General features: G+C 36.4%; 38 protein-coding genes and 3 tRNA genes. 17 read left to right on the top strand and 24 right to left on the bottom strand.

Annotated features, from left to right (window positions below; all coding sequences use genetic code 11):
• Both PHP31_02680 and PHP31_02675 read right to left on the bottom strand, forming a co-directional pair.
• On the bottom strand, positions 1-2002 hold a 2002-nt coding region (locus PHP31_02680), incomplete at its 3' end, for a hypothetical protein (protein ID MDD3738184.1).
• A 118-nt stretch (positions 2003-2120) separates the two neighbouring features.
• Positions 2121-2831 (bottom strand): hypothetical protein, encoded by a 711-nt coding sequence (locus tag PHP31_02675; protein MDD3738183.1) that lies wholly within the window; start codon positions 2829-2831, stop codon positions 2121-2123.
• 211 nt (positions 2832-3042) lie between these two features.
• Here PHP31_02675 and ruvX point away from each other — a divergent pair, with 211 nt between their 5' ends.
• From ruvX to PHP31_02660, 3 genes are read left to right on the top strand one after another with little or no spacing between them, the layout of a single operon-like run.
• Positions 3043-3474, top strand: a complete 432-nt coding sequence (gene ruvX / locus PHP31_02670; protein MDD3738182.1) for a Holliday junction resolvase RuvX — start codon at positions 3043-3045, stop codon at positions 3472-3474.
• Entirely contained in the window at positions 3471-4034 is a 564-nt protein-coding gene (def, locus tag PHP31_02665; protein MDD3738181.1) for a peptide deformylase, read from the top strand. The genes ruvX and def overlap by 4 nt, the downstream gene beginning before the upstream one ends.
• Before the next feature lie 36 nt (positions 4035-4070).
• Positions 4071-4598, top strand: coding sequence for a tetratricopeptide repeat protein (locus PHP31_02660; GenBank protein MDD3738180.1), 528 nt, complete (start codon positions 4071-4073; stop codon positions 4596-4598).
• Positions 4599-4703: 105 nt separating this feature from the next.
• Here the strand turns inward: PHP31_02660 and PHP31_02655 are convergent, their stop codons facing one another.
• Both PHP31_02655 and PHP31_02650 read right to left on the bottom strand, forming a co-directional pair.
• Positions 4704-5612, bottom strand: coding sequence for a magnesium transporter CorA family protein (locus tag PHP31_02655; GenBank protein MDD3738179.1), 909 nt, complete (start codon positions 5610-5612; stop codon positions 4704-4706).
• A 98-nt stretch (positions 5613-5710) separates the two neighbouring features.
• Positions 5711-7414, bottom strand: a complete 1704-nt coding sequence (locus tag PHP31_02650) for a glutamine--tRNA ligase/YqeY domain fusion protein (protein MDD3738178.1) — start codon at positions 7412-7414, stop codon at positions 5711-5713.
• Between the two features lie 363 nt (positions 7415-7777).
• Between PHP31_02650 and PHP31_02645 the strand changes: the two genes are divergently transcribed.
• Both PHP31_02645 and era read left to right on the top strand, forming a co-directional pair.
• Entirely contained in the window at positions 7778-9073 is a 1296-nt protein-coding gene (locus tag PHP31_02645) for an L-serine ammonia-lyase, iron-sulfur-dependent, subunit alpha (GenBank protein ID MDD3738177.1), read from the top strand.
• A gap of 18 nt (positions 9074-9091) precedes the next feature.
• The gene (gene era, locus PHP31_02640) at positions 9092-9985 is read left to right on the top strand and encodes a GTPase Era (GenBank protein MDD3738176.1); all 894 of its coding nucleotides are present in this window, start codon (positions 9092-9094) and stop codon (positions 9983-9985) included.
• Positions 9986-10223: 238 nt separating this feature from the next.
• Here the strand turns inward: era and PHP31_02635 are convergent, their stop codons facing one another.
• Positions 10224-11939, bottom strand: a complete 1716-nt coding sequence (locus tag PHP31_02635) for a carboxylase (GenBank protein MDD3738175.1) — start codon at positions 11937-11939, stop codon at positions 10224-10226.
• A gap of 171 nt (positions 11940-12110) precedes the next feature.
• Between PHP31_02635 and tyrS the strand changes: the two genes are divergently transcribed.
• The 3 genes from tyrS (at position 12111) to PHP31_02620 (ending at position 15989) form a co-directional block, all read left to right on the top strand.
• Complete coding sequence (gene tyrS, locus PHP31_02630) at positions 12111-13400, top strand: tyrosine--tRNA ligase (GenBank protein MDD3738174.1); 1290 nt, start codon at positions 12111-12113, stop codon at positions 13398-13400.
• Between the two features lie 12 nt (positions 13401-13412).
• Positions 13413-14957 (top strand): glycine--tRNA ligase, encoded by a 1545-nt coding sequence (locus PHP31_02625; GenBank protein MDD3738173.1) that lies wholly within the window; start codon positions 13413-13415, stop codon positions 14955-14957.
• 495 nt (positions 14958-15452) lie between these two features.
• Positions 15453-15989, top strand: a complete 537-nt coding sequence (locus PHP31_02620; protein ID MDD3738172.1) for a hypothetical protein — start codon at positions 15453-15455, stop codon at positions 15987-15989.
• A gap of 256 nt (positions 15990-16245) precedes the next feature.
• On the opposite strand, the gene uvrC is transcribed toward PHP31_02620, so the two are convergent.
• Complete coding sequence (gene uvrC, locus PHP31_02615) at positions 16246-18054, bottom strand: excinuclease ABC subunit UvrC (protein MDD3738171.1); 1809 nt, start codon at positions 18052-18054, stop codon at positions 16246-16248.
• 22 nt (positions 18055-18076) lie between these two features.
• A complete protein-coding gene (locus PHP31_02610; protein ID MDD3738170.1) occupies positions 18077-19114 on the bottom strand; it encodes a thiamine-phosphate kinase in 1038 nt (345 codons plus the stop codon).
• Positions 19115-19192: 78 nt separating this feature from the next.
• Between PHP31_02610 and pepT the strand changes: the two genes are divergently transcribed.
• Both pepT and coaD read left to right on the top strand, forming a co-directional pair.
• Complete coding sequence (gene pepT / locus PHP31_02605) at positions 19193-20422, top strand: peptidase T (GenBank protein MDD3738169.1); 1230 nt, start codon at positions 19193-19195, stop codon at positions 20420-20422.
• A gap of 33 nt (positions 20423-20455) precedes the next feature.
• Complete coding sequence (coaD, locus tag PHP31_02600) at positions 20456-20923, top strand: pantetheine-phosphate adenylyltransferase (GenBank protein ID MDD3738168.1); 468 nt, start codon at positions 20456-20458, stop codon at positions 20921-20923.
• Here coaD and rsmD read toward each other — a convergent pair.
• Genes rsmD through PHP31_02585 form a run of 3 tightly spaced genes read right to left on the bottom strand, consistent with a single transcriptional unit; the run spans position 20904 to position 22910 of the window.
• The gene (gene rsmD, locus PHP31_02595) at positions 20904-21446 is read right to left on the bottom strand and encodes a 16S rRNA (guanine(966)-N(2))-methyltransferase RsmD (GenBank protein ID MDD3738167.1); all 543 of its coding nucleotides are present in this window, start codon (positions 21444-21446) and stop codon (positions 20904-20906) included. The genes coaD and rsmD overlap by 20 nt on opposite strands.
• Complete coding sequence (locus PHP31_02590; protein MDD3738166.1) at positions 21437-22297, bottom strand: DUF3822 family protein; 861 nt, start codon at positions 22295-22297, stop codon at positions 21437-21439. The genes rsmD and PHP31_02590 overlap by 10 nt, the downstream gene beginning before the upstream one ends.
• 10 nt (positions 22298-22307) lie before the next feature.
• The gene (locus PHP31_02585) at positions 22308-22910 is read right to left on the bottom strand and encodes a hypothetical protein (protein ID MDD3738165.1); all 603 of its coding nucleotides are present in this window, start codon (positions 22908-22910) and stop codon (positions 22308-22310) included.
• Between the two features lie 251 nt (positions 22911-23161).
• Here PHP31_02585 and PHP31_02580 point away from each other — a divergent pair, with 251 nt between their 5' ends.
• Entirely contained in the window at positions 23162-24133 is a 972-nt protein-coding gene (locus tag PHP31_02580; protein MDD3738164.1) for a hypothetical protein, read from the top strand.
• Between the two features lie 254 nt (positions 24134-24387).
• Here PHP31_02580 and ilvA read toward each other — a convergent pair whose 3' ends face one another.
• Positions 24388-25623, bottom strand: a complete 1236-nt coding sequence (gene ilvA / locus PHP31_02575; GenBank protein MDD3738163.1) for a threonine ammonia-lyase — start codon at positions 25621-25623, stop codon at positions 24388-24390.
• 132 nt (positions 25624-25755) lie between these two features.
• Between ilvA and PHP31_02570 the strand changes: the two genes are divergently transcribed.
• From PHP31_02570 to PHP31_02560, 3 genes are read left to right on the top strand one after another with little or no spacing between them, the layout of a single operon-like run.
• The gene (locus PHP31_02570) at positions 25756-26127 is read left to right on the top strand and encodes a thioesterase family protein (protein MDD3738162.1); all 372 of its coding nucleotides are present in this window, start codon (positions 25756-25758) and stop codon (positions 26125-26127) included.
• Between the two features lie 6 nt (positions 26128-26133).
• Positions 26134-27522 carry a class I SAM-dependent RNA methyltransferase gene (locus PHP31_02565; GenBank protein ID MDD3738161.1) on the top strand — a complete coding sequence of 463 codons (1389 nt, stop codon included), beginning with the start codon at positions 26134-26136 and terminating at the stop codon, positions 27520-27522.
• A gap of 34 nt (positions 27523-27556) precedes the next feature.
• The gene (locus PHP31_02560) at positions 27557-29872 is read left to right on the top strand and encodes a hypothetical protein (GenBank protein ID MDD3738160.1); all 2316 of its coding nucleotides are present in this window, start codon (positions 27557-27559) and stop codon (positions 29870-29872) included.
• Positions 29873-30004: 132 nt separating this feature from the next.
• On the opposite strand, the gene PHP31_02555 is transcribed toward PHP31_02560, so the two are convergent.
• The 3 genes from PHP31_02555 to PHP31_02545 form a co-directional block, all read right to left on the bottom strand.
• A complete protein-coding gene (locus PHP31_02555; protein MDD3738159.1) occupies positions 30005-32014 on the bottom strand; it encodes an oligopeptide transporter, OPT family in 2010 nt (669 codons plus the stop codon).
• 245 nt (positions 32015-32259) lie between these two features.
• A tRNA-OTHER gene (locus PHP31_02550) sits at positions 32260-32328 on the bottom strand.
• Positions 32329-32818: 490 nt separating this feature from the next.
• Positions 32819-32892 (bottom strand) — tRNA-Asn (locus PHP31_02545).
• A gap of 78 nt (positions 32893-32970) precedes the next feature.
• Between PHP31_02545 and PHP31_02540 the strand changes: the two genes are divergently transcribed.
• Both PHP31_02540 and PHP31_02535 read left to right on the top strand, forming a co-directional pair.
• Positions 32971-33894 (top strand): PfkB family carbohydrate kinase, encoded by a 924-nt coding sequence (locus PHP31_02540; GenBank protein ID MDD3738158.1) that lies wholly within the window; start codon positions 32971-32973, stop codon positions 33892-33894.
• Positions 33895-34040: 146 nt separating this feature from the next.
• Positions 34041-36794, top strand: a complete 2754-nt coding sequence (locus tag PHP31_02535; protein MDD3738157.1) for a TonB-dependent receptor — start codon at positions 34041-34043, stop codon at positions 36792-36794.
• 230 nt (positions 36795-37024) lie between these two features.
• Here the strand turns inward: PHP31_02535 and PHP31_02530 are convergent, their stop codons facing one another.
• From PHP31_02530 to PHP31_02515, 4 genes are all read right to left on the bottom strand, one after another.
• Positions 37025-38257 carry a nucleoside recognition domain-containing protein gene (locus PHP31_02530; GenBank protein MDD3738156.1) on the bottom strand — a complete coding sequence of 411 codons (1233 nt, stop codon included), beginning with the start codon at positions 38255-38257 and terminating at the stop codon, positions 37025-37027.
• 187 nt (positions 38258-38444) lie between these two features.
• A complete protein-coding gene (nadD, locus tag PHP31_02525; GenBank protein ID MDD3738155.1) occupies positions 38445-39026 on the bottom strand; it encodes a nicotinate (nicotinamide) nucleotide adenylyltransferase in 582 nt (193 codons plus the stop codon).
• On the bottom strand, positions 39019-39597 hold the full coding sequence (gene gmk, locus PHP31_02520; protein ID MDD3738154.1) for a guanylate kinase: 579 nt from the start codon (positions 39595-39597) through the stop codon (positions 39019-39021). The genes nadD and gmk overlap by 8 nt, the downstream gene beginning before the upstream one ends.
• Before the next feature lie 2 nt (positions 39598-39599).
• Entirely contained in the window at positions 39600-40481 is an 882-nt protein-coding gene (locus PHP31_02515; protein ID MDD3738153.1) for a YicC family protein, read from the bottom strand.
• A gap of 114 nt (positions 40482-40595) precedes the next feature.
• Here PHP31_02515 and PHP31_02510 point away from each other — a divergent pair.
• A tRNA-Leu gene (locus tag PHP31_02510) sits at positions 40596-40679 on the top strand.
• 336 nt (positions 40680-41015) lie between these two features.
• On the opposite strand, the gene gltA is transcribed toward PHP31_02510, so the two are convergent.
• The 6 genes from gltA to PHP31_02480 form a co-directional block, all read right to left on the bottom strand.
• Positions 41016-42407 (bottom strand): NADPH-dependent glutamate synthase, encoded by a 1392-nt coding sequence (gltA, locus tag PHP31_02505; GenBank protein ID MDD3738152.1) that lies wholly within the window; start codon positions 42405-42407, stop codon positions 41016-41018.
• Positions 42407-43249: a sulfide/dihydroorotate dehydrogenase-like FAD/NAD-binding protein gene (locus PHP31_02500; GenBank protein MDD3738151.1), complete on the bottom strand. Its 843-nt coding sequence runs from the start codon at positions 43247-43249 to the stop codon at positions 42407-42409. Before PHP31_02500 ends, gltA begins: the two co-directional genes overlap by 1 nt.
• 137 nt (positions 43250-43386) lie before the next feature.
• Positions 43387-44031: a redox-sensing transcriptional repressor Rex gene (locus PHP31_02495; GenBank protein MDD3738150.1), complete on the bottom strand. Its 645-nt coding sequence runs from the start codon at positions 44029-44031 to the stop codon at positions 43387-43389.
• Between the two features lie 331 nt (positions 44032-44362).
• A complete protein-coding gene (locus tag PHP31_02490) occupies positions 44363-45109 on the bottom strand; it encodes a glycosyltransferase family 2 protein (GenBank protein ID MDD3738149.1) in 747 nt (248 codons plus the stop codon).
• 8 nt (positions 45110-45117) lie between these two features.
• Positions 45118-47136 carry a hypothetical protein gene (locus PHP31_02485; GenBank protein ID MDD3738148.1) on the bottom strand — a complete coding sequence of 673 codons (2019 nt, stop codon included), beginning with the start codon at positions 47134-47136 and terminating at the stop codon, positions 45118-45120.
• Between the two features lie 60 nt (positions 47137-47196).
• The coding region (locus PHP31_02480) for a transglycosylase domain-containing protein (protein ID MDD3738147.1) at positions 47197-49205 on the bottom strand (2009 nt) is incomplete at its 5' end.

Below are 49205 nucleotides of genomic sequence, written 5' to 3'. Positions count from 1 at the left end.
CTGTACTATGAGTAGTATCGGCATCGTTTATTGTATAAGTATCGTTAGCACAAATAGCTGCATTTACTCCTGCAAAAGCCGTAGGTAATGGATGTACTACAACTTGCTTACTTTCGGGAGCAGGTAGAGTACAGCCGTTAGCATCGTTGTAGTTGACATAAACATTATGAACGCCCGGGGTAGTCCATTCAATAGTAACTTGGTCGGTATCTTCACCCGAAATAATTGTTCCCCCTCCGTCAATTGTCCATAAGTAGTTGGTCATTCCTGTTTCTGTTGTGTATGTGTATTGTTCATTAACACAACAAGGTGTAGTTCCTGTGATACTGATGACAGGTAGGGGATTTACTGTTATTATGACAGAATCGGGTTCAGCGCCGAAGCAACTTATAGGATTAAGTGTTTGATAATTAACACTCAGAGTGTAAGTGCCTGGGTTGGTGAAGTTAATAGTAATAAACTCGTCGTTAAATCCTCCACCGCCAATAATATCAGCACTTGGACTTATATCCCACGTATAATTTATAAAACCTGCTTGTGTTGTAAAATTATGAGTGGAATTTACACATAAATTATTTTCTCCTGTAATACTAGGTGTTGGTAATGGAACAGCATTAACAATGGCATTTCCTGAAGTAGTTCCCGGGCATAATAAATTACTGACAGACCCAACCTCATAAACACCATCTTGCTTAACCCAAAACGAATAAGTAGGTTCATTATAGTTACTAACAGTGTTGATAATAGTACCGTTTCTTGAATATGAAAAAGTGTAAGGTGGAGCACTGGTAAAGTTTATAGTAATTTTTGTAGAATCAATTCCATTTTGGCAAATATTTCCGCCTCCGCTTATTGTGGCAGTTGGACACACGGCTGTGGGGCTAGTGTATGTTTGTTCTAGCGCACAATCTAAGGCTTCAGTAAAAAAAGCATTTACCGTATGTTGTTGTCCATCGCAAGGAATACCGCTAATAGTATATGGCATAGGACTAGTAAAGGGTGGATAAAGAATAGTACCCTTGCTTGCGTTAACATCCGTAATATTAAGAGTTCCTCCTTCGGGAGCATTAACAAATTCAACATTTCCGGTAAGGTTATATGTATTTGTATTTTCATCGCAAGCGCTGGGATTAGCAGTAACAGAAATAATACCGCATTGGTAAACTATGTTACAATTTGTATGCCCCGTGCCCATACTTTGCGAGAAAGTTATGGTTGCCGGTTGTTGGGAGTAGTTTGTAATAAGTAAAATATATATTTCGCCTGGTTGACCATTTTCTATGTCGCAATCTTCTGTCGGTGCCGGAGAATAGCTACAATCTTCCACATTAGCTCCAGTTAAACCGGTTTCGCAGCCTTCCATTAAAGTGTTAAAAGGTCCCCAACAGCAAAAATCAACATCACGTCCTACAGGCGGGTCTCCTACCGACCATTGTTCAATATGTATAGTAATATCTCCCGGTTCGTCAAATTGCATGTAGAACCATGCAGGAGCAGGTCGGCTATTCAAACAGTCGTAGTTAGGGTATCCATTTACAGGTACTGTTGCCGTACCACTAGTTCCAGAGGGAAACGAATATTGTTCATCGGAACATGCCACATCGGCGGTTTCGCAGCCAATTTCTTCTCTTGTCCTATCAAGATTATTTATGTTGTATATGTCGCTTTCGCAAAATGCAGGGCTTTTGTCTTTATAAAGATGCAGATAGGTTACGGCATTAACTACTATGTTGGTTATTTGTTCGGCAGAAGCAAGACTTGGATTGTATTGAGTATAAAATATAATATTATCATCGTCGGTATTATAGTCGTTCGAAACAAAAATCTTTTTTTTGTTTAAATAGTTGATAATAAACTGCTTATCATCAGGTTCGATTATCGAAAAATCAATAGAAAAATAATTGGTACTACCTTCTGAGTACAAAAAATTAACTACGGGAATATCGTCGGGATTAATGTCAAATTTGGTCTTCTGTGATATTAACGTGTTGGATAACGTCATCAAAAATAAAAATATAAAAAATTTATAAAAATGAGTTTCTGTACGTTTTATTAATGTAATTAGTGTTTTTTGTACCATGATTTAACTAAAGTTTTGTTGTGATAGCCGATTTGAGTTTTTAGTTATCATTTGAATAGCTAAGCAAATCAATTAAATGTATGGTTTTAATATTTGAATTTTTATTAGCAATAGCAGAGTCGAGATATTCAATAATGTGAGTATCGGTAGTAACCACATATTCTACATTAAGTTTCGATGCCTTTTCAATATAATCTTCGGCAGTTTTAAGACGGATAAAATCGAATTTGGGCATTAAAAAACTTTCGTAAAAGCTGGGAGTTTCATTTTTATCAACATCTACTATGGTAATGCCTCTAACAAGATTAAGCACTGTGAAAATACTGTTTTGATTCATCATTAATGGGTTGAAGAATGAAATTCTATGATTAAAAACTGCGTTAAGCGAGGATATTCTTAAGATTTGTGTCAGAAATTCAGAAAATTCAAACAAGTTATCTTTAAGTTTGTGATACTTGTTGTGGAAAGATGAATTGTAAAACATTTCGTCGAAATAGTTTCTGACGTGATAAACAGCTGAGTAACACGGAGATACAACGTGTCTGTCAGTGTCAAAATCATCGATAAACTTCTGACCAATAAGTTTTGCATCGTCCCAATTACCGTTGTTAAAAACATTTTCGCCCATATCGGTTTGTTCAGGATTGTAATGGGTAACCACATTAAATCTGTTTAATATGTTTACCATATTTAAGCCTGTGTTGGGACTTATTTGGTCGATATACGCAGGTATAAAAATATCAACTTCCATAAAATATTATATAGTCAACTTCCAAAAGTACTCAATTTCTACGATTAACAGAGTTTTTTAACTATAAAAAATTATTATTCATTGTTAGTGGTAGTTTATTTTATGATTAATATTTCATTGTTTTCTGAATGTCAGGTAATTTTCTTTTCGCAAAAGGAATGACAGAAGAATAATTTTTATGCAAAATAACTATCTTTGCAGAAAAATTGTATTGGGTAGAATAGTAGCAATAGATTACGGTCAGAAACGGACAGGAATAGCAGTAAGCGATGAGACAAAGACTTATGCTTTTCCGCTCGATACTGTTCCTACAGCAAGCGTGTTTGATTTTTTGGACAAGTACATCAAAGAAAATGCTGTAGAATGTATAGTTGTCGGGTTGCCTAAGGATATGCAAAACCAACTTTCCGAATCGGCGCGATTTACCGAGCCATTTGTGAAAAAGTTGAGTAAAACCTATCCGAATATACCAATTGTTAGGATTGACGAGAGGTTTACATCAAAAATGGCAACACAAGCTATAATTTCGTCGGGAGCGAAGAAAAAAAAACGCAGCGACAAGGCATTGGTTGATACAGTAAGCGCTACTATAATACTACAATCGTATTTACAAACAATAGAATTGCAAGAAAAACAGAAATGATATTACCAATAGTTGCATACGGACATAAGAATTTGAGGGCAAAGAGCATTGATATTTCACCCGATTACCCCCAATTATCAGAGCTTATAGAAAACATGTGGGAAACCATGTATGAGTCGTCGGGTGTAGGGTTGGCGGCTCCGCAAATTAATAAATCGATACGTTTGTTTATAGTTGATGCTACTTATTATCAGGATGAGAAACCCGAAGCAGTCGATTTCAAGAAAGTATTTATTAATGCCGAAATATTAGAGCGTTTTGGCGAGGATGTCGCATTTACAGAGGAATGTTTGAGTGTTCCTGATATTCACGAAGAAGTGATTAGGAAAGAAAAAATTAGAATACGTTATTTAGACGAAAATTTTGAACCTCACGAAGAAATTCTTGAAGGGATTGTAGCTCGCATTGTTCAGCACGAATACGATCACTTAGAAGGAGTGCTATTTGTCGATAAAATTCACCCTTTGCGAAAGATTATGAATAAAAAGAAATTGTCGGATATACAAAAAGGCATTACCGAAGCTAATTATAAAATGATTTTTGCAAACAAAAAGAAATAACCACAAATAACTATATAACTTTAAAAACAAACACTTATGAAAGCATTAAGAATTACAATTTTATTACTTCTGACCTTATCGGTTTTTACGGCTTGTTTTAACAATAAAGCCAAGTTACAAAACAGAATTCAGCAAAATGAAAGCAGATTAAGTCAACCTGGTTTGCCCGATACCACAGCTATAAATAAATTGATTGTCGATTACGAACAATTTGCAAAAAAATATCCGAGCGACACTCTTTCGCCCGAATATTTGTATAGGGCTGCTTCGTGGGCTAACAGCATAGGTAAGGCTTTTAAGTCTATTGAAATTTACAATAAAATATTATCGGATTATCCCGACTGGGAAAAAATTCCCGAAACCATTTTTACTCTAGGTTTCACTTATGATAATTATTTAAACGATTACGTTTCGGCAAATAAAACGTACAACCAATTTTTGGCAACATATCCCGACCATGAATTGGCAAAAGATGTGGAAGGATTGTTATATTACTTAGGCAAATCGCCGGAGGAAATGATTTTGGATTTTGAAAGGAAGAACCAAGATACAACTGATAATTAGCTTTTGGCTAATAGCCAAGGGCTAACGGCTACTCACAATCAATCAGAACATAAAAAAAGCTGACTTGAGTATAAGGTCAGCTTTTTTGTATTTTTAAACTTGTACCTACATCCAGCGTTTTCGCTTAAAAAGCAGAATAAATGCTATAGAAATAAATAGCATAATGGATAGTAGTAACCAAAACGAATTTTTTAAACCGGCAAAAGGCAAATTGACGTTCATGCCGTACAAACTCGCAACGAAAGTTAAGGGAAGTAAAATTGAAGAAATAAGTGTAAGAGCTTTCATAATCTCGTTGGTTCTGTTTGTCTGCAACGAATCAAAGGTTTTTGATAAGCCTTCAATCAACTCTTCGTAATCTTCAATCATATCCCACATTTTTTGGTAGTAGTCCAAAATATTACCCCAATAGTCTTCCATGTTTTCGGCAAAACCTTCAATATGACCTGATTCAAAGCCTTGGAAAAGACGAATTTGTGGTTTAAAAATTGTGTTAAGCTGTATCATATTTCTGCGGGTAACAGAAATTCTTTCAATAGTTTTATCGGCATTTTTGCTAAACAGTTCTCTGTTTATCAAATCCAACTCAATTCCCATTTTGCTAATCAGCTGATAGGTCTCGTGCATGAGTCTTTCAATAATTTTGTAAAGCAATGAGTCGGAAGTACCGGCTTGTAGCAATTCGTATGGGTCGTTTTGTTGCATAACATTGTCAAACAGTGAACTAACAACCCAATGAGATTTGCCTATTGTGATGATATAATCTTCGCCCCAAAAAATTTTGACTTCTTTGGTTTTAAGCAAGCGTTTAAATCTGTCGTAATTTGGAAAATGCAAAATTAAAAAGTAATAGTCGTCGTAAACGTCTATTTTCGGACGCTGATTTCTGCTCTTACAGTCTTCAATATCCAATGGGTGAAAGTGGAAATTATCTTTCAAAAATTCCAAATCTTCATCGCTAGGATCTTGAATATGAAGCCATCTAAGAGTTCCTATTTTTAACGTTTGTAGCATTACTTTTTAACTTTAAACTCTTTTTACGCTACAAAAATAATGCTTTTTGTTAAATAATCAGATTTATTTTTAATCTAATTAATTACAAAAATGCTACATTATTTATTTGCAATTTTTGCCCAAGAATCTCTGAGAGGTACGGTTCTGTTAAAGACTAATTTGTTCTCCGACGAATCTTTATCAACGCAGAAGTATCCTATTCGTTCAAACTGAAATCTATCGCCCGGAAGAGCATCTTTTAAGCTGGGTTCGACAAAAGCGGTAACTTTTTTAAGCGAATCCGGATTTACGTTATACAAAAATGTTTCTCCTTCGGGGTGGTCATTAGGATTTTCTTTGAGGAACAATCTGTCGTACAGTCTGACTTCAGCTTCTACTGCGTCTTCAGCCGATACCCAATGTAAAGTCCCTTTAACTCTTTTATTACTGTTTGGCATACCGCTTCTTGTATCGGGTTGATAATCGCAATGAATAGCAATAATGTTGCCGTTTTCGTCTTTTTCAACCGAAGTACAATTAACTATATACGAGAATTTTAGTCTAACTTCGCCGCCGGGTTTAAGTCTGAAAAACTTTTTGGGCGGGTCTTCCATAAAATCATCTCTTTCGATATAAATTTCTTTGGTAAAAGTAAGTTTGCGTTTGCCGGCTGTCTCGTCTTCGGGGTTGTTGACTGCTTCCACTTCTTCGCGGTAGCCGTCGGGAAGATTATCTATAATCAGTTTTATAGGATCAAGAACCGCCATTACCCTGTTTGAAGTTTTATTCAAATCTTCGCGCAAGCAAAATTCCAAAAGCGAATAATCGATGGTTTGGTCTCTTTTGGCAACACCAATAATATCGGCAAAGTTGCGAATAGCGGCAGGAGTGTAACCGCGTCTTCTTAAACCGCTTATAGTAGGCATTCTGGGGTCGTCCCAACCTTCAACATAATTGTTTTCTACCAATTGCAACAAGCGGCGTTTGCTCATAACCGTATAAGTTAGATTAAGACGCGCAAATTCAATTTGTCGTGGTCTGTAATCGCCTTCAACAATCTGGTCTAGATACCAATCGTATAGTGGTCGGTGGACTTCAAACTCCAATGTACAAATACTATGTGTAATGCCTTCTAAAAAGTCGCTCTGACCGTGAGCGTAGTCGTACATAGGATATATACACCATTTATCTCCGGTGCGGTGATGATGAGCGTGAAGAATACGATACATTATAGGGTCGCGCATTAGCATATTGGGGTGAGCCATATCTATTTTTGCTCTCAAAACTCTTTCACCTTCTTTAAACTCTCCATTCTTCATTCGGGTGAAAAGGTCTAGGTTTTCTTCTACACTTCTATCTCTGTACGGACTGTTTTTTCCTGGTGTTGTGATAGTTCCCCTGTATTCGCTTATCTGTTCGTTATTCAAATCATCGACGTAAGCTTTGCCTTCTTTAATGAATTTGATAGCCCATTCGTAAAGTTGGTCGAAATAATCGGAAGCGTAATAAAGCCGATCTTCCCAATCAAAGCCAAGCCAGTGTACATCTTCCATTATTCCGTCAACGTACTCAACGTCTTCTTTTGTCGGATTTGTATCGTCGAAACGCAAATTGGTAACACCACCATATTTTTGTGCTGTGCCAAAATTTAAGCAAATGCTTTTTGCATGTCCAATATGCAGGTGTCCGTTAGGTTCCGGCGGAAAACGAGTATGAACTCTTCCTTCGTTTTTACCTTCAGCCAACTCTTCTTCTATAATTTGATGAATAAAGTTAGTCGGAGTATTTTCTAAATTATCAATGTTTTCAGTATTGTTGCTCATAACTATGTGAATTATTGAGTACAAAGATAAATTATTTTTGCAATCAGCAAATAATCCCGAAGTTTCGGGAGTGGTCGGTGATTGGTGGTGGGTGAATGGTGTCTTGAAGTTTCGGGATGTTGCGTGGTACGAGTTACGAGTTGCGGGTTACGTGGCAATTAGTAATTATAAATTGTTCATTACTCCCGAAGTTTCGTGGATAATTGTACATTGCTCATTGCCACCCATCACTCATCACCTATCACAAAAAGCCATCAGCCAACGGCTAAAAGCTAATAGCCAACAGCTAACACAAATTTTCCCACCCTATTTTCAATTATTACAAAAATATTAACTTTGGAAGCCAATAAAAACGGTTTGTTTATGATTACAGAAAATCAAATGCTCGACATATTATTTGAAGAGGTGGTACCTGCCGAAGGCTGCACCGAACCTATAGCTTTGGCATACATAGGAGCAAAAGTAAGAGAAATTTTGGGAACTATTCCTAACAAAGTACAGATACATGTTTCAGGAAACATAATAAAGAATGTAAAAAGTGTGATTATCCCCAACAGTGGCGGTATGATTGGGATTGAATCTGCGGTGGCATTAGGTGTAGTAGCCGGCGATTCTTCAAAAGAGCTTATGGTTATCAGCGAACTTAACGACGATGATATTGAAAAGACCAAACAATTTATGAAAGAAGCTGATATTAGAATTATTCACGAACCAACCGATATTAAATTGTATTTTCTGATAAAAGCTCAAAGCGACACTGATGATGCTTCTGTCGAAGTAAAACATATACACACAAACATAACCAAGATTGAAAGAAACGGCGAAATATTACTAAAACAACCTTGCAACGATTCCGATTTTAATTCGCCTGTTAAAGACAGAGAGAAACTGACATTAAAAGCTATATACGATGTAGCTCAAAGCGTTGAATTAAGCAAAATCGAACCGCTTTTTGATAAAGTAATAAAAATGAATTCGGCTATTGCCGACGAAGGTTTAAAAGGGACTTACGGAATAAATATTGGTCAGATAATTAGAGAAAACATAAAAAACGGCATATACGGCGACGATGCTAGAAACAACGCAGCTAGCTACGCAGCAGCAGGAGCAGATGCACGTATGAGCGGCTGTCCGCTACCCGTTATGACAGCTAGTGGCAGTGGCAATCAAGGGATAACTGCGTCGTTGGCTTTAATCGAATATGCCAGATATACAAATTCTAGCAAAGAGAATTTAATAAGAGCTTTATTTTTCTCGCATATGGCTACAGTCCATATCAAAACCAATGTCGGACGTCTTTCTGCGTACTGCGGTGTTGTTTGTGCAGCCGCCGCTTTTTCGGGAGCTTTGTGCCTAATTCAAGATAAATCGTTTGAAGTAGTTTCTCATGCAATAACCAATACATTGGGCGACATTTCAGGTATTATTTGCGATGGAGCAAAAGCTTCCTGTGCAAAGAAAATAGCTACAAGCATGTATGCAGCTTTTGACGGAGCTATGCTTGCTTGTGCTGGCAGATACCTACACGGAGGAGACGGAATTATTGACGACGACGTTGAAAAAACTTTGATGAACATTCGTACTCTGTCGCAATCGGGTATGAAAATTACCGACGAAGTTATTATAGATATCATGAGTAATAACAGTAACAGAAGATAATTCAATAATATTAATTCCATGGGGAACTCTGAACATAAAGCAGGTTTTGTAAATATTATTGGTCTGCCTAATGCCGGAAAATCGACTTTACTTAATGCTTTGATGGGCGAAAAAATGGCAATCATCACGCCTAAGCCACAAACAACCCGACATCGTATTATAGGTATATTAAACGAAGACAACTATCAAATAGTTTTTTCAGATACTCCCGGAATAGTGAAGCCACACAATAAACTTCACGAAAAAATGATGTCGTTTGTAAGAGGTTCCTTGCAAGATGCCGATATTTTCATTTATCTCATCGATTTTTTTAATCAAGAAATTGACGAAGAAATAATTGAAAAAATAAAAGAGCTAAAAAGACCGCTATTTATTGCTATCAACAAGATTGATAAAGCCGATGCTAACGAAGTTGGGCAATACAAAAATAAACTGACAAGCGATTTCCCGTGTGCTTTTGTTGAAACAATTTCGGCAAAAGATGAAATAGGCACAGCCGAACTAATCGAGAAAATTGTTGAGTTATTGCCGCATCACGCAGCTTTTTATCCCAAAGATGATAGTTTGAGCGACAGGTCGATGAGGTTTTTTGTTTCGGAAATAATTCGAGAAAAAATATTCTTAAACTACCGCGACGAAATCCCATACGCCACCGAAGTCTTTATTGAAAACTATGTAGAAAAAGAAGATATAGTCGTCATTAATGCCGTTATTTTTGTCGAACGTGAGACTCAAAAAGCTATTCTGATTGGCAACAACGGTAAAGCCATCAAAAAAGTAGGTATAGAAAGCCGAAAAGACATAGAAGAATTTATCGGTAGTAAAGTTTTTTTGGAACTCGTTGTTAAAGTAAGCAAAAACTGGCGACAAGACGACCAGCAGTTGGATCGTTTTGGGTACAAAATAAATTAGTGATTGGTGAATGGTGGTTGGTGAATGGTGCGAGTTACGAGTTTCGGGGCAATTAATAATTAACAATTATAAATTAGTAATTGTACTAATTGCACTCCAAAGTTTCGGGGCTAATTGCCAACAAAGGTGCGTTAGCACCGCACAATTTATAGCATAAATTATACATGTTACACCAAAGGTGCGTAGCACCGAACCGTTGCTTCAGTTTTTCGATTCTTGATGGACTCAGAGACCTTTTCTACTCAAATCCCGTAGCCCAATCATAACTGTACAACCCCTGTAGCAACCTTTCTTGTTTTGCTTCTGACGAAAGTTCTTCGTATTCTCTCTTTTCCTTTAAGATTTTCTCTTCTTTTGCGCGGCGCTCGTTTTCAACAATTTCTTCACATTTTTTCTTAATACCGGAGTATAAGAAATTGTAAGCTACCTGTGGGAACAATTCCAAAAGCAATTCTTCCTTTAAATCTTTTGCCAAAACTGCATTATTAAATTCCGGAAATGTCGGATTTTCCTGCTTGGTGTAGGTGCTTGGGTCGTAATCTTCTTCCTTGTAAACACCTGCAATTTTAAACCTAAATTCTTCGTCAATAGGAACAGGCGTTGCTCCATAACCACCTTTGACCAAATTTATAAATTGCACCGATTTAGTGGTATATTCAGGGTTTCTTTTAGTCTCGTCTATAGCACAATTAACTGCTTGTACTCCAACTATCTGACTTGTAGGCGTAACCAAAGGTGGACTTCCCGCATCCATTCTAACCTTAGGTATAAGTTCTATAGCTCGGTTTAGCTTGTCTTCCATTTTTAGCTGTTTTAGCTGAGCTATCATGTTTGAATACATACCACCGGGTATTTCGGCGACTTTTATTTTTTCGTCTGCTGGCGGATAACCAAACCAATGTTCGATTTGATGGCAAGTTTCAAGTAAACTTTCTGTATCGTCTTTTTTAGCTTCTTCAATTGCCTTATCAAACAAAGCATCTATTTCGGCAGGTAATTTATCGGATAATAAATCAAACTCTCTTGGGAATGATTTGTAATTGTCAAATTCTTTTAATTCAGTGCGAATTTCTCGCAAAATTGGAGCAATTTTCGAAACAGCCTCAAGATTAACATTAGTATCAATGCCTAATTTATCGCAGAATATTTGCACAATTTCAAAAGGAGGATTTGATGTGCCACCGGCAAAACAACCAATGTCGGTATCAAGTATATCAACTCCGTTGACAATAGCCATCAATGCTGAGGCAACTCCGTATCCGGGTGTGCAATGCGTATGCAAATCGATGGGAACATCTACATTTTCTTTTAAAAGTTTAACCAATTTGCCGGCAATATCAGGTTTTATCAGTCCTGCCATATCTTTTATGGTAATAATATCGGCACCCATCAGTTCCAATTCTTTTGCTTTAGCTAAAAAATATTCTAAGGTAAATACCTTTTCGGGCTCGCGATAGAGATTGAAAAAACATCTGAATTTATTTTTTCTGCACGGTTTTGAATCAACTGTATAAACCAAAGCACAATCGGCGATGGCATTATATTTTTTAACGTATTCTATTGTCGATTTAACATTATTGAAATCGTTAAGAGCATCGAAAATTCTCATAATCGAGATTCCATTCTCAATAGATAGTTTGCAAAAACCTTCAATAACGCTGTCGGGGTATGGGCTGTAGCCAAACAAGTTTCTACCCCTTGAAAGTGCCGTTAGTTTGGTTTTTTCGCCAACGGCATCGTTAATTTTGTTCAAGCGAGTCCACGGACTTTCGTTCAAATAACGCATAACGGAATCGGGTACGGCTCCACCCCATACTTCCATTGCGTAAAAATTAGCTTCGTTAAATAAAGGCAGAACTCTGTCCACCTGCGATTGGGTCATTCGTGTTGCAAACAACGACTGTTGTCCGTCTCTGAGGGTTAAATCTCTGATTAATATACTTTTCTTATGCATAATTTATTAAGGCTGTTTCAAATATCTAAATCGTTACAAATATCAAACCAGACTAACGGAGTTTTGGTTATTTATTTTACAAAATTACAAGTATTTTGAAATAAAAAAATCATACGTAAAGGTTTATTCACCAAAAAGCAAAAAAAGACTTACTTTTGCAAATAAAAAAACATGAACTTTATTGAAGAACTCGAATGGCGAGGCATGATACATACTGTAATGCCGGGGACAGAAGAACAGTTACAGAAAGAGATGACATCAGCCTATGTAGGAATTGACCCGACGGCAGACTCGCTACATATTGGGCACTTGGTAAGTGTGATGATGCTCCTTCATTTTCAGCGTGCAGGACATAAACCTATCGCATTGGTGGGCGGTGCTACAGGTATGATTGGCGACCCATCGATGAAGTCGGCTGAGAGAAACTTGCTGGCTGAGGATACACTTCGACACAATGAAGAATGCATCAAAGCGCAATTGGCTAAATTCCTTGATTTTGAAAGCGAAGCACCGAACGCTGCTGAACTTGTAAACAATTACGATTGGATGAAGGATTATTCATTTTTGGGCTTTATCCGTGACATAGGTAAGCATATTACCGTAAACTACATGATGGCGAAAGATTCGGTGAAAAAACGTTTGAGCGGTGAGGCAACCGAAGGCATGTCATTTACCGAGTTTTCTTATCAACTTATACAAGGCTATGACTTTTTGCATCTCTATGAGACCAAAAACTGTAAACTTCAAATGGGCGGTTCCGACCAGTGGGGAAATATTACTACCGGAACGGAACTTATCCGCAGAAAAGTTGGAGGAGAGGCATTTGCACTAGTTTGTCCGCTTATTACCAAAGCCGACGGCGGAAAATTCGGGAAAACCGAAACAGGAAATGTTTGGTTAGACCCCGAAAAAACATCGCCTTACAAGTTTTACCAGTTTTGGTTAAATACTTCCGACGAAGATGCTACAAAATATATCAGAATTTTCACACTTCTTGATCAGGAGCAGATTCTAGATTTGGAAAAACAGCATAATGAAGCTCCGCATATGCGTTTGTTGCAAAAAGAATTGGCGAAAGATATTACTATTAGAGTTCATGGAGAAGATGCTTACAATACAGCTGTCGAGGCATCGGAAATATTATTCGGCAAAGCCAACGAAGAAGTGTTGTTTAAGTTAGATGAACAAACTTTATTATCGGTATTTGAAGGCGTTCCACAGTTTACAATATCAAAGCAAACCCTTGATGCTACAATAGGTGTGTTAGATTTGTTGGCAACTGAGACTTCAATATTTGCATCGAAAGGAGAGGCACGCCGAATGATTAAAGACGGAGGTGTTTCGATTAACAAACACAAAGTTGAAGAATCAGAAATTATCGACAACAAATATCTTCTTAACAACAAATATATTTTAGTCCAAAAAGGCAAAAAAAATTACTACTTAATTCTTATTTCATAAACAAAAAACAATATGCTACCAAACGAAGATACATTCAGAAAAATAATATCACATTGCAAAGAATATGGTTTTGTATTTCAGTCGAGCGAAATATATGATGGTTTAAGTGCCGTGTACGACTACGGACAAAACGGTGTTGAGCTGAAAAACAACATAAAAAAATATTGGTGGGACAGCATGGTGCTGCTAAACGAAAACGTTGTAGGTATTGATGCTGCAATATTTATGCATCCAACTACATGGAAGGCGTCGGGACACGTCGATGCTTTTAACGACCCGATGATTGACAACAAAGACAGCAAGAAAAGATACCGTGCCGATGTTTTGATAGAAGACCTTATCGATAAAATTAACGATAAAATCGATAAAGAAGTAGTAAAAGCTGCCAAACGTTTTGGCGACAGCTTCGACGAAAAAATGTTCAGGCAAACCAATCAGCGAGTTATTGATAATCAGAATAAGATAGATGAGATTAACAGCCGTATGGTTAAAGCTCTTGAAGAGAATGACCTTGACGAGTTGAAGCAAATAATCGTTGATTACGAAATTGTTTGTCCTGTTAGCGGTTCGAGGAATTGGACAGATGTCAGACAATTTAATCTTATGTTCAGCACCGATATGGGTTCTACGGCTGAAGGCACAACCAAAGTGTATTTGAGACCCGAAACTGCACAAGGAATTTTTGTAAATTATCTGAATGTACAGAAAACCGGTCGTATGAGAATACCTTTCGGTATTGCTCAAATTGGTAAGGCTTTCAGGAATGAAATTGTTGCCAGACAGTTTATTTTCCGTATGAGGGAGTTTGAACAAATGGAAATGCAATTCTTTGTCAGACCCGGCGAGGAAATGAAGTGGTTTGAATATTGGAAAGAGTTCAGAATGCGTTGGCACAAAGCACTAGGATTTGGTGACGAAAACTATCGTTACCACGACCACGAAAAATTGGCACACTACGCCAATGCTGCAACTGATATTGAGTACAGAATGCCTTTCGGTTTTAAAGAAGTTGAAGGTATTCATTCACGCACCGACTTTGACCTTGCAAGTCATGAAAAATATTCTGGGAAAAACATTAAATATTTTGACTCAGAGATTAACCAATCGTACGTACCGTACGTTGTTGAAACATCAATTGGTTTGGACAGAACTTTCTTAGCCATTATGTCGGCAGCATATACCGAAGAAGAAGTTGACGGAGAAATGAGAGTTGTGCTTAAAATTCCGCCTGCATTGGCTCCTAACAAAGTAGCTGTTCTTCCACTTGTCAGAAAAGACGGATTACCCGAAATAGCCGAAAAAGTTGTTAATTTGCTCAAATTCGACTTTAAAACCGATTACGACGAAAAAGATTCCATAGGTAAACGCTATCGCCGACAAGATGCCATCGGAACACCCTATTGCGTAACTATCGACCATCAAACTATTGACGATAATAAAGTTACCATTCGCGATAGAGACACTATGCAGCAAGAACGAGTTAGTATTGACGAATTACCCGAAATTATCGACAAGAAAGTTAGTATGAAGAACTTGTTTAGGCAAATAGTGATGTAGTTAGCGTTGCGGGTTACGGGTTGCGTGGTGCGGGGGAGTTTCGAGTTCCGAGTTTTGTCCCGAAGTTTCGGGAGAGTTTCAGCGACTTTGTTAAGCTGTTTTTGCAATAAATTAACTTCGCTTATTATATAATCAATAATCTTTCGTGAGAAGAAATAACAATAAGAAAAGTCATTTTCTAAAAAAGAAATGTCAGCCTTGACTTTTTGGTTCTTTTGTGTCAAGACAAAAGAACATAAATAAAGATAGAAAATATTAAAGCAAAATATTTAAACACGTTCTGTAAAATCACGCGAGCGATGGTTTCAAAACGTTAAATTATGTCAAAACAAAGCTTTCTTGTTTTCAATATTAAATTAATATTAATTTTGATGAAAATTAATAATGCAATTTAATTGTGTTCATTGTATTTAGGTACTTGTTATACTGAAACACCTTGTAGCAAATAATTATAAAAAAACTATAAATAAATTATTAACTTTAAATTTTGTTACTATGAAAAATGGATTCAAAATAAGGATTGTACTTACTTCATTTCTATTGATTTTGTTGAGCAGAAATATTAGTGCTCAAAGTACCGAAAGTTATAATACTTTCAGGATTTCTCCACTCGGTTTATCATATGCTTATGAAATGAAAATGAAACAAAAATCTACCTTAATTTATGAGTTAGGTGCTTCTATCGGTTACTTAAAAAATAACGAAGTAAATTTTCACGTTACACCCTACGTGAACATTGAGCCACGCTACTATTATAATATAGATAAAAGGAATTTAAAGAATAAAAAAACGATGTTAAATTCGGCTAATTATATTAGTACTTCCTTTATAGCTACTTATAGTCAAATGTCAAAAGATGATAAATCACTCAATATTGGAATACTACCAAAATGGGGTCTTAGAAGACCTATTTCAAATGTTTTTTTCTATGGAGCTGATGTAGGGGGTTTGTTTTACTACGATTTTTATGATAAAGATAATAAATTTAGAGTAAGTCCATATCTTAATGTTAAAATAGGTGTTACTTTTTAATAGTAAATGTATTTTAATGTTTTGATATAATTATTATTTAGGTAAATATCAACAAAAGAGCTGTCTTAATACAAGGCGGCTCTTTTTTCATTGTTGGCTAGCATCGTAAAGCATGTGGTAATCAGCAATTTTGTTGAGCTGTTTTATAGTAAATAAAACTAAATTTAACATACGCTTTGCGAAATCATGCGAGTGATGTATCAATTTCACAACTATTAACCCGCAACCCGCACCACGCAACCCGTAACGCCGAAGGCTAAGAGCCACTCCTAAAATAACTACAAACCAACTCAGCTCTATGCGCTCCAACAACTTCTGCTAATTGCTCTTGCGTTGCTTTTTTTACACCTTCTACCGAACCGAAATGTTTGAGCAAATTTTTCGCTGAGGTTTCGCCTATTCCTTTTATTTGAGTTAGTTCCGTTTTAATAGTGCCTTTCTCTCTCAAATTGCGATGAAAACTCACTCCAAACCTGTGAGCTTCATCTCTCAGATGCTGAATTATTTTAAGTGTTTCCGATTTTTTATCAATGTACATTGGTAGCGAATCGTTGGGGTAATAAATTTCTTCCAATTTCTCAGCAATACTAATGATAGGTATTTTTTTATGCAAATCTAATTTCTCCAAACTTGCCATAGCCGACGATAGCTGACCTTTTCCACCATCAACAATGATAAGCTGCGGCAAATCCGATTTTTCGTCTAAAAGTCTCTTATATCTGCGATATATCACTTCTTGCATAGATGCAAAATCGTTGGCACCTTTAACAGTTTTTATGTGAAAATGTCTATACTGATCCTTAGCCGGCTTTCCGTTGATAAAAACCGACATGGCAGCTACCGGATAAGCACCCTGAATATTTGAATTGTCAAAACACTCAATTCTGACAGGCAAATTAGGCAAACGCAAATCTTGTTGAAGCTGTTTAAGTATTCTGGCGGTATGTTTATTGGGGTCAACTCTTTCTGTTTGCTTGTGCCTTTCAAGTTTGTACATAATTGCATTTCGTTCCGAAAGCTCTAACAACTTTTTGTTATTTCCCGCCTGCGGAACTATGTACGTAGCGTTAGGCAACTTAGTTTCCGGCAAAAACGGTACAATAATATGTTTGGTTTCGGAAGAAAATCGCTGACGAATATCAGTAATTGCCATTTCTAAAAGAAATTCCTTGGATTCGTCCAACCTTTTTCTAAGCTCAATGGTATGCGACTGTACAATGGCACCGTACATGACCTTAATAAAATTCACATAAGCCGAATTTATATCTTCGGTAAACGAAAAAACATCGAAATTGTTTAGTTTGTCGCTTACTATCAGCGATTTGCTTTGGTAACGAGCCAAAATATCAATCTTTTCTTTTACTTCTTGTGCCTTCTCGAACTCATATTGTTCCGAATACTGTGCCATCAGCTTGTACAGATTGTTTTTGACTTCCACAAAATTGCCTTTCAAAATGTTTTTAATTTCGTTTATGGAATTCATATAATCTTCTTCGCTTTGCTCACCAATACAAGGACCTTCGCAATTGTTAATATGATATTCTAAACAAACCTTGTAGTTTTTATTTTTTATGGCACGTTCCGATAAATTCAGCTTGCACGAACGCAATTTGTACAACTTTCTAATAAGCTCCAACAGCGTATTCATCATGCGTACCGATGCATACGGACCAAAATACGAAGAGCCGTCGTTTATATGATGCCTTGTTGATAAAACCCTTGGGAATGGTTCGTTTTTTATAACAATCCACGGATAGGTTTTATCATCTTTTAGTTGAATGTTGTATCTGGGTTTGTATTTCTTTATCAGGTTGTTTTCCAACAATAATGCATCGAACTCGGTATCGACGACGATATATTTGATATCTGCAATTTTACTGACTAACAATTTAGTTTTTGCCGATAACTTGTCGTCGTCTCTGAAATAAGAACTTACGCGTTTTTTTATATCAATCGCTTTACCTATGTATATAATTTTTCCGGCTTTGTTAAAAAACTGGTACACGCCCGGCTTGTTAGGCAAAAAAGAGGTCTTGTTTTTTATTGTTTCAAAATTATCCGACATGAGCAACTATCTGAAAACAATGTTATTTATCGTTTTTTATTCCTAATGATGTTATAGGAATTAAAGGACCATTTACAGTTGAAAGATTTACTCCTTCCGATTTATCGGTAATATAACCTACCGATACAAATTCGGGTATTGTTCTAATTTTCTCGTAATCGTTTATATTAACGGTGAACAATAGTTCAAAATCTTCCCCACCGTTGAGAGCGGCGGTAGAGTACGTTATATTAAATTCTTCGGCAGTAGAGATGGTTTGGACATCTATTGGCAATTTGTTTTCGTAAATAACGGCACCCTTATCGGAGATTGAACAAATTTTCAGCAGGTTGGTAGCCAAACAGTCTTTTATACAAGCCATAGAAGTAGGAACGATATTATTTTTACGCAAAACTTCAATAACGTCAGTTCTTGGCTCGGGTTTTAGCTGACGCTCCAATATGTAGTCGTAGCCCTGCAAATCGGGTTGCATGTTTTCGTTTGCCTTAAAAACTGCTTTTTCTCTTTCCAAAACTAATAAACCCATAAATGCACCGCCTACATCGCCGCTAACGCAAACAATATCGTATTCATTTGCTCCGATTTTGTAAATATTTTCGATTTTGTTGGTTCCAAAAGTAGTTGTAGAAATAATTAATCCAACCGATGAAGAATTTAACTGATTGCCCGATAAGCTGACTTTGTAGCGCTTACAAGCATTGCTTGCACCTTTGTAAATTTGGTTTAATGCTTCGACGGAAAATCTGTTGGAAATCGAAATATTTATGTTTATGTGCGTAGGTAATATATTTTTTGCAATTATTTGCGATATGCTCGCTACCACAGCTTTATAACCTAAATGCTGCAAAGGATAGTAAGTCAAATCAAAATCAACGCCTTCAATCATATTGCAGGTCGAAACGCCAATTGCAGTATTATCGAGTTGAAAAATTTGCACACTATCAGACGGATTGGAAACGCAAATGCTTTTCTCAACGTCAAATAAGCTATTCAGGTTATTTAATAATTCTGCCTTACTTATATCCGACAATTCTGTTCTTTCTGTAAAATTTTGCTCCATTGTATAAATTATTATTTTTGTAAAATTACATTTTTTGTACTTTTATAACAATTATTTAACACAACAATCAAATTTAAAATGAAAGAAACCTTATTAAACCGCTTTATTAAATACGTAAAAATTGACACTCAAAGTGATCCTGAATCGCAGAGTTATCCGAGCACTGATAAGCAATTCGACTTGTTAAATTTGTTAGTCGATGAGCTAAAAGAAATAGGAATGCAAGATGTGCAAATAGATGAAAAAGGTTACGTAACTGCAACTTTACCTTCCAATTCGGATAAAAAAAATATTCCAACTGTAGCTTTTATTGCTCACGTTGATACAAGTTTTGAAATGAGCGGTACAAACGTAAATCCGCAAATTATAAATAATTACGACGGGAAAGATATTATTTTGGACGAAAATTATTCGCTTCCTGTAAGTGATTTCCCCGAACTTGAAAACTATGTAGGAAAAACTATAATTACAAGCGATGGAAAAACCTTGCTCGGTGCCGACGACAAAGCCGGTGTAGCCGAAATAGTTACGGCTATGCAATATCTGATAAATAATCCCGACATTAAACACGGCGATATTAAAGTTGCTTTTACACCTGATGAGGAAATCGGCAAAGGTGTTGATTATTTCGACGTAGAAAAATTCGCAGCCGATTATGCTTATACTCTCGATGGAGGAGGTGTTGGAGAGTTAGAATTTGAAAACTTTAATGCAGCTTCGGCTAATTTTACCGTAAAAGGAAAAAATATTCATACCGGATATGCAAAAAACAAAATGATAAATGCCTCCATTATTATTACTGAAATTAATAATATGCTTCCGGCAAATCAGCGACCAGAACATACGCAAGATTACGAAGGTTTTTATCATTTGCACGGCATGAAAGGTAATGTTGAGGAAGCTACAGCCGACTATTTAATTAGGAATCACGATATTAAAGAGTTTGAAAAGCAAAAGCAATATCTTAGCGATATAGCCGAATTTTTAAATAAAAAATATGGCGAGCAAACTGTAACGCTTACCATTACCGATTCGTATTTTAATATGAGAAGTAAAATTGAGCCGGTATATCACATAATAGAAATTGCCAAAGAAGCTATCAGACAGGCGGGAGTTGAACCTATTGTAAAACCTATCAGAGGAGGTACCGATGGAGCCAGACTGAGTTATATGGGACTTCCTTGTCCTAATATATTTGCAGGCGGACACAATTTCCACAGCCGATTTGAGTACGTTCCGTTAGAATCGATGGAAAAAGCCACTCAAGTTGTTATTAACATTGTGAAATTGTTTGAACAAAAACATTAGAACTTAAATTATTAAAGCAAAAATTATAAAGTAATGAAAATAGCGGTTTTTGCAGGGTCGTTTGATCCGGTTACAAGAGGACACGAGTCGATTGTCCGCAGAGCTTTGCCTTTTTTTGATAAGATTGTCGTAGCGATAGGAACAAATTCGGACAAAAAAAATTATTTCAACTTAGACGACCGATTAAATTGGCTCAAACAAGTCTTTGCCGACGTTGATAAAGTTGAAGTAAGACATTATTCAGGCTTAACTGTAGATTTTTGTGATGAAATAGGAGCAAAATATTTGATAAGAGGCTTACGAACATCGGCAGATTTTGAATTTGAGCGAGGCGTAGCGCAAGTCAATTATAGGCTGAAGCCGGAAATAGAAACAATATTTTTGCTAACACTTCCCGAACACGTTATGATAACGTCGTCGATAGTGAGAGAAGTTCACTACTTTGGTGGAGATGTTTCACTATTTATTCCAAAACAAATTTCTATTCCGCCGCGGCAGTAAAAAAGCTAAAGTGAACTTTTCCGTAGCGTCTTTCGTCGAAAAAATTTTGGGAGTCGTTGAATTTCTTGTATCTATCGTGTTCAATTATAAGAAAGCCTTCGGGTTTTAATAGTGAATTTCTGAAAACCAAATCAACAACTTCGCCAACGTTTGGACAATCGTATGGTGGGTCGGCGAAAATGATGTCGTATTTCATTTTTAAGTTCTGTAAATACTTAAAAACATCGGCACGAACAACGTAAGCGTTGTTGTAATTAAGTTCGGCAACTACTTTTTTAATATATGCTATGCAGTTCTGATTTTTTTCAACCGAAGTAACGGATATTGCGCCTCTTGATGCAAATTCAAATGTAATATTACCTGTACCGGCAAACAAATCTAAAACGCTTATGGCTTCAAAATCCACATGATTGTTCAAAATATTAAACAAACTTTCTTTTGCCAAGTCGGTTGTAGGACGCACAGGCAAATTATTAGGCGGATGCAGAATTTTCCCTTTATTTTTCCCTAAAATTATTCGCATAATGTCGATTGTAAAAGGATATAATACTTTGACTTATCAACCTCCGAACTGATATTTGATATACTTTTTTCGTAACTGTCGAAAAGATTTACATTGCTTATGTATTGTCTCAACAAATTCAGCAAGTCGTTTTTAATCGTGCTTGTTAAAGCAATATTGTATTCCAAGTGGCTGTAACCCAATTGCTCAACAACAAACAGAATATAATATAAAATATCTTCGTTGGTTTTATAACTAAAAGTATTGTAAAACGAAACGTTGTTTTTTTCGATAAAGGCAATTTCTATAAAATTATAATTGATATTTACGAAAAAAACATCATCGGTTTGTACGTTACCCGACAACAACGACTTTAAAAAAACATAATTTGTGGTGTAGATATTGGGGTTTTCGTATAAATCGTAAGCATACGAAACACAAACATTATCAACCAACCCAATAATATTAAGCACGTTGGGTATCAGAGTGTTTGAAACTTTATGTTTTTCGGAGCTATTGCTTATCAGCAGATTAAAACTTAAATCAATCAAATTGTCGTCCTCAAACTCCAAAGGAAACAATTGCACATGTTGAGTTTCAAAAAAAACATTAACCTTTGAGTATGAGTAGTTAAGATATTTATTAGTGGCAAAAATATCGTTTAATGCTTGATTTTCATTGGGTTGAAGAACATTGTTTTTATCAGTTTCAAAATTGTAGGAAGACAATACCAAAATATCCTTACTAAAAGCATCGCTAATAGCAAAAGAAAATCCATCCTGCCTGAACAGGATGGATAATTTATATTTTAACGATAATCCTGAATTAAATTCTGGACTTTCGTACATAAGACTACAGTCCATCTTTATCATTTCTAAGAAATTATTCCCAGTTACCGTCGGTAGAAGCCTCGGTCATTGAACCGACTTTTAATCCCGGATATTTGTTTTTTAGTTCAACTTCAGCTTTTCTGTTAACAACAAGCTGTTGGTTCATATCATGGGTGTATGCTTCCATAGGAGCTAGGGCTTCGAAAACCGAAACTGAAAGACCACCTCTGTTGATAGAGCCTGCAGTTAAAGTAAATTTCTCATTTTGCGAATAAGGTATCATTTCCAATAAATGCAATTCTTCAATCTTATAATTTTTCGAATACAAAGAATCGTAAATACTTATAAACCCGATTGTGTCAATTATAGTACGGGTAAATGTCGTATCGTTTGGATCGGGTACCATTTTAACCTCAGGAATTTGACCAACTTTAATAAAGTTTATCAAAGTGTCGAAACTGCCTGTAAAGCGGTCATTTTGAGTACGATACAGGTTTTCTGCTGTCCTAATATCTTTCAATCTTTCTATAATAACAGCTCTACGTTTGTTAATTTCGTTTTCAAATTTTATAGGCGTATTTACACTTCTGAAAACTAAAACTGCAAGTGCTACTATAACGACAGCCAATATTACTTTTACAAATGTCTTATTCATACTTAAATATTTTTTACAGTATTTGTTTATTTTTACAACTTCATTTGCAAATGTATAACTTTTTGCTTAATAAATACTGTTTATCAATAAATTTTTTACAAATAAATTTTATTAACATTCTGATAAAATTATATTAATTTTTAATTTCATATAGGTTGCATCCACATTTTGGAATAGTTATTGATAAAAAAGTTATAAATAAATTATACATTTGCAAAAAATCAAATAATTCAAATAAAAAAAATCATAAAATGAAAAAAATCTTATCAGTAGTTATTATTACATTATTAAGTTTTGTTTGGGTAAACGGATTAAATGCTCAAACGTTAGAAGAAGCGGCAACAAAATACAATGCTGCAGCCGAATTATCAAAAACAGATTTATCGGGAGCTTACGAACAATTAAAGGATGTTTACCAAATGTGTCGGACCATTGGTAGCGAAGCCGACGAGTTGAAATCAATTGTTGTAAAATTACTCCCAACATGGAAGTACAACGTTGCCAACAACTATGTTAGAGAAAAAGATTATGCTTCGGCTATAAATCAATTTGCCGAGTTGGCAAACGACACAATTTTAAATGCCGACGCCGACCTTAAAGAAAAGGCTGTCAACCAATTGGTAAAATTGTTATTTGTTCAGGGTAATTCCCAATTTAGAAGCGACCAAAATGAAGAGGCTATAAAAACTTTCGATAAGGCTCTTGAGTACGACAGCACTTACGCAGTGGCATATTTGATGAAAGGACAAGCATATAGAAAAATTAATGACGAAGCCAATATGATGGTATCGTACGAGAATGCCAAGAAATTTGCAGAAATTACAGGTGATGAAAAAACCTTAGATAATGCCAATTTACTTATTTCGGCAACCTATCTCTCCGAAGCAAACAGTGCGTACAAAGACAATGACTACACAACTGCTTACGAAAAAAGTAAAGTCGCAGCAGAAGTTAAAAACGACAATGTTGAGGCTTTTTACATGCTTGCAATCAGCAGCAACTTACTAAATAAATATGATGATGCAATAAGCGCAGCACAAAGAGGTGCAGAATTGTCAGGCGAAGAATTAAGTAAAACCGCTCGTTTTAATTTTGAACTCGCAAAAGCTTACGAAGCTAAAGGAGATACTAACAATGCTTGCAGTTTTTATAAAAAATCATTCTACGGACCTTTTGAAGAAGCTGCTAAGCATAAAGTTAACATTGAATTAAAATGTAACTAAGCTTTAACAATAATATAGTACAAAAAAGCTGTCCTTATGAGACAGCTTTTTTTGTTTGTGGAATGTGTTGCGTGTTGCGAGTTACGGGTTGCGTGGTTCGGGTTGTCCCGAAGTTTCGAGATGTCGCGTGGTTGTTAATACTAATTCTCCACTTCTACCTTCTGATTTCTAATTTCTAACTTTGCCAGCCAACGGCTAATAGCTAAAAGCCAATAGCTACTTTCATCTTCAAACTTCATAAAGTACAACAAACACTATTTCAAAATTCTGTACTGTAAGCCTCTACTTTTAAGTTCTTTACCAACTATTTCAAGTTGCGAAGTATCTTGAAGGTTAAAGGTTATTGTAACTTGTACGTGTCCGACAGGAACATTAGTAATAGAACGTTCGTGCTCGATATCGTGAATAGAAGCACGTAATTTCTCCAAAATTCTAATAATTTGACTTAGCATACCGGCTTGGTCGGGAATCAGAACAGCTATTCTGGCTCTTAACCCTTGTCCTATAACGCCTTTTTCAATAATTTGCTCTAAAATACTGGTATTAATATTTCCTCCGCTTATAACTGCAACTACATTTTTATTTTTAACATTAACTTTTTTGTTTAATATAGCGGCTAAAGAGGCAACTCCCGATGGTTCAGATAAGTTTTTAGCACGCTGTAGCATAATATAGCAGGCTTGAGCTATTTCATTGTCGTTAACAACCACAACGTCATCAACGTATTTTTTAACAATTTCAAAGTTAAGATTACCCGGAGCTTTAACTGCAATACCGTCGGCTATTGTATTTCCCGATACAAAAGGCGTTAGCTTACCATTGTCCAATGAAACTCTCATACTATGGGCTCCCTCTGCTTCAACTCCAATAATTTTAATGTTTGGGTTCATGCTTTTTAAAGCAATAGCAATTCCTGAAATAAGTCCGCCACCACCAACAGGAACAAAAACCATGTCGATATTATCCAATTGCTCAAATATCTCCAAACCTATTGTTCCGGTTCCAGCAATAATATCCGGATGATTGTAGGGGTGAACAAAAACAGCACCACATTTGTCGGCGTATTCCATAGCAGCTTCGTAGGCATCGTTAAAAGTATCTCCTTTTAAGATAACGTTGGCTCCGTAGCTTCTGGTTGCAATAACTTTTATTGGGGGTGCAAATTCGGGCATAAAAACCGTGCTCTTAACACCTAATTTTGTCGCAGCGTAGGCAACACCCTGTGCGTGATTTCCTGCAGAAGCGCAAAGAACGCCACGTTTTTTGTCTTCGGGGCTCAGTTGGCTAATATGATAGTAAGCTCCACGTATCTTAAATGAGCCGGTAGATTGTAAATTTTCTAGTTTTAAAAACACTTGTGCATTTACCATGTTAGAAAACGACTTGCTGCGCTCTAAATCTGTACGTTTTACTATTTTATCTAATTTTTTGTTTGCCTTTATTATGTCTGATAATACAGGCATAGGCATATCACATGTATTTATACTCATATTGATTATTTTTTATTGCAAATGTACATCAATTTATTGCAAATTTGTTAATTTCATAAAACAAATTTTTATTAATAATTATATAATAAAAAAGATTATTTTTGCCGTAAATTTAATACTATTACTTTTTTAATGATACAATTAGGAATTACAGGAACTGATAAACTAACAGTAAAAGAAAAAAATCTTGCAACATGGTTCAAAACAGGACTTGCACCTGTGTACGCTACACCATCTATGATAGCATTTATGGAGGAAACTTCTATGTACAGCGTAATGCCTTACCTAGAAGAAGGCGATATTACCGTTGGAATTAGTGTAAACATAAAGCACGTAAAAGCTTGTACTGTCGGCTCTGAAGTTGTATGCCACACGAAATTGGAAAAAATTGAAGATAACATACTAACCTTTTACGTTGAAGTTACACTAGATGATGAAAAAATCGGGTACGGTTATCACGAAAGAGCCATAGTTGATAGAGAACGATTTTTAAAAAAGCTATAAAAACCAATGTCGACCAAAAACCAAATACGAAACGAAGAACAGATTTTTATCGCCAAAACAATTTCGGGTTTGGAAGAAATTCTTGCTCAGGAACTGATAGAAATTGGAGCAAAAGATGTCGTTGTTATAAACAGAGCTGTTTCGTTTAAAGGAGATAAATACCTACTTTATAAAGCAAATTTCACTTTACGAACGGCTCAGCGAATATTAATGCCTTTGTTTTCTTTTCCGTTGCAAACTGAAGATGATTTGTACCGACAAATTAAAGACTACCCCTGGGAAGACGTAATAAAAATAAATCAGACGATAGCTATGGATGCTGTTGTGTCGAAATCGGAGTTTACTCATTCTCATTTTGTAGCGCTACGTTCGAAAGATGCTTTGGTCGACAGATTTAGAGAAAAGTACAATGGCAGGAGACCTAATGTAGACACCGATGACCCCGATTTTAGGATTAACATTCACATTTACGAAGACAAATGCGATATTTCTTTAGATAGCTCAGGAGCTTCTTTGCACAAAAGAGGGTACAGAATTGGTAATGCCGAAGCTCCGCTGAGTGAGGTGTTGGCTGCAGGACTTATCCGTATGAGTAATTGGGACAAAAATTCGCCTTTTATCGACCCAATGTGTGGCTCGGGAACAATTCTTATTGAAGCAGCTATGTATGCCAATAACTTTCCTGCCGGAATGTACCGCTCAAAATTCGGCTTTATGAATTGGAAAGATTTTGACGAAGATTTGTGGAAACAAGTCAAACAAGACGCTTTCGACAATGTTGTTGAATTTGAACATGAAGTTTTGGGATACGATAATTCCAGAAAAAATCTTGCCGTAGCCAAAGCTAATATCAATAATGCTCGACTTCATTTAGATATAAAAGTTGATATTGAAGACATAGAAAATCTTAAAAACAATACCGAAAAAGGCGGTGTTATTGTTATTAATCCGCCGTACGGCGAAAGAATTAAAACTAAAGATATTATTTCTTTATACAAAAGCATCGGCAACACTCTTAAACGTGAGTTTACGGGATATAAAGCAGGAATAATAAGTGCCGATGAAAATGCTATTAAATTTATTGGTCTCAAACCTTCTAAAAGGTACACAGTTTATAACGGTCAGTTGGAATGCAAATATCACGTATTTGAACTTTATCAAGGAAGCAAAAAAGCTAATAAGGAAAGTTCTTCTGATTTCATAAGTAGTAAACCAAAACGTCAGAAGGACAATTTTCAGAAAGATAAATTTCAGAAGGATAAATATCAGAAAGACAAATATCAGAAAGATAAAAGCAAAACTGATTATTCAAATGAGAAAAAAGGTAGGAGAAGCACTAACACATCAGATTTTGCAAGTAAAACCAAAAAGACTTACAGAAAGTCAAATAAATAATAATCAATGTTGTACTTATTAAAATTTATTTAACATGTTTACAAATTCAAAAGTTGAGAGTTATTTTTACACAAAAACTGAAAATAAAGATATTACCACAAAAATTCCTTACATAAAGGTTGACAGTTTCCCCGAGTTAGGATTGCTAACAGCACTACGATTTATCGAATGGGTTTCTGAAAATCCCGAAGGTGTAATAAGTCTGCCAACAGGAAAAACGCCGGAGTATTTTATCAAATACACCAACTATTTGCTAAATAATTGGAACAACAAAAAAGGGCGAGATATCCTTAGTAAACACGGCTTGCACGGTGTCGCTAAGCCTATTTTTTCGGGTTTACATTTCGTTCAAATTGACGAATTTTATCCAATAAATCCGAAACAACACAATAGTTTTTACAACTACGTCAACAATAATTACATAAATAATTTTAAATTAGATAAGAAGAAGGCGTTACTAATAAATTGCGACGAGATACCATTGTACGAAAATAAGCATTACAGCAATATTTTCCCCGATTTAAAAGTAGATTTAAGTCTCAGATATCGCGATGCTACTTCTCGTCAGGAAGAGATGCAACAAGCTTCCATTTTTTTAATCGATGATTGGTGCAATGCTTACGAACAAAAAGTTGCGGAAAAAGGGGGTATAGGCTTCTTTCTCGGAGGTATAGGTCTTGATGGACATATTGCATTCAACGTAAGTGGCTCGTCTCACTACAGTACCACCCGACTAACCAGCACCAATTTTAAAACACAAGCCGCTGCTGCAAGCGACTTAGGAGGAATGGAAGTCTCAAGAAACCGTTTAGTTATTACAATAGGTTTACAAACCATTACCCAAAAACCGGATGTAACAGCTATTGTTTTTGCTTCAGGAGAAACAAAAGCCGACGTAGTGAAAGAAACATTAGAATCAGATGTTAATATTTTGTACCCGGGAACAGCACTTCTAAAATGTGAAAACGCAAGATTTTATATCACAGATGGAGCTGCGTCTAAACTCAATGATACCCTAAATCAATACTACAATAAAGAAGAATGGAATTATACCAAAACTCAAAGAGCAGTTATTGATTTAAGCAAAAAAATTGGCAAGCAGGTTAGCAATATCACAGTAGAAGAACTTAAAAACGACATTTACTGCAAAAATATACCCAATATTGACGAAAACACCGTTAAACAAGTTGTAAGCACGATTGAAAGTAAACTACACAAAGGACTTAAAAATAAAGGCGGTCAGGTTGTATATCATACCGCACCACACCCCGGTGATATTTTGCTTGGAATATTTCCACACGTAAACCGTCAGTTGCGACACAATGATAATGAAATACATTTTACCATATTAACTAACGGATTTAATGCAGTAACTAATGAGTTTGTTATCGAAAAACTTGACGACCTGCTTTATATGTTGTCAATCGATAAGGTACAAATGATACACTACGACAATTTCTTTTACGAAGGGCACAAACTCAAAGTTTTTAAAGATGTTTCACACTACTTAGATGCTGTTGCCCAAAACGATGATTTTGAACGCAGAAGGGGTTTTTCGCATCGATTGGTACGTTCTATTGTCGAAATATACAATATCGATAGCAAAAGTGCTCTTAAAAAGCAAATAAATGCGATTAAAAAGGAGCTTACAAGCTCATATTATGGCAGCAAAGATTCTCCTGGTGTACAAAAACTAAAGGGAATGATTGGAGAATATGAAGAGGAATTGGTTTGGGGATACTACGGAATTCCCGGCAGCAATATACATCGCTTGAGTTTAGGTTCTTATAAAGGAGATGTACTTACCGAAGGGCAAAAAGATGTTTTGACTGTACTTAATCAACTTAGGGAAATTAATCCAAATTTGATTTCATTGGCGATGGATCCAGGAAGTGGCGGACCTGACACCCACTATAAAGTGGTTCAAGCTATTGCAAAAGCTTTTAAAGAATGGGAAAAAGAGAAAGACCTTTCCGATGTTAAAATAATGGGATACAGAAGTGTTCAGTTCCGATTTCATCCTGCCGAAGCCGACATGCTTATTCCAGTGTCGTTAAACTCTTTAAGTATATTACATAGTACTTTTGACGAATGCTATCATAGTCAGGTTAATGCTTCGTTTCCAAGCTACAAATACGATGGAAAATTTAACGATTTAGCTCAAAAAATGTGGGTGGAACAAATGCGTGAAATACAGCTAATACTTAGCAAAAGATATTTTTACAATAATAAAATACAATTACTGAGAGCCACGCACGGTATGATTTATGTTAAACTATTATCTGTTGCCGAATTTGTTGAAATGGCTGAGCGTATGGAAAAAATTGTGGGAGGAATTAGTATACTGTAGATTTTACTCATTTTATTATAAACAAACCTTGTTTGTTAATGAATTACATTTTCATAAAAAAACACTAATTGCACAAACTAAATTAGTTTACTTTGCACAATTAGTGTTTAAATTCAAATTATTATATCAATCTTAATCTTCTTTTTTAGCTTTTTTAGCTTGCCATACGAAGAATGTAATCAACGCGATAAATGCTATTAGTGCTGTAACTTGTGCTCCGGTACCGGTTGGGTCTGCCCAAACACCTAAGTTCAACACGTCGTTTTTACCTGTTAAGAAAATAATCAATGCACCGATTACTCCGAATAGTGCTGCACCGGCAATAAATCCCGATGAGATTAATATTGCACGTTGATGACGAGCATTTGCAAGTTCTTTATCTTTCGTTCTTTTGTTGATATAGTGATTGAGTAATCCACCTACGATAAGCGGTGTATTGAGTTGCAATGGTATAAACATACCTAGAGCAAAAGCCAATGGAGAAATACCCAACCAGTTTATCAAAATAGCTAAAACTGCACCTACCGAAAGTAACATCCATTGTGCACCCTGACCCGACATAAGCGGTTCAATAATTGCAGCCATAGCGTTTGCTTGTGGTGCAACCATCGGATTAGGATGAGTTTCTGTTGCTACAAATCCGTACGCTTGATTTAAAATGAAAATAACAGCTCCAACTGTGGCAGCTGAAACTAACGTTCCCAAAAACTTCCACGATTGTTGTTTTGCCGGTGTTGTACCAATCCAATAACCGATTTTTAGGTCGGTAACAAATCCGCCAGCCATCGAAAGTGCGGTACATACAATTCCACCTATAATCAGTCCGCTGACCATTCCTTGCCATCCGCTTAATCCTACAGAAACCAAAATAACAGATGATAAAATCAGCGTCATTAAAGTCATTCCCGATACGGGGTTGCTACCAACAATAGCGATAGCATTTGCGGCAACTGTCGTGAAAAGGAAAGAAATAACCGTAATTGTGATAAGTGCTACAATAGCTTGAACTAAAGTTACTTTCACTCCGAATAGTAAGAATATGAATACTGCTACCAATGTTAAAAATAGGAAAAGCATCACGAATGACATTTTCAAATCGCGGTCGGTACGTTTTACACTTACTCCTTTACCGCCTGATTTTTTGCTAACCGCCAATTTGAATGCGCTTCCAATAACACCCGATGATTTAATTATACCTATTATACCTGCCATTGCAATAGCACCAATACCAATCGGACGGACGTAAGCGGCAAAGATTTGCTCTGCACTCATTGCTTCAAAGGGATTAACTCCACCCCCGGATGCTGCAACCAATGCACCAATTTCGTTAACAAGCGGGATAAACACTAACCACGAAAGAAGTGAACCAACCACAATTATGGTAGCAAAACGAAGTCCGACTAAATAGCCAAAACTAAAAATTAGTGCACTAACGTTGAACTTCAACACCATTTTAAATTTATCGGCAAGCATAGCACCTGCGGGAATAATACGAGTGGTAATTACTTCGCTCCAAAGGCGGAATGCTGAGAAACAGAAGTCGAATAATCCACCGATTACACCACTTACAATAAGAAGTTTCGCCTGATTACCACCTTTCTCGCCTGTCATCAAAATCTCTGTCGTTGCAGTGGCTTCGGGGAATGGTAACTTTCCGTGCATATCTTTAACGAAGTATTTGCGAAAAGGTATTAAAAATAGAATACCCAAAAATCCTCCAAGCAGAGAAGAGAAAAATATTTGCCAGAAATTAACTTGCATTTCGGGATATTTTGCTTGCAAAATGTATAACCCGGGAATGGTGAAAACAGCTCCGGCTACAATAACACCTGAAGATGCGCCAATAGATTGTATAATCACATTTTGACCTAACGCATTTTTCTTTCTAAAAGCAGCTGACGCACCCACAGCAATAATAGAAATAGGGATAGCAGCTTCAAAAACTTGTCCGATTTTTAAACCTGAATAGGCAGCAGCGGCTGAAAAGATAATTGCCATAAGCAATCCCAATCCTACAGAGTAAGGAGTAATTTCCGTTACATCTCTATCTGCAGGAAGAACCGGCTTATACTCTTCGCCCGGCTTTAGTTCCCGATATGCATTTTCGGGTAATTCAACTGGTTGTTTGTTTTGTTCTTCCATAATTAATAAGTTATTAGTTTGACTTTAGATAACTCTCGATGTTTAGTCGCCGAAACTACAAAAAATATGTAAACAAAGAATTAATTGGGTGGATTTTTGTGGTGCGTGTTGCAGGGTGTTCTGCAATTATCAATTATCAATGTGCAATTAGCAATTGTGGCACATAGACAAGATAAGTGACAGCAAGGTTTCTGAAATTATAAAAAAACGTCCGAAACTATTGTCTCGGACGTTCTCTTCTGCTCCCCCTGCTGGACTTGAACCAGCGACCCCCTGATTAATCCCGCAGTTGCGGGACTCTAACCAACTGAGCCATAGGCAAGTCAACAATTTCCATGGCACAAATTTTTTCAATAAAAGACCTTGTTTTTTGTTTTTTAATAAATCTTTCAGCTTTCATGGCTATTCCGACATCATCAGAAACTTCGAAAACCGCTTTTAATACCCATGGTCTATGTTTTGATGTAAAAGAGTTATGTGGCGAATAATTATGTTCCCAAAGTCTCCTTTCATAATCATTAGTATAGCCGATATAGTGTAAATCGTAACTTTTGGAATATAATATATAAATGTAATACATAAAAACGAAAAAAGCCGATAATTCGGCTCATTTTTTACTCTTGTGTTTATTCTTGACTTGCTCCCCCTGTTAGACTTGAATTAGTCGCCTCCTGATTAATCCCGCAGTTGCGGGACTCTAACCAACTGAGCTAATCCCTCTGCTCCCCCTGCTGGACTTGAACCAGCTGTTCCCTGATTAATCCCGCAGTTGCGGGACTCTAACCAACTGAGCTAATTCTTCTGCTCCCCCTGCTGGACTTGAACCAGCGACCCCCTGATTAACAGTCAGGTGCTCTAACCAACTGAGCTAAGGAGGAATATTTCATTAAATTGGTTTGCAAAAATAACTAAACATTTTAAATTAACAATTATATTTGCAAAAAAAATTTTAAAATATGAATACAATTATTGTTGGTACTGTTGCATATGACAAGGTGGAAACGCCTTTCGGCAAAACAGACAAAATTCTTGGAGGTGCAGCAACTTATATTAGCTTGGCAGCCTCTCTTTTTACAAACAACTTACACCTTATTAGCGTTATCGGTGGCGATTTTTCTGACGAATATTTAGAAATTTTCAGAAAAAGAAAAATCAATATGGACGGATTACAAGTCATTCCCGACCAAAAAACCTTTTTCTGGTCAGGGAAGTACCACCACGACATGAACAACAGAGACACTTTGGTAACCGAACTTAACGTTTTGGCAGATTTTGATCCTGTGTTGCCAAAGGGAGTTCAGTCGCCTGATTATGTTGTTTTGGGTAATTTAACGCCATCGGTGCAACTGAAAGTTTTGAGTCAGCTTAAGAACAAGCCCAAACTCACCATCATGGATACCATGAATTTTTGGATGGACACAGCATGGGACGATTTGATGAAAGTTATAGCCAAAGTTGATGTGCTTCTTGTAAACGATAGCGAAGCTCGTCAGTTAAGCGGTGAATATTCGCTTGTTAAAGCTGCGCAAAAAATATTAGAAATGGGACCAAGATACCTTATCATTAAAAAAGGTGAGCACGGCGCTATGCTTTTTGATAAAGAAAATGTATTCTTTTCACCTGCATTTCCTCTTGATGATGTTTACGACCCAACAGGAGCCGGCGATACATTTGCAGGCGGTTTTATAGGATATGTAGCTTATACGGATAACACATCGTTTGAGTATATGAAAAATGCACTCATATATGCCACAGCTCTTGCATCGTTTACTGTTGAAAAATTCGGAACGGAAAAGCTTCAAGAAATAACAATTGACGATGTTATGGAAAGAGTTAGGCTTTTGAATAACTTCACACAGTTTGATATATCTTTAAAATAATTTAACAAAAATGTAAAACATTAGTACAATGTTAACTAAACATTAACTGAATATTAACAAAATATTTTTGTGGAATTTGTAAAGAAAATATATTAATTTTGTATCTTTGAAATACGAAATAATTAATAACAACTAAATATTATTTTATGAGAAAAATCAATTACACATTAGTTTTACTTACAGCATTTTTTATGTTTTTTGCTGTACAGCTTACTGCACAAAACGTAAAAGGTATTGTAAAAGATGCCGGAACTAAAGAAAATTTGTACGGTGCAACGGCAATGATTAAAGGAACAAGCACCGGTAACATAACCGACGAAAACGGTTATTTTTTGTTTAAAACTACAGCAGGAACGCAAACCATCGTTTTTAGCTATGTAGGTTACGAAACTATTGAAAGAGAAATTAATGTTAAGTCGGGTGAAACATTCGATGTTGGCGTTATTTATCTTGAGCCTTCTGCATTGCAGCTTTCGGGTGTTGAAATTATAGCCGACCGTGCTAAAGAAAGGGAAACCCCTGTAGCATTTACTAACATTAAAGCCAGAGACATTGAGCAAGTGTTAGGTTCTAGGGATTTACCTTTGGCATTGAACAGCACACCTTCGGTATATTCTACCGATCAAGGTGGTGGAGCTGGTGATGCTCGTATCAACGTTAGAGGTTTTAACCAACGCAATGTAGCCATCATGATTAACGGAGTTCCCGTTAACGACATGGAAAACGGCTGGGTATATTGGTCGAACTGGGACGGTATATCAGATGCAACCTCATCGATCCAGATGCAACGTGGTTTGAGTGCTGTTAACTTAGCAACTCCTTCAATTGGTGGTACTATGAACGTAATTACCAGTCCAACCGAACGTAGAGCCGGCGGAACCGCAAAATTTGAGTACGGAACAGCTAACTTTATGAAAGCTACGGTTACTGCTCACACCGGAATGATTAACGACAAGTTTGCACTTAGCTTTTCGGGCGTTCGCAAAGTTGGAGAAGGTGTTATTGACGGTGCTTGGACAGATGCTTGGGCATATTACATTGGCGCTGCATGGAATATTAACAGCAGAAACCGTTTAGAGTTGTACGCAATGGGAGCTCCGCAAAAACACGGACAAAACTCGTACAAGCAAAATATTGCTGCATATGATAGCACTTTTGCAAAATCAATTGAAGATTATGACCCTGCAGCTGTAGCAGCTTTCCCACAAGCCAACGCCGATAGCATGTATGCTGCTCCATTTGGCTATAATAATGCAAAAGGTGGAGTATTCTACAATGAAAACTGGTCGCCGGTAAGCAGTTCGTATGCTGGACAACAATTTTACAATGGTAAAATTAGAGATAGACACAGCACAAACATGCTTAACGAACGCGAAAACTACTATCATAAACCTCTTGTAAACCTTAACTGGTACACAACTTGGTCAGATAAAGTTAGCCAATTTACCACTGTTTATTATTCAGGTGGTAGAGGTGGTGGTACCGGAACTTTAGGTTCTGTAAGATGGAATTATCATGGTGGAATTGTAAGCCCTTCACGTTGGGTACACTGGGATAAAACTATTGAATCGAACATTGCCAACGGCGCTTCGAGAGGAATTCTTAGAAACAGTGTAAACAATCAAGATGCTTTTGGTGCTTTATCGAAAGTTAAAATTGATTGGAACGAAAATATGAAAACACAAGTTGGTGTTGACTGGAGAACAGCCAGAATAGACCACTTCCGTGAAGTTAGAGACCTTTTGGGTGGAACTCACTATGTTGAGAAAAACAACCAATTCAAACCTAATTACGAAGCAAAACTTGGCGATAAAATTGCATACGATTTTACTAATAATGTAGACTGGCTTGGCGGATTTTTACAAACTGAATATAGTAAAGATTTCTTCTCAGTTTATGCTACAGTTGGCTACTCAGGTACTGTTTATAAACACACAAACTTCTTTATGAGAAGTAAAACCGATACAACAGCTGCAATGAGTGTTAAATCCGACTTGCTTACTGCATTCCAAGCAAAAGGTGGTATGAATTTCCGCTTAACCGAAAGATTAAACGTGTATGGCAACGGTGGTTACGTTCAAAAACTTCCTATTGTTGACGCTGCTATAAACGACAGAACCAGCGAACTTATTGAAGATCCTTCAAACGAAAAATTCATTTCGGCTGAAGTTGGTGCAAACTACCGTGCGCTAAACAACACTCTTAACATCAACTTAAACGGATATTACACAATGTGGAACGACAGAGTTCTTACTCGTAGCTCCTATTATTTAGATGGAACCGAAGGTATTTACGTAATTACCAATCTTGATGCTATACACAGAGGAGTTGAGCTTGACTTTGCTTTCCAACCTATAAAATTCTTCCGTTTAGATGGAGCTGTTTCTTTGGGTGATTGGTTCTATACCAACGACGCAAGTGGAACATTTAAAACTTACGACAGTGACTCGACAAGCACTCTTACTTTCTACACAAAAGATTTGAAAGTTGGTGATGCTCCTCAAACACAGCTTGCTGTTTCGGCTACATTGTTCCCATTCGAAGGATTCTATTTGACTGCCGGATATAGATATTATACCAATTTCTACGCCGATTGGAGTGCTGATACTCGTATTGATGAAAACGACAGAGAACAAAGCTGGAAAACTCCTGCTTACGGACTACTTGAGTTCCACTTAGGATATCAGTTCAGAATTGACGATAATGTAAGTTTAGAATTATTCGGACACATGTTTAATGCTCTTGATACAAGATATATACAAGACGCAGTTGACAATAGTTCTTATAATGCATACAGAGTTGGCGGACAAATTGTTAACCCACATAAAGCCGACGCTGCTGAGGTATTCCTTGGAACACCAAGAACATTTAACGTAGGAATGAAACTTCATTTCAGATAATTTATTATTTCATTAATAAAGTAAAAAGTTGGCTACTTTTGGGCAGCCAACTTTTTTTTATCTTTCTTAATAGATAAATGTTTGCAAAAGTGGTTAAATGATTTGGGACAATACTCAGAACATCGGACTTCGGTCTCCGACTTAATAGCTAAAAGCCAACGGCTAACAGCTAATAGCTCACTTTGTAATTAAAGATGTTTATCGGGAAATAACAATTTCCACTAACAAAATTAATAGAAAAAGATGTATGAAATAATAATTGCAGCAATAATTCCAAATAGGTCGGTGATTAAGCCGCAGGTTATAGCATAACGAGTTTTTTTAATACCGACGGAACCGAAATACACGGCAATAATATAAAAAGTTGTATCGGTTGAGCCCTGAAAAACACACGATAATCTTCCGGCAAACGAATCGGCTCCAAATTGTGACATAGTATCTACCATCATACCTCTAGCTCCTGAACCGCTAAGCGGTTTCATTAGTGCTGTAGGCAAAGCATCGACAAAATCGGTGTTTATATTAAATGTGCCGAATAATAATCTGGCTCCATCGACAAAGAAATCCATTGCACCGCAAGTTCTAAAAACACCCACTGCAACTAGTATAGCAACCAAGTAAGGAATTATTTTAACTGCAACGGAAAAGCCGTCTTTTGCTCCATCAATAAAGGCTTCGTAAACATTTATTCTTTTTACAAAACCCATGGCTATAAACAGAAAAATTATTAAAAACAATATAAAATTGCCGGCAACGCTTGATATTGTGTTAATTTGTGGCTGAGGTAAGGTTGTAAAATACCATATAATAAACGATACAATAAGCGTAAAACTGCCCAAATAAAGCAAAACAGTTTTGTTGAATAAGTTTATTCTTTGATATATTGAAACGGCGATTATTCCAGCCAAAGTAGAAATAAAAGTTGCTAGTAAAATTGGAATAAAAATATCGGAAGGATTTGCAGCTCCCATCTGAGCTCGGTAAACCATAATGCTAACAGGTATAATTGTCAATCCCGAAGCATTTAGCACCAAAAACATAATCATAGCATTTGAAGCGGTATCCTTATTTTTATTCAACTCTTGTAACTGCGTCATAGCTTTAAGTCCGAGCGGAGTGGCGGCATTATCAAGTCCGAGCATATTGGCTGCAATATTCATCATAATAGAGCCGTTTACGGGATGATCTTTCGGGATTTCGGGAAATAAGTGCTTGAACAAAGGGCTTACAGCTTTAGACAAAATACTGACAAAACCGGCTTTTTCGCCTACTTTCATAAGTCCCATCCAAAGAGTCATCACGCCGGTAAGCCCGAGAGAAATTTGAAAACCTAATTTTGCATTATCGAAAGTGCTATTGATAAGCGCCGGAAAAATTTCGGCATCGCCAAAGAAAACCAATCGCACTAAACCTACAACAAAGGCGATTATGAAGAAAGCTATCCAAATATAATTAAGAACCATAAAAGTACTTTTATCGGTTTTGAGTTTGCTTTATCAGTGCCAAAAGTACATATTTTTTTAATTTGATGATTTTTTGGGAAAATTTTAGCTTTTAGCTGTTAGCCTTTAGCCTTTAGCCAACAGCCAATAGCTAACAGCTAATAGCCAACGGCAAGTTCACAGAAAGAAATTACAATAGAAAAAAATTCTACTTATTATAAAAGTTCATTTCAAGAATATAATCATAAACTTTTTGTGGAAGGAAGTACCTGCAATCTTTTTTGTCTTTTATAGCCGACCTTATGAAAGTAGAAGAAATTTCTATCATGGGAGCGTTCACAACCGTAATTGACGGATGTTTGAGCATTGGGTGGTCGTTGGTGTTTGGTCGTGGGTAAACGTAAAATTTATAATATTCGAGAAGCATTTCCCAATTTTTCCATTTTTTGAATGTAGGAAATATATCGGAGCCGGAAATCAGAATAAATTCTCTTTCGGGATATTTTTCAGTCAGATAGGTTAGAGTGTTAATAGTGTATGAAGGTTTTGGCAGGTTAAATTCAATATTGCAAGACCTGAAACGATAGTCGTCTTCAACGGCAAGGTTAACCATATACAATCGGTGATTATCGGCGAGCAGCGAATTTTGATTTTTAAGAGGATTTTGCGGACTAACCACAAACCAAAGTTCGTCAATGTCTGAAAACTCGTACATGTACGATGCAATCATCAAATGCCCGGTGTGTATGGGATTGAATGAACCAAAGAAAAGACCTGTTTTTTTACTCATTTAAAAATTGTTTAATTATACGTTCAGCTTCGCTCAATGCATCACCAAGTACATCGTTGATTATTGTAACATCAAAATATTTTTCGTATTCAAGTTCCAAGCTCACTTTGTTAACTCTTTTGATGATACTTTCTTCGGTTTCGGTTTTCCTGTTTCTAAGTCTTTGTTCCAAAACTTCAATAGAAGGCGTTTTAATAAAGACAGCCAACGCTTTGTCGCCAAACATTTTTTTAACGTTAGAACCGCCAACCACGTCAATATCGAGTATAGGCACTTTGCCGGCTTCCTGAAGGCGACTTATTTCAGACAAGGGAGTTCCGTAAAAAGTATTTTTATAAACTTCTTCCCATTCCAGAAACATATCATCTGCTATAAGTTTTTTAAACTCTTGCGTTGAAATAAATCTGTAATTAACGCCGTCAACTTCGCCCTTGCGTATCTCGCGGTTGGTGTAAGACAGAGAAAAACCCAATTGCTCGAATGTTTTAAGCAAATGATTGACAATAGTAGTTTTTCCGCTTCCCGAAGGAGCTGAAACAATAACGAGTTTATCTAAATTTTTACTGTCCATAACTACAAAACATTGCCTAATTGTTCTTTAATTTTTTCGAGTTCGTCTTTCATGCAGACAACAATTTTCTGAATTTCAATATTGTTTGCCTTTGAGCCCAAGGTGTTGATTTCGCGACCCATTTCTTGGGTTATAAAATTTAGTTTTTTGCCGTTGCTTTCGCTTAAATTAAGTGTTTCAGTAAAGTATTTAAGGTGTTGATCGAGTCGGGTTTTTTCTTCCGAAATATCTAATTTTTCTAGGTAAAAGAATATTTCTTGCTCGAGACGATTTTCGTCGAAGGTAACATTTTCGTTGAAACTTAAATCAGCAATTTTTTCATCGAATTTATTTCTGATATTTTTAATTCTTTCTTCTTCCCAAGGTGTAACTTCCAATAGGTATTTCCCAATATTATCAATACGTTCAACAATGTCGGTTTCAATGCTTTTTCCTTCTTCAATTCTGTACTCATCTGCTAATTTAGCTGCTTTATCCACAACGGAAATAATAAAATCGTGGTCGAATAAATATTCGTCTTCTTCGTTTTTTACTAAGACGTTTGGCAATTTCATCAATGAGGGAACAATTCGGCTGTCGACATCAAGGTTTAGTTCTTTGCAGAGTTGCTCTATAGACGAAAAATAGTTTTTAGCAGTATCGGTATCAATTTTAAAATCGTTGCAAACCGTGTTAAATTCTACCGAAATATTAAGGTCAATTTTTCCTCTGACCAAAATATCGGTAATAACCTTTCTGATTTCATATTCAAATTCTTTCAAATAGCTTGGCAACTTGGTACTTAAGTCCAAATTTTTGCTATTCAGGCATCTGATTTCAACGTTGATATTTCCTTTTTCGAAGGTTTCGGAAACAGTTCCAAACCCTGTCATTGACTTAATCATAATGTAAAGTAGTTTGTTGGCAAGTAATAATTTCAGACTACAAAGGTAAATAAAAGCGAAAATTATCGCAAAAATATTGGCAGAATATAAAAAAGCATTACTTTTGCAGAAATTGCCCAGGTGGCGGAATTGGTAGACGCGTCGGTCTCAAAAACCGATGTACGCGAGTACGTGCCGGTTCGACCCCGGCCCCGGGTACAAAAAAAATCCTAATTGATTATTAGTCAGTTAGGATTTTTTTATGGAGCAGTTTATAGTTCTATTAAGTTTTATTTTCAATTAATAAACTTTCAAGTTTCAATTTTGTATTTTTCATTTTCTTTGCTTGTCCAAAGAAAACGAAACAAAAGAAAAGACACTTTTTACAAGGAATTTTTTATTGCCTATCGTCAATAAAAACCGTATAAAAGAAACTAAATTTCTTACAGGGATTCAGAAATTTTTAACGTTTCTTTTATACTATTCTGCGTAAAAAGTTTTGGCAATAAGTAAATTTTTTCTTTTAAAAAGAAGTAAAGTATACTTTCTTTGTTGTTACTTCGATTTAATATAATCGTCAATAGCTTTTGCGGCTTTTTTACCTGCTTCCATTGCAAGGATTACGGTTGCTGCTCCTGTAACGGCATCGCCGCCTGCGTAAACGCCTTTGCGAGAGGTAAGTCCATCTTCATCTGTTATTATTCCTCCCCATTTTTCGGTAGCCAATCCCTCAGTAGTGTTCTTAATTAGTGGGTTAGGAGTTGTTCCTATAGACATAATAACGCAGTCGACACTAAGTTTGTGTTCGCTACCCTCAATAGGGACAGGTCTAGCTCTTCCTGAGGCATCCGGTTCCGAAAGTTTCATTTTCAGACAAACAAGTTCTTTTACCCAACCATCTTCGGTTCCGATAATTTCTATAGGGTTTGTCAGCAGATTAAAGTTAATACCTTCTTCTTTTGCGTGTTCAATCTCTTCTAGTCGTGCCGGCAATTCAGCCTCCGACCTGCGATACACTATTGTAACATCAGCGCCAAGACGTTTTGCACATCTTGCAGCATCCATAGCTACGTTTCCTCCTCCGACAACTGCTACTTTTGCTCCGCAGTGAATTGGAGTATCGCTATCGGATTTATACGCTTTCATAAGATTTATTCTCGTCAAAAACTCATTAGCCGAGTAAACGCCCTTAAAGTTTTCGCCAGGAATATTCATAAACATTGGCAATCCTGCACCACTACCAATAAAAACGGCTTTGAATTCGTATTCGTCAAAAAGTTCGTCTATTGATAATATTTTGCCTATCACCATGTTAGTTTCTATCTTAACGTTTAACTTTTTCAAACCGTCTATCTCTTTTTGAACAATGTGCTTGGGCAAACGAAATTCGGGTATACCATAAACTAATACACCGCCAGCCAAATGGAAAGCTTCAAAAATAGTAACCTCATATCCTAATTTTGCAAGGTCGCCGGCGCAAGTGAGACCGGCAGGTCCTGAACCTACTATTGCTACTTTATGTCCGTTCGATTTGGGTATTTCCGGTTCAGTCGTTGAATTGGCGATATGCCAATCGGCAACAAAACGTTCTAAACGTCCTATACCAACGGGTTCGCCTTTTATTCCTCTCACGCATTTTGCTTCACACTGCTTTTCTTGTGGGCAAACCCTTCCGCATATTGCCGGCAACGAGTTTGTTTTGTTTATAATTTGATATGCAGTCTCAAAATTTCCGTTAGCAACTTCGGCAATGAAATCGGGGATGTTAACATTAACCGGACAACCTTCAATACAAGGTTTATGCTTGCAGTTCAAGCATCTTCGAGCTTCGTCAATAGCTTGATCTTTTGTATATCCTAAAGCAACTTCCGAGAAGTTTCTATTTCTGACGTCTGCAGGTTGAACCGGCATTTCGTTTTTTACTAAAGATTTATTTATAGTAGCCATTATTTAACCTCCATTTTATATAAATTACAAGTATCTTCGTGAGCTTTCCGTTCGAACTGTTGATACATTTGCGTGCGTGCTATTGCTTCATCAAAATCGACTTGATGTCCGTCGAAATCGGGTCCGTCAACGCAGGCAAATTTAGTTTCATTACCTACTTTAACTCTACAGCCTCCGCACATTCCGGTTCCGTCAACCATAACGGGATTCATGCTTACTACTGTTTTTACGTTATATTTTTTGGTAAGTAACGAAACAAACTTCATCATAACAAGAGGTCCTATCGTTATAACTTCGTCATATTTTTCTCCGCTGTCTAAAAGCTCTTTAAGCGCGTCTGTAACAAGACCTTTTGAGCCGTTGCTACCATCGTCGGTCATTACAAATATTTTGTCGCTAATTTCGGCAAACTCCTTTTCTAAAAATATTAAATCTTTGTTTCTAAAACCTATAATGGAGTGTACCTCAACACCTTCATCGTGTAATTTTTTAGCTACAGGAAAAGCTATGGCACAGCCGACACCACCGCCTACAACAGCAACTTTTTTAAGCCCTTCCGTTTCGGTTTTCTTTCCTAAAGGACCAACAAAATCATGAAGGTTGTCGCCCTCATTTAAGCGATTTAATTTTTCTGTTGTTGCTCCAACTATCTGAAAAATAATAGTTACGTTACCTTTTTCTCTGTCGTAGTCGGCGATAGTTAGGGGAATTCTCTCTCCGTTTTCATCAACCCTAAGCATGATAAACTGCCCCGGTTCTGCTTTTTTAGCTATCAGTGGAGCATCAATAACCATTTTGGTTACGGCAGGATTTAATATTTCCTTTTTAATAATTTTGTACATATTTTATTTTCGATATTTATTATTATTAATTATAGTTTTCAAATCTTTAATAAATATTGGAAAGTCCTTTAAGTAATATTATCTACCTAAACGTACTTTAACGTTTGTTATTGTTGAATATTAAAATTAGTTTTATGTTATTTAGGTAATTTTTTGCGAAGCAATGCCAACGATGCTGCAAGATTTTCATCTTTTACCACAATGCCGTCGGGAACGGTAAGATGTATAGGTGCAAAATTCCAAATAGCTATGATTCCTGCATCTACCATATTGTCGCATACTGATTGAGCCACTTGTTTGGGTGTTGCTATTATTCCCATTTTAACATTTAAGCGTTTTGTTAAATAATCAAGTCTGTTGATATGGAAGATGTTTATATCATTTATTTTTTTTCCGACTATTTCACCATCTATATCAAAAGCCATTGCTATTTTAAGACCATATTCTTTGAATCCTTCGTACGATAACAGAGCTTTGCCCAAACTACCAACACCGACAAGCACAGCATCGCTAAGATTATTGTACCCCAAGAAATCTTCTATATCCATCATAAGATCTTTCAAACGAAAACCTACTCTTGGTTTGCCCGGCACCGAACTTATCATAGCCAAATCTTTTCGGACTAACACGGAATTAAGACGCATATCCTTGGCTATTTTGGTTGAAGATATTGTTTGAGCGCCTTCTTTACTAATAGCCTTTAAATATTCGTAATATTTTGGAAGTCTCAAAAGAGTTTCCTTTGGTACGCTTATCTTCCTATATTTTTTTTGTTTCTTCATGCGTTTTATAAAATTATGTCTAAACTAATTAAATAAAAACAGTCATTTAATTTTGTGTGTTCAGCGTTATTTTAGAACGTAGATTTTATTAACAAAAATCTTCTCCTCACTTATTAGGTACCAAACTATCGATAGTTTGTTATCGATTATGTTTGACTACAAAAGTAGTATAAATTAGTCAATTGGACAAATTTATATAATTATTTTTCGATTATTATTTTTATTTTGGAAATAACATATTCAACCATTCGACAGAGGCTGTAATCATTAACTGTTGTTGAATATTTACTTAAAATAATTAGATTTGTTTTTCAATAAAATCTTTTGAGCTTTACAATTTTTTATATCTCTCTAAATTAATCAATCCCATTTTGTTAAACAGGTGTTGGAAAGATGTTCCAATAACGCCAAAAGCATATTTAGTGCTACGTGCTAGGTTAATTGAAGATGCTTCTTCAAAGTATTTTGTAGGACATGTTATTTCCCCTATTTCATATTTGTGATAAATAATTTGCGACAACATCTGGTTGTCAAAAACGAAGTCGTCGCTATTTACGTTGTAGTTAATAGCTCTGAGTACTTCGCTAGAAAAAGCTCTGTATCCGGTGTGATATTCCGAAAGTTTTTGTCCGACCAAAATATTTTGAATAAAAGTAAGACCTCTATTGGCTATATACTTAATAATAGGCATACCTCCTTTAAGAGCGCCGTTTCCGAGTATCCTGGAACCAAGCACTACCGGATATACACCATTGGCTATAACGTATGCCATTGATTGAATAAGCAAAGGGGTGTATTGGTAGTCGGGGTGGAGCATAATAACAATGTCGGCGTTGAGTTCTAAAGCCTTGTTATAGCACGATTTCTGGTTGCCGCCGTAACCTTTGTTAACGTCGTGAACGATAATATGTTTTATTCCTATTTTTTCGGCAAGTGCAACTGTGCTATCCTTGCTTTTATCGTCGACCAAAATAACTTCGTCAACAATGTCGAAGGGAATTTCGTCGTATGTTTTCTGCAAAGTTTTCTCGGCATTGTATGCCGGAAGTACTACTACTAATTTTTTACCTTTTATCATGTTATAAATTAATTTTTAATAAAAATCAGGTCATCGAAATGCACGACTTCTTTACCTTTATTCCACAAATATATTTTTATATAGCTATCGTCGTAGTTGTCGGGGACGACAAAGCTAAGACTTGTTTCTTGCCATTCGTTGCTGTTTGATAGTTTTGTGCTGGCGAAATAAAAATCGTTGTTTTTACCATCGGCGACAACAATGTAAGCATCGGGATTATTACCACGGAACCAGCCTTTAATAGTAAACGTATCTTTCGGTTTAAAATCGGTGAGGATATAATCCATAGCGAAGCCATCGTTAGCATTCACAATTATTGAGTTTTTGCCTGATTTAGCCACTTGCTGCGATAAAGATTCGGCTGAACAAAACAGAGTAGAATCGCTGAAAAGAATTTTATTGTTTTCGGCATCAATATTTTCAAAATCGCAAGTTAGACTAAAACCTTCTCTTTTATCAAAATATGGCGACGATTTTATATTGATTTTATAAATAGCTTGTCCTCTATCTATATGCAGCTGAGTCAAGCTGATGCCCGCATTTGTAATCTTGTCCAATTCATCTTGATTGGTAGGACCTCCGGCAAGTAAGATTTTATTTCCGTACTTTTCAATAATTTCTTTTGGCGTTAAATCCGTATCCCAAAACTGAAATTTATTTTCCCACGAGTGGAAGAAAAGCCCTTCGGGGAAAAGCTCCATAAGTTTATCAGACTGTTTACGACGAGCATAAACATTGCCCCAACGTAGCGAGGTATATTCGTTTAAGGCTACCGGATAGTAGTAAAATACAGTATGGTCGGAGTATTGTGTTTCAAGAATATTTTGAGTGTTTAAAGTGCTGACGTTTGTCGCTTTGTAACCCTGCTTAGCTGTGGTTGCTTTGGGTATTACAAACAAAATTGCTATAAGTGTTATCAATGTTGGAATAAAGGCGAAGTATTTTTCTTTTAGTTTAAAGAAAGAACAACACGACAAAAATAGAACTACCAATTGAGCCGTCATCAGTGAGAGACATGGAAACAAATAATGGTTGCTGTGATAATGCTTAGCAATAAGGAGTACGTTGAAAATACTTGCCAAAGTGAATGCAAATAATAATTTGTTGACAGATGAACTCTTATATTTTTTTGTAGAAAACAAAACCAAAAGCCAAACAACCGACAAAACTGTTACAAATGTTAGAAAAGAGTTGTTTTTAAAAATGCTCACTAATGAACTTGAATATTCGCTGATGTCAATAATTCCTTTGCTTCCTTGCCCGTACGTTCCGGTATGAGTAGCAAGAGAAATGACCCATTTAATCATATGCGGGTACGATTGTATTGCAGGTAAGGTGAACAACACGAAAAATATTACTGTCCAAATTAAATATTTAAAGCGAAACCCTTTTTTAAGTAAGACGAAAGGAATAACAAGCATTGGAGCAAAGATAAACTTGTTGGCTATGCCAAATCCTATAAGCATAGCATAAATAAGATATTCGTATTTATTTTCGACAGTATTTGACGAAAAAACTGTTTTAAGCGATAATAATATGAGTATAGAAGTTGTTACAAATAAAAGCGGTTCGGGAGCAACTTTTGTGTATAATTCTTCGATAATTGTAATAGATGCGAAAGCCGATAATTGAAGAGTTATGGCAAGAAAATAGTTTTTGAGAAATTTGTGTCCGAAAAATCCAAGTAAAAATATGGTAATTGCCGAAAAAGCAATAAGTACGTATCTGATTATTTCTATATATTTTTCGGAGTTGGTAAGCACATCGGTCTGAATATCAACATTAGTTGGTTTAAACATGTAGGTTGTTATAATAACCGCAGCCGAAAGAGTTTGAACCGGTGTGCCCGGATTGTCGGTATGACCTATTGCGTGGCGGGTTGCGATATTTAAACCGTTGATAAGATAAGCGCTTTCGGGGTCTGTGCTATATTTGGCACGATCAAATGTAGAACCTAATATTATAAATATGATAGGAATAACGGCAAATACTAGTATTTTGACTAAGTGCGTTGTTTTTCTATTCATAATATTGAGGTTTTAACATGGCAAAAATATAAATTAACTGATAATCAATTTAAATAAACCTTAAAACAAATTATTGTCGAAAGAAGATTTTTTCTCCGATTTGTTTTCAGCCGATTCGCAGTTGAATGTATTATCGGGGAAATCCGGCGGTCTATCAAAATTACCTTTTGAAATATTAATATCTTCGTCTTCGTATATTTTTTTCATATATATTGCCCATATTGGGAGTGCAGTATTAGCACCTTGTCCGAGAGATGTAGCTCTAAACCTAACCGTACGTTCAACTCCGCCAACCCAAACGCCCGTAACTAAATCGGGGGTAATACCCATAAACCAACCGTCGGAGTTATTTTGCGTAGTTCCCGTTTTTCCTGCAATAGGGTTATTCAAACCGTATCGGTATCTTAAACGTACACCTGTACCCGATTCAACAACACCTTGTAGCAATCCTATCATATTGTACGCTGTATGAGCGTTCATAGCTTCGTTTTGGTAAGGGATAAAGTGCGAAATAACGTTGCCGTGTTTATCTTCGATGTGAGTAATAAAAAGAGGTTGCATGTATATACCTTTGTTGGCGAAGGTGCTCATTGCACCAACCATTTCGTACAACGATAAATCGGCTGAGCCCAAAGATATTGCAGGTACATTGGGAATAGGACTATAAATACCCATTTTCCGACAGATATTAATAACTGATTGCGGAGAATAAGTTTTAATTAAAGCTGCGGATATCCAGTTAACTGAATTGGCTAAGGCATCTTTAAGAGTAATCATCTCATTTTCCTTGTATTTACTTGAGTTTTTAGGCTCCCAAATTTGCCCACCCGATTCAATTCTAACAGGCACGTTAGCCAATCGCGTGCAAGGAGTCATTTGTCCGTCTTGTATGGCAACAGTGTAAACAAACGGTTTAAAAGTAGAGCCAACCTGACGTCTGCCCTGAGTAACGTGGTCGTATTGGAAATGCCTGTAATTGATACCACCGACGTAGGCTCTTACAAAACCCGATTGAGGCTCAACAGACATAAGTCCGGTTTGCAAAAACCAATTGTGGTATTTAATAGAATCTAACGGAGTCATAACAGTATCAATATCGCCATTCCACGAAAAAACTGACATCTTGATAGGAGTACTAAAAGCCAAAGAAATAGAGTCGTCGGGGACATTGTTTTTCTTCATGTTTTGGTATCGGGAGCTACGTTTAATAGCATTTTCAATAAGCATGTCGATTTGTTTAGTATCCCACATATCGTAAGGAGCATTTTTTCTGTCTTTCCAATGTTCGAAAAAGGTAGGTTGCAAATATTCCGAAAAGTACTCGTTTACAGCTTCTTCGGCGTATTGTTGCATGCTGTAGTTAATGGTTGTGTATATTTTGAGTCCGTCTTTGTACAAGTTATATTTGGAGCCGTCGGCTTTTCTGTTTTTTTCAAGCCAGCCGTATGAATGGTCTCTTTCCCAACGCAGCGAATCGGCGGTATAATCGGCTCTATCCACATAGTTTTTAGGATTAGGTTTTTTTGCACTCAATGTTTTTTGCAAAAATTCTCTGAAATACGTTGCCGTTCCTAAGTCGTGGACTTGCAGTGTAAAGCTGGAAACATCCAAGGGCAGCATTTTTATTGAATCGTATTCATGTTTAGTTATAAAATCGGCTTTGCGCATTTGGTTAAGCACAACGCTGCGTCTGTCAATAGCTCTTTGGGTGTTTCTTACAGGGTGGAAGTAACTCGGAGCTTTAAGGATACCCACAAGCGTAGCCGATTCTTGTGCGTTCAGCTCTATAGGAGCTTTATCGAAGTAGGTTTTGGCTGCAGATTTGATGCCGTACGAAAGGCTTCCGAAATCAACAGTATTGAAATATAATGCTATAATTTCTTCTTTGGTGTAATTACGTTCAAGTTTGAGTGCAACAATCCATTCTTTGGCTTTAGAGTACACCGTACCAAATATATTTTGATTATATTTTCTTGGAAACAAGTTTTTTGCCAACTGCTGTGTAATTGTGCTACCCCCACCTTTTTTGGAGCCTGTAAAAACGCCTATTATAGCTCTGGCAATTGCTT

This window comes from Lentimicrobiaceae bacterium, assembly GCA_028697555.1.
Classification (GTDB): domain Bacteria; phylum Bacteroidota; class Bacteroidia; order Bacteroidales; family UBA4417; genus UBA4417.
Note: the sequence above shows the minus strand (reverse complement) of the source record. Positions and strands in the feature narration are given on the sequence as shown.

Excerpts from the sequence above, each read along its gene's own strand:
- PHP31_02515 (MDD3738153.1), bottom strand. The coding sequence starts at position 40,481 with ATGATTAAGTCAATGACAGGGTTTGGAACTGTTTCCGAAACCTTCGAA.
- era (MDD3738176.1), top strand. The coding sequence starts at position 9,092 with ATGGGGAACTCTGAACATAAAGCAGGTTTTGTAAATATTATTGGTCTG.
- PHP31_02590 (MDD3738166.1), bottom strand. The coding sequence starts at position 22,297 with ATGATAAAGATGGACTGTAGTCTTATGTACGAAAGTCCAGAATTTAAT.
- PHP31_02530 (MDD3738156.1), bottom strand. The coding sequence starts at position 38,257 with ATGGTTCTTAATTATATTTGGATAGCTTTCTTCATAATCGCCTTTGTT.
- PHP31_02660 (MDD3738180.1), top strand. The coding sequence starts at position 4,071 with ATGAAAGCATTAAGAATTACAATTTTATTACTTCTGACCTTATCGGTT.
- PHP31_02500 (MDD3738151.1), bottom strand. The coding sequence starts at position 43,249 with ATGTACAAAATTATTAAAAAGGAAATATTAAATCCTGCCGTAACCAAA.
- PHP31_02635 (MDD3738175.1), bottom strand. The coding sequence starts at position 11,939 with ATGCATAAGAAAAGTATATTAATCAGAGATTTAACCCTCAGAGACGGA.
- PHP31_02565 (MDD3738161.1), top strand. The coding sequence starts at position 26,134 with ATGTCGACCAAAAACCAAATACGAAACGAAGAACAGATTTTTATCGCC.
- PHP31_02675 (MDD3738183.1), bottom strand. The coding sequence starts at position 2,831 with ATGGAAGTTGATATTTTTATACCTGCGTATATCGACCAAATAAGTCCC.
- PHP31_02495 (MDD3738150.1), bottom strand. The coding sequence starts at position 44,031 with ATGAAGAAACAAAAAAAATATAGGAAGATAAGCGTACCAAAGGAAACT.
- ilvA (MDD3738163.1), bottom strand. The coding sequence starts at position 25,623 with ATGAGTATAAATACATGTGATATGCCTATGCCTGTATTATCAGACATA.
- PHP31_02650 (MDD3738178.1), bottom strand. The coding sequence starts at position 7,414 with ATGAGCAACAATACTGAAAACATTGATAATTTAGAAAATACTCCGACT.
- PHP31_02645 (MDD3738177.1), top strand. The coding sequence starts at position 7,778 with ATGATTACAGAAAATCAAATGCTCGACATATTATTTGAAGAGGTGGTA.
- nadD (MDD3738155.1), bottom strand. The coding sequence starts at position 39,026 with ATGAGTAAAAAAACAGGTCTTTTCTTTGGTTCATTCAATCCCATACAC.
- PHP31_02555 (MDD3738159.1), bottom strand. The coding sequence starts at position 32,014 with ATGGAAGAACAAAACAAACAACCAGTTGAATTACCCGAAAATGCATAT.
- PHP31_02655 (MDD3738179.1), bottom strand. The coding sequence starts at position 5,612 with ATGCTACAAACGTTAAAAATAGGAACTCTTAGATGGCTTCATATTCAA.
- rsmD (MDD3738167.1), bottom strand. The coding sequence starts at position 21,446 with ATGCGAATAATTTTAGGGAAAAATAAAGGGAAAATTCTGCATCCGCCT.
- PHP31_02560 (MDD3738160.1), top strand. The coding sequence starts at position 27,557 with ATGTTTACAAATTCAAAAGTTGAGAGTTATTTTTACACAAAAACTGAA.
- PHP31_02535 (MDD3738157.1), top strand. The coding sequence starts at position 34,041 with ATGAGAAAAATCAATTACACATTAGTTTTACTTACAGCATTTTTTATG.
- PHP31_02570 (MDD3738162.1), top strand. The coding sequence starts at position 25,756 with ATGATACAATTAGGAATTACAGGAACTGATAAACTAACAGTAAAAGAA.
- gmk (MDD3738154.1), bottom strand. The coding sequence starts at position 39,597 with ATGGACAGTAAAAATTTAGATAAACTCGTTATTGTTTCAGCTCCTTCG.
- uvrC (MDD3738171.1), bottom strand. The coding sequence starts at position 18,054 with ATGTCGGATAATTTTGAAACAATAAAAAACAAGACCTCTTTTTTGCCT.
- coaD (MDD3738168.1), top strand. The coding sequence starts at position 20,456 with ATGAAAATAGCGGTTTTTGCAGGGTCGTTTGATCCGGTTACAAGAGGA.
- PHP31_02620 (MDD3738172.1), top strand. The coding sequence starts at position 15,453 with ATGAAAAATGGATTCAAAATAAGGATTGTACTTACTTCATTTCTATTG.
- PHP31_02580 (MDD3738164.1), top strand. The coding sequence starts at position 23,162 with ATGAAAAAAATCTTATCAGTAGTTATTATTACATTATTAAGTTTTGTT.
- PHP31_02625 (MDD3738173.1), top strand. The coding sequence starts at position 13,413 with ATGCTACCAAACGAAGATACATTCAGAAAAATAATATCACATTGCAAA.
- gltA (MDD3738152.1), bottom strand. The coding sequence starts at position 42,407 with ATGGCTACTATAAATAAATCTTTAGTAAAAAACGAAATGCCGGTTCAA.
- def (MDD3738181.1), top strand. The coding sequence starts at position 3,471 with ATGATATTACCAATAGTTGCATACGGACATAAGAATTTGAGGGCAAAG.
- PHP31_02585 (MDD3738165.1), bottom strand. The coding sequence starts at position 22,910 with ATGAATAAGACATTTGTAAAAGTAATATTGGCTGTCGTTATAGTAGCA.
- PHP31_02610 (MDD3738170.1), bottom strand. The coding sequence starts at position 19,114 with ATGGAGCAAAATTTTACAGAAAGAACAGAATTGTCGGATATAAGTAAG.
- PHP31_02540 (MDD3738158.1), top strand. The coding sequence starts at position 32,971 with ATGAATACAATTATTGTTGGTACTGTTGCATATGACAAGGTGGAAACG.
- PHP31_02485 (MDD3738148.1), bottom strand. The coding sequence starts at position 47,136 with ATGAATAGAAAAACAACGCACTTAGTCAAAATACTAGTATTTGCCGTT.
- pepT (MDD3738169.1), top strand. The coding sequence starts at position 19,193 with ATGAAAGAAACCTTATTAAACCGCTTTATTAAATACGTAAAAATTGAC.
- tyrS (MDD3738174.1), top strand. The coding sequence starts at position 12,111 with ATGAACTTTATTGAAGAACTCGAATGGCGAGGCATGATACATACTGTA.
- PHP31_02490 (MDD3738149.1), bottom strand. The coding sequence starts at position 45,109 with ATGATAAAAGGTAAAAAATTAGTAGTAGTACTTCCGGCATACAATGCC.